This is a genomic window from Streptomyces sp. WAC05292 (assembly GCF_003949955.1).
Classification (GTDB): domain Bacteria; phylum Actinomycetota; class Actinomycetes; order Streptomycetales; family Streptomycetaceae; genus Streptomyces; species Streptomyces globosus.
This window is the reverse complement of sequence record NZ_RPSE01000008.1, coordinates 1-52,638: the sequence shown is the minus strand read 5'-3', so window position 1 is coordinate 52,638 and position 52,638 is coordinate 1. Positions and strand designations below refer to the sequence as shown.

Here is a 52,638-nt window from a genome sequence, read left to right as displayed (position 1 = left end):
CCAGGAGGCCGTGGAAGGGGGTCAGCGGGGTGGGGCGGCCGTCTGCGGCGCACCGCCAGCCGGGGATCGCCGTCGTGGCGACGACCGCCGTGCCGGCGGCGCCCGGCGGGAGGTCGGCCCGCAGGGAGTGGCCGCCGGTGCGGACCGCCGTGGCGCCCGTACGGGTGAGGCGGGCGACCGCGTCGTCCAGGGCGGTCCGGTCCAGGCACCCGATCGGGTGGGGTCCGGCGGCCGTCGCCGCGGCGGTGTCCCCGTCCCGGGTGCGGACGGTCGCGGTGACCGTGCCGTCCGCCGCGACCGGGCCGAGGCGGGCCACTCCCGTAATCCGGCCGTCCAGCCGGAGCTCGCCGCCGGGGTGGGAGAGGGCGCCGGTGAGGCCGGGGGAGTACCAGTACGCCTCCGAGCCCGGGGTGCAGCGCGCCGTGTACGTCCGCCGGCGCGGCGTGCCGTCCGCGGTGGGCTCCGGGACCCGGTAGACCGCGGCGCCGAGGGCGTTCTCCTGGCGGGCGTACACGCTGTCCGCGGGGTTGGGGGAGGTGAAGGGGGCGCTGCGGACCGTCACCAGCGGGGGAGCGGGGAAGCGGGAGGCCGTCCAGGTGCCCGCGGCGGGGCCGGGGCGGACCCGGGCGCCGATGGCGAAGACCGCGTCCAGGACGGGGTTGTCCGCGCCGAAGAAGGTCCGGCCGTCGTTCTTGAAGCCGTAGCCGAGGGGCTCCAGCGCCTCGTACGTGGCCTCGGGGAGGTAGCTGCTGTAGTACTGCGGGCCTTCGGCGCGCAGCGCGAGCGCGTCGTTGTACGAGGTCTGCGGCGCGCCGGAGTCGGTCCGGTACGCGGGCCAGCCGCTCACCTGCCGGACGGCTTCGGTGTGCGCGGTGATCGACCGGCCGCTCGTGGCGGCGGGCTTGGCCCAGCGCTCCCGCGCGCGGCGGACGTCGGCGTTCCACGCGGCCGCCGCGGACTCGGCGAAGACCAGGCCGGCCATCAGGACGGCCGCCGCCGGGACGAGGATCCGGTGCCGGGCGCCGAGGTGCAGCAGGCCCACGGCGAGGACGGACAGGGCGCCGCCGACCAGGACGGCCGGCCAGGTCCAGCCGCCGAAGTCGTCGGTGCGGCGCAGCAGGAACGCGGCGGCGGCGAGCACGGCGGCCGCCGCCGCGGCGTGGAGCGGGCGGGGGCGGTGCGCCAGGGCCAGCCAGGCCAGCACCACCAGCAGGGCGCTGAAGACGAAGGTCTCGCGGTACGGGTTGCCGTTGGGCACCGCCAGCCCGTGCCAGGCGTACTGGGTGGGCGGGAACTGGAAGGAGGCGAGGACCAGCACCGTCGCCGCGCCCCACACCAGGCGCGTGCGGCGGGCGATCGCCGGGTGGAAGAGGAACGTCAGCGCGAGGACCGTGGCGAGCGAGGCGACGTACAGCCGGGGGCGGCCGCCCCACAGGTGCGTGGCCGGCAGCATCCCGGAGATCAGGACGTCCAGCCCCACGGGCCGGAACGCCGCGGCCTCGGTCGGCTGCGCGGAGCTGCTCGACAGGAACGACGGCAGCAGCAGGGGCAGGGTCAGCAGGATCCCGGTCGCCGCGGCGGTGGCGGCGCGCCACAGCGCGCGCAGCCGCTGCCGGCCGGTGGTGTCCGCGGTGGCCAGGCGGACCGCGAGGAGCACGCAGGCGGCCGTCGTCGCCATCATCGCGGTGTAGAAGTTCCCGAGCCAGGCGAGCGCGACGAGCAGCGCGGCGCCCGGCCAGCGGCGCTCCTGGATGCACCACTCGACGGCGATGCCGAGCAGCGGCAGCGCGACGAGGCCCCAGAGCCACATGGGGATGTACGAGGCGTCGCTGAGGGCCCAGCCGCACAGCCCGTAGCAGGCGCCGAGGACGCCCCGCTGCCACCAGGGGCCGGGCCGGAGCCGGCCGAGGTAGACCGCCATGGCCGCGGCGGCGGTGCCCGTGGTCAGCGGGGTGATCGCGAAGACGGCGAGGTCGACGTGGTCGCGGGGGACGAGGACGGCCGCCCAGGAGAACGGGTTCCCGAGGTAGGTGTGGTGGTCGGAGAGGAACTGCTGTCCGAATCCGCCGCGCCAGGTGAACAGCAGGTCGCCGGCGGCCTGCCCGTGGGCGAGGTCCCACAGCCCGCGGTGGAAGGGGACGTACTGGTTGGCCTGGTCGTTGACGGCCCGGCCGAGGCTGCCGAAGGGTGAGGCGCCCCGGGCGGCCCAGGCCGTGCAGACGGCGGCCGCGGTCAGCAGGAAGGCAAGCAGCGGGGCTCGGAGGCGGGCGAGGACCGGGTGGCTGCGGGCGGCGGACGGCGGCCGGGCCGGGCTGTCCGCTGCCGTCGGCTCCGGGGTGACCGTCCGCAATGTCGCGCTCCCTGCTGGTCGTGCCTTTCGGGGGGAATCGGTGGGCAGTGTAGTGGTCCGGCGGGGTTCGGCCGGACCGCCGCGGGGCGGGTGCGCGGCGGGTGCGGGCCGGCCTGCCCATACCACACCCCGGCCCCGGGTGCCGCCCGGGAGCCCGCAGGCCAGACGCGGCACGGGCCGCGGGGCCGCAGGCGGGGCGGCCGCAGGGCCTTTGTTTTGACCGGAGTGGATGGGGTGGGTACGCTCAGACCTTGTGCCTGGGGTGTGCCTGGGCTCCCGTGCGTGTCCATCAACCGCACGCGGGCCGCACAAGCCGCCGCGATCCACGTCCTCCCGCGCTTGCGCGGGGGTCTGCCGGATCCGACACACCCGACCGCGTGGGTCGGGGAACGTTCCAGGTTAGCTTCACTACACGGCACACAGAAACCGGAGAAGTAGTGCCTACGATCCAGCAGCTGGTCCGGAAGGGCCGGCAGGACAAGGTCGAGAAGACGAAGACGCCCGCGCTCGAGGCTTCGCCCCAGCGCCGCGGCGTCTGCACGCGTGTGTTCACGACCACCCCGAAGAAGCCGAACTCGGCGCTCCGCAAGGTCGCGCGTGTGCGTCTGACCTCCGGCATCGAGGTCACCGCTTACATTCCGGGTGAGGGACACAACCTGCAGGAGCACTCGATCGTGCTCGTGCGTGGTGGCCGTGTGAAGGACCTGCCGGGTGTTCGTTACAAGATCATCCGCGGTGCGCTTGACACCCAGGCTGTCAAGAACCGCAAGCAGGCCCGCAGCCGCTACGGCGCCAAGAAGGAGAAGTAAGAATGCCTCGTAAGGGCCCCGCCCCGAAGCGCCCGGTCATCATCGACCCGGTCTACCAGTCTCCTCTTGTCACCTCCCTGATCAACAAGATCCTGCTGAACGGCAAGCGCTCCACCGCCGAGCGCATCGTCTACGGCGCCATGGAAGGCCTCCGCGAGAAGACCGGCAACGACCCGGTCATCACGCTGAAGCGCGCGCTGGAGAACGTCAAGCCGTCGCTCGAGGTCAAGTCCCGCCGCGTCGGTGGTGCGACCTACCAGGTTCCGGTCGAGGTCAAGCCGGGTCGCCAGTCGACCCTCGCGCTGCGCTGGCTCGTGGGCTACTCCCGCGCCCGCCGCGAGAAGACCATGACCGAGCGCCTCATGAACGAGCTCCTCGACGCCTCGAACGGCCTCGGTGCGGCCGTCAAGAAGCGCGAGGACACGCACAAGATGGCCGAGTCCAACAAGGCCTTCGCGCACTACCGCTGGTAGTCGCAACCCACATCGAGACCGAGAGAAGACTGAAGCCTTATGGCTACCACTTCGCTTGACCTGGCCAAGGTGCGCAACATCGGCATCATGGCCCACATCGACGCGGGCAAGACGACCACCACCGAGCGCATCCTGTTCTACACCGGTGTCTCCTACAAGATCGGTGAGGTCCACGACGGCGCTGCCACGATGGACTGGATGGAGCAGGAGCAGGAGCGCGGCATCACGATCACGTCTGCCGCGACGACCTGCCACTGGCCGCTCGAGGACGTCGACCACACCATCAACATCATCGACACCCCGGGCCACGTGGACTTCACGGTCGAGGTGGAGCGTTCGCTCCGCGTCCTCGACGGTGCCGTCACCGTGTTCGACGGTGTCGCCGGTGTGGAGCCGCAGTCCGAGACGGTGTGGCGTCAGGCCGACCGTTACGGCGTGCCGCGCATCTGCTTCGTCAACAAGCTCGACCGCACCGGCGCCGAGTTCCACCGCTGCGTCGACATGATCAAGGACCGCCTCGGCGCGGTTCCGATCGTCATGCAGCTCCCGATCGGTGCCGAGGCGGACTTCCAGGGCGTTGTCGACCTGGTCCGCATGAAGGCGCTGGTCTGGTCCGCCGAGGCGACCAAGGGCGAGATGTACGACGTCGTCGACATCCCCGACACGCACACCGAGGCCGCCGAAGAGTGGCGCGGCAAGCTGGTCGAGACCGTCGCCGAGAACGACGACGAGATCATGGAGCTCTTCCTCAACGGCGAGGAGCCGACCGAGGAGCAGCTGCACGCCGCCGTGCGCCGCATCATCCTGGGCTCCGGCAAGGGCGAGGGCTCGACGATCACCGCGGTGTTCTGCGGTACCGCGTTCAAGAACAAGGGTGTCCAGCCCCTGCTCGACGCGGTCGTCCGCTACCTCCCGTCGCCGCTCGACATCGAGGCCATCGAGGGCCACGACGTCAAGGACGCCGAGACCGTCGTGAAGCGCAAGCCGTCGGACGAGGAGCCCCTCGCCGCGCTCGCCTTCAAGATCATGAGCGACCCGCACCTCGGCAAGCTCACCTTCGTCCGGGTTTACTCGGGCCGCCTGGAGGCCGGCACCGCGGTGCTGAACTCCGTCAAGGGCAAGAAGGAGCGCATCGGCAAGATCTACCGCATGCACGCGAACAAGCGTGAGGAGATCGACTCGGTGGGCGCCGGCGACATCGTCGCCGTCATGGGCCTGAAGCAGACCACCACCGGTGAGACGCTGTGCGACGAGAAGCAGCCGGTCATCCTGGAGTCCATGGACTTCCCGGCCCCGGTCATCCAGGTCGCCATCGAGCCCAAGTCCAAGGGTGACCAGGAGAAGCTGGGTGTCGCCATCCAGCGTCTCGCGGAGGAGGACCCCTCCTTCCACGTCCACTCGGACGAGGAGACCGGCCAGACCATCCTCGGCGGCATGGGCGAACTGCACCTCGAGGTGCTGGTCGACCGCATGAAGCGCGAGTTCAAGGTCGAGGCCAACGTCGGCAAGCCGCAGGTCGCGTACCGCGAGACCATCCGCAAGTCGGTCGAGCGCCACGACTACACGCACAAGAAGCAGACCGGTGGTACCGGTCAGTTCGCCAAGGTGCAGATCGCGATCGAGCCGATCACCGAGACCGACGGTCCGGCGTACGAGTTCGTGAACAAGGTCACCGGTGGCCGCGTGCCGAAGGAGTACATCCCTTCGGTCGACGCCGGTGCGCAGGAGGCCATGCAGTTCGGCATCCTGGCCGGCTACGAGATGACGGGCGTCCGCGTCACGCTTCTCGACGGTGCCTTCCACGAGGTCGACTCCTCCGAGCTCGCGTTCAAGATCGCCGGTTCGCAGGCCTTCAAGGAGGCCGCGCGCAAGGCGTCCCCCGTGCTCCTCGAGCCGATGATGGCCGTTGAGGTCACCACGCCCGAGGACTACATGGGCGACGTCATCGGCGACATCAACTCCCGCCGTGGCCAGATCCAGGCCATGGAGGAGCGTCACGGCGCCCGCGTCGTGAAGGGCCTCGTGCCGCTGTCGGAGATGTTCGGCTACGTCGGAGACCTCCGCAGCAAGACCTCGGGTCGCGCCAGCTACTCGATGCAGTTCGACTCCTACGCCGAGGTTCCGCGGAACGTCGCCGAGGAGATCATCGCGAAGGCCAAGGGCGAGTAACTCTCCCGAGCACACGCTTTAGGCTTGTCACCGGAACCTCCGGGGCAGCAGGAGATTCTTCCGAAAAACCTGTTGCCCCGGGGACCGGCTTTCCAGCAAAGATCACCTGGCGCCGATGAGTAAGGCGTACAGAACCACTCTCCAGGAGGACCCCCGTGGCGAAGGCGAAGTTCGAGCGGACTAAGCCGCACGTCAACATCGGCACCATCGGTCACATTGACCACGGTAAGACGACCCTCACGGCCGCCATTACCAAGGTGCTGCACGACGCGTACCCGGACCTGAACGAGGCCTCGGCCTTCGACCAGATCGACAAGGCTCCCGAGGAGCGCCAGCGCGGTATCACCATCTCCATCGCGCACGTCGAGTACCAGACCGAGGCGCGTCACTACGCCCACGTCGACTGCCCGGGTCACGCGGACTACATCAAGAACATGATCACCGGTGCCGCGCAGATGGACGGCGCCATCCTCGTGGTCGCCGCCACCGACGGCCCGATGCCGCAGACCAAGGAGCACGTGCTCCTGGCCCGCCAGGTCGGCGTTCCGTACATCGTCGTCGCCCTGAACAAGGCCGACATGGTGGACGACGAGGAGATCCTGGAGCTCGTCGAGCTCGAGGTGCGCGAGCTCCTCTCCGAGTACGAGTTCCCGGGCGACGAGCTCCCGGTCGTCCGCGTCTCGGCGCTGAAGGCGCTCGAGGGCGACAAGGAGTGGGGCGAGAAGCTCCTCGGCCTCATGTCCGCCGTCGACGAGGCCATCCCGACCCCGCCGCGTGACACCGAGAAGCCGTTCCTCATGCCCGTCGAGGACGTCTTCACGATCACCGGTCGCGGTACGGTCGTCACCGGCCGTATCGAGCGCGGTGTCCTGAAGGTCAACGAGACCGTCGACATCATCGGCATCCGCCCGGAGAAGACCACCACCACGGTCACCGGCATCGAGATGTTCCGCAAGCTGCTCGACGAGGGCCAGGCCGGTGAGAACGTCGGTCTGCTGCTCCGCGGCATCAAGCGCGAGGACGTCGAGCGCGGCCAGGTCATCATCAAGCCGGGCTCGGTCACCCCGCACACCGAGTTCGAGGCGCAGGCCTACATCCTGTCCAAGGACGAGGGTGGCCGCCACACGCCGTTCTTCAACAACTACCGTCCGCAGTTCTACTTCCGTACCACGGACGTGACGGGCGTTGTGACCCTGCCGCAGGGCACCGAGATGGTCATGCCGGGCGACAACACCGAGATGTCCGTCCAGCTGATCCAGCCGGTCGCCATGGAGGAGGGCCTGAAGTTCGCCATCCGTGAGGGTGGTCGCACCGTGGGCGCCGGCCAGGTCACCAAGATCGTGAAGTAAGTTCCTTCACGTTCTGACCTGGTAGTCCGCGCGAGCGGGCTCCGTGTCTGACACCAGGGCCCCTTCCCTGTCGCTCCGGCGGCGGGGGAGGGGCCCTGGCTGTTTCCGGGCGGGACGCGCCGCCGCCCGGGGGCGCGTACGGAAGAGGGCCGCACCCCCGGCGGGGTGCGGCCCTCTCCGCGCGTGCGGTGCGGCGGTCGTCAGGCCGTGCGCAGCGACTCCGTGAACGCCTTGCAGGCGGCGTAGTCGGGCAGCAGCCCCGTCTCGACGGCCTGCGCCAGTGACGGCGCGGCCTCGTCGCGGGCGGACAGCAGCGGGACCTCCGCCGGCCACTCGATGCCCAGGTCGGGATCGAGCGGGTGCACCGAGTGCTCGCCGGTCGGGTTGTAGGTCTCGGAGCAGAGGTACGACAGGGTGGCGTCGTCGGTGAGGGCGCAGAAGCCGTGGCCCATGCCCTCGGGGATGTAGACCGCGCGGCGGTCGGTGTCGTCGAGGCGGACGCCCTCCCAGCGGCCGAAGGTCGGCGAGCCGACCCGCAGGTCGACGATGACGTCGAGCACGGCGCCGCGCACGCACGTCACGTACTTCGCCTGGCCGGGCGGCACGTCGGCGAAGTGGATGCCGCGGACGACGCCGCGGGAGGAGACGGAGAGGTTGGCCTGCGCCAGCTTCAGCGGGTGGCCGACGAGTTCGGCGAGCCTGTCGAAGCGGTACCACTCGGTGAACAGGCCGCGCGGGTCGCCGTGCAGCTGCGGGGTGACCTCGAAGACGCCCTCGAGGGAGAGTTCGCGGAACTTCACTTGGCCGCCTCCTCGTCGAGCAGGTTCAGCAGGTACTGGCCGTAGCCGCTCTTGAGCAGGGGCTCGGCCAGCGTGCGCAGCTGCGCGTCGTCGATCAGGCCGGCCCGCCAGGCGGCCTCCTCGATGCAGCCGATCTTGAAGCCCTGGCGCTCCTCGATGACGCGGACGAACTCGGAGGCCTGGACCATGGAGACGAAGGTGCCGGTGTCCAGCCAGGCGGTGCCGCGGTCGAGGATCGTGACGTTGAGCTCGCCGGCCTGGAGGTAGGCGTCGTTGACCGCGGTGATCTCCAACTCGCCGCGGGCGCTGGGCTCCAGGCCCCTGGCTATCTCCACGACGCGGTTGTCGTAGAAGTACAGGCCGGGCACGGCGTAGCGGGACTTGGGCTTGGCGGGCTTCTCCTCGATGGAGATGGCCTGGCCCTTCTCGTCGAACTCGACGACGCCGTACGCCGTCGGGTCGGCGACGGGGTAGGCGAAGACGCGGCCGCCCTTGGCGCCGGTGTGCTCGGCGAGGCGCGTGCCGAGGCCGCTGCCGTGGAAGATGTTGTCGCCGAGGATCAGGGCGACGGACTCGTCGCCGATGAAGTCGGCGCCGAGGACGAAGGCCTGGGCGATGCCCTCGGGGCGCTCCTGGACCGCGTACTCCAGCCGCAGGCCGAACTGGGAGCCGTCGCCGAGCAGCCGCTCGAACTGCGCACGGTCCTCCGGCGTGGTGATGACGAGAATCTCACTGATTCCGGCCATGACCAGGGTGGAGAGCGGATAGTAGATCATCGGCTTGTCGAAGACGGGGAGCAGCTGCTTCGAGACTGCCCGGGTCAGCGGCCAGAGTCGGGATCCGGTTCCGCCGGCCAAGAGAATTCCACGCATGGGCACAACCCTATGCGAGAGCAAGCGGAACAAGGCGCTCCGGGCCGGTGGGGTGGTAGGACAAGCGGCTAGACTCTTCGTACTATGCGCATCCTCGTGACCGGCGGCGCCGGCTTCATCGGTTCAGAATTTGTTCGCCAGCAGCTCGGTGCGGATGCATCGGCCCAGATCACGGTCTTCGACAAGCTGACCTACTCCGGAGTGGAAGCCAACCTCGCGCCGGTCGCGGACCACTCCGGTTACAAGTTCGTCAAGGGCGACATCTGCGACGCCGAGGCCGTCGACGCGGTGATGCCCGGTCACGACGTCGTGGTGCACTTCGCCGCCGAGTCGCACGTCGACCGCTCCATCGCCGGCGCCGGCCCGTTCGTCATGACCAACGTCGTCGGCACCCAGGTGCTGCTGGACTCCGCACGGAGGCACGGCGTCGGCCGCTTCGTGCACATCTCCACCGACGAGGTCTACGGCTCCATCAGCGAGGGCTCCTGGACCGAGGAGTGGCCGCTGGTCCCCAACTCCCCGTACTCCGCCTCCAAGGCCTCCTCCGACCTGCTGGCGCTGGCGTACGCGCGCACGCACGGCATGGACGTCGTGGTGACCCGCTGCTCCAACAACTACGGGCACTACCAGTTCCCGGAGAAGGTCATCCCGCTGTTCGTCACCAACCTGATGGACGGCCGGAAGGTCCCGCTGTACGGCAACGGCGGCAACGTCCGCGACTGGCTGCACGTCTCCGACCACTGCCGCGGCATCGACCTGGCGATGCGCAAGGGCCGCGGCGGCGAGGTCTACAACATCGGCGGCGGCACCGAGCTCACCAACAAGGAGCTCACCGGCGTCCTGCTGGAGGCCGCCGGCCTCGGCTGGGACATGGTCGAGCACGTCGAGGACCGCAAGGGCCACGACCTGCGCTACTCCATCGACATCAGCAAGATCAACGCCGAGCTCGGCTACGAGCCGCAGGTCCGCTTCGAGGACGGCATCGCGCAGACCATCGCCTGGTACCGCGAGAACCGCGCCTGGTGGGAGCCGCTGAAGGACAAGGCGGCGCTGCAGAAGTGACCGCCTCCGCCACCCCCGCCGTGCCGTCCGCCGCCGGGCGCTGGGTCGTCACCGGCGCCGCCGGCATGCTCGGCAGGGACCTCCTCGCGGTACTGGAGGACGCCGGGATCGAGGCCGCCGGCCTGCGCCGCGCCGACCTCGACGTCACCGACGCCGCAGCCGTCCGGGCCGCCGTCGAGGGCGCCGCCGTCGTCGTCAACTGCGCCGCCTGGACCGACGTCGACGGCGCGGAGACCGCCGAGGACGCCGCCACCGCCGTCAACGGCACCGGCGTGCGCGTCCTCGCCGCCGCCTGCGCCGACGCCGGCGCGCGCCTGCTGCACGTCTCCACCGACTACGTGCTTCCCGGCGACGCCTCGGAGCCGTACCGCGAGGACGCCGAGACCGGCCCGCTCAACGCGTACGGCCGCAGCAAGCTCGCGGGCGAGCGCGCCGTCGCCGAACTGCTCCCGCAGGACGGCTACACCGTCCGCACCGCCTGGCTGTACGGCGAGCACGGACCCAACTTCGTCGCGACCATGCTGAAACTGGCCGCCCAGCGCGACACCCTCGACGTCGTCGACGACCAGCACGGCCAGCCCACCTGGTCCCGCGCGCTCGCCCACCGGCTCGTCGAGCTGGGCCTCGCCGCCCTCGCGGGCCGCGCCCCGGCCGGCGTCTACCACGGCACCGCGAGCGGCCGCACCACCTGGCTCGGCCTGGCCCGCGAGGCCTACCGGCTCGCCGGCCTCGACCCGGAGCGGATCCGCCCCACCACCTCCGCGGCCTTCGTCCGCCCCGCGGCGCGCCCCGCGTTCAGCGTCCTCGGCCACGACCGCTGGGCCGAGGCCGGCCTGGCCCCGCTCGCCGACTGGCGCGAGCAGCTCGCCGAAGCGCTGGCCACGCCCGAGTTCACCCGGCTCGCCGCCGCGGCCCGCGAGGGCAGCACGGGATGAAGGCCCTGCTGGGCAAGGCAACCGCGGCGCTGCCGCCGGGCACCGTCGCGGTGGCCGGCGGCACCGTCGTGCTGGGCGCGGCCTCGTACGTCCACCTGGGCGTGGCCGGGCACAGCCTCTCCACCGAGGCCATGGCGAACGTCTCCGTCCTGTGGACGATCGTGATGTCCGTCGGCATCGGCGTGTTCTTCCCCGTCGAGCAGGAGCTCACCCGGATCGTCGCCGCCCGCACGGTCCTCGGCCAGGGCGCCGCACCCGTGCTGCGCCGGGCCACCCTGCTGACCGCGGCGATGCTCGGCGCGACCCTGCTCGTCCTCACCCTCGGCGCCGGACCGATCGCCGACCTCCTCTTCCAGGGCGACCGCGGCCTGGTCGCGGCGCTCGGCGGCGCCTTCACCGGCATGGCCGTCTGCTACCTGACCCGCGGCGTGCTCGCCGGCCTCGGCCGGTTCGGCGCGTACGGGCTCCAGCTCGGCCTCGACGGCGGGCTGCGGATCCTCCTCGCCTTCGGCTGCGCGGTGCTCGGGCTGGACTCCGCGCTCGCCTTCAGCCTCGTCCTCGCCCTCGCGCCCGTCGCCGCCATGCTCGTCACGCTGCCGCCGCTGCTGCGCGCCGCCGGGCCCGGCGGGGCCGTCTCCTGGCGGGAGCTGACGGGCGGTCTGGGCCTGCTCATCTGCTCGACGCTGCTCTCGCAGGTCGTCGTCAACGCCGCGGTGATGAGCACCAAGCTGCTCGCCCCGAGCGACAGCGTGCTGATCGCCGCCCTGCTCAACGCCCTCGTCCTGGCGCGCGTGCCGCTGTTCGTCTTCGGCTCGCTGCAGGCCTCGCTGCTGGGCGGGCTGACCGCCGCGTTCACCGCCGGCGACCGGGCGGCGTTCTCGGCGATGCTGCGCCGGATCGCCGTCGTCGTCGGCCTGCTCGGCCTGGCCGGCGGCATCCCGGCGACGGCGCTCGGCCCCTGGCTGATCGAGGTCCTCTTCGGGGCCCGCCCCGTCCTGGGCTGCCTCGACTTCTTCCTGCTGTCCGCCGGCACCGTGGCGTACATGTTCGCGATGGTGCTCGGCCAGGCGCTGATGGTCTTCAAGCGGCACCACCTGCAGCTGCTGTGCTGGGCCGTCGGCACCGCCGTCCTCGTGGCCGTCACCTTCGCACCGGGCGAGGTGGCCCTGCGCGTCATCCTGGCCTACGCCCTCGGCTCCCTGGCGACCGTGCTCGGTATGCTGGCCGTGCTGAGGCTGAGGTTCCCCGGGGCTCCGGGCGCAACCGGGGAGCCCGGGCACGAGGGCGCCGCAAGCCCGCTGGGCGCCGGGGCGGTCGGGGAGTGACCATGCCGGCCCACGACGTCCCACCGATCAACGCGCACGCGAACGTGCCACTTTCCGCTGGAGCTACCGTGTCCCAATACGACGATGTCTGGCTGGTCATACCGGCCTATAACGAGGGCCAGGTGATCGCCGGGGTCGTCGAGGATGCGCGCAAGACGTTCCCCCACATCGTCGTCGTCGACGACGGCAGCACCGACGACTCCGCCGAGCACATCGCCACCACCGGCGCCCACCTGGTGCGCCACCCGGTCAACCTCGGCCAGGGCGCCGCCCTGCAGACCGGCCTGAAGTACGCCCTGGCCCAGCCCGGCGCCCGCTACTTCGCCACCTTCGACGCGGACGGCCAGCACCAGACCGCCGACGTCGAGAAGATGGTCGAGGTCCTGCGCCGCGACGAGGCCGACGTCGTCCTCGGCTCCCGCTTCATCGAGCAGAACGGCCAGGTGCCGTGGATCAAGCGGGTCGTGCTGCGCACCGCCGCCGCCGTCAGCCCGACGGCCCGCAAGCTCAAGCTGACCGACGCGCACAACGGCCTGCGCGTGCTGAGCCGCAAGGCCGCCGAGCAGCTGAACATCACCATGAACGGCATGGCGCACGCGTCGGAGATCGTCGGCTTCCTCGCCGGGTCCGACCTGCGCGTCGCCGAGGTCCCCGTGGACATCCTCTACACCGAGTACTCGCGCGCCAAGGGCCAGTCCCTGATCAACGGCGTGAACATCGTCTTCGACATCACCATGCGGGAGCGTGACCGCTGATGAAGTACTTCTGGATTCAGCTGCTCCTCATCGCGGGCTCGCTGTCCATGGCCCTGGTCTTCATACGGACCTGGGGCCAGGCCAAGAACCGGGCGTGGAAGCGCATCGCGTTCTCCGTGTTCGTCGTCGTCAACGTCTACGCGGTGCTCCGCCCGACGGACGTCACCTGGCTCGCCCACCAGCTCGGCGTCGGCCGCGGCACCGACCTCGTGCTGTACGTGATGGTGCTGGCGATGGGCTTCCTGACCCTCAACACCTTCCTGCGCTTCCGCTCGCTGGAGAAGAAGATCACCGACCTGGCCCGCACGGTCGCGCTCAACGAGGGCGCCCGCCACAACGACGAGCGCCTCGGCAAGCCCGAGGAGGGTGCCGACGCAGGCGCCGGCTCCACGAAGGTGAAGGCCTGACACCGTGGCGACGTTCGACTTCATGCTCCCCTACTACGGGGACGTGCAGCTGATGCAGGACGCCGTCCGCAGCGTCCTGGCCCAGACGGACCCCGACTTCCGCCTCGTCGTCATCGACGACGGCAAGGAGCCGGACGTCCCGGGCTGGTTCGAGTCGCTCGGCGACCGCCGCGTCACCTACCTGCGCAACGAGCAGAACCTCGGCATCACCAAGAACTTCCAGAAGTGCGTCTACCTCTCCGAGGCCGACCACGTCGTCATCATGGGCTGCGACGACCTGCTGCACCCCCACTACCTGGAGACCGTCCGCGGCATCCTCGCCGAGCACCCCGGCATCGGCATGGTCCAGCCCGGCGTCGAGGTCATCGACGGCGAGGGCCGGCCGGCCCACGGACTCGCCGACCAGGCCAAGCGGCGCCTGTACGCGCCGCAGGTCGACGGCCGGCGCGTGATGGGCGGCGAGGAGCTCGCCACCAGCGTGCTGCGCGGCAACTGGCTGTACTTCCCGTCGATCTGCTGGCGCGGCGACGCCCTCCGGAAGATCAACTTCCGGGACGAGTACAGCGTCATCCAGGACCTGGCGCTCGTCGTCGACCTCCTGGAGGCCGGCGAGGACATGGTCATCGACGAGTCGACGACCGTCTTCCGCTACCGCCGCCACGCCGTCAGCGAGTCCTCCCTCCAGGCCTTCTCCGGCACCCGCTTCACCGAAGCCGAGCGGTACTTCTCCGCCGTGGCCGCGCGCATGGAAGCCCGCGGCTGGCACAAGGCCGCCAAGGCGGCCCGCTTCCGCAGCGCCTCCCGCCTCCACGCGATCACGATGCTGCCGGGCGCGCTGCGCCGCGGCAACCGCGAAGGCCTGCGCACGCTCGCGCGGCACGCGTTCACGGCCGGTCAGCGAGCCGACTGACACCCCGCACGCCCCAGACCGCGGCCCCCCCCGGCCCCGCCGCGCGGTTCCACCCGCATCCGGATTGGACGGACATGACACACCTGGCCCCCGAGGCCATCGGAGAGCCCGGTGCCACGCGCGGCGGCACCGGAACCGGCACGAGGACGGGGGCCGGGCCGGCCGCGGCGGCCGCCGGGCGCCTGCGGGCGTGGTTCTCCCGCCGCTGGGTCCGCGCCCTCGCCGAGGTCGTCGTCAGCCTGGCGGCCGCCCTCGGCTACATGCTGCTGAGCCGGCACATCGTGGTGAACCCGATCATCCGCCTCGGACAGGTCAGCGGCCTGGCCGCGCTCCAGAAGTACGCCGCCGTCCTCGGCCTGCCGCTCCTCGCCCTCCTCCTTTACACCGCCTACCGCGGCTCGGCCCGGCGGCACGCCCTGGCCAAGCGCCTGGTGTGCGCGGCGCTGGCGGGCCTGGCCACCGGCGTCATCGCCGGCGGCGTCGTCGTCGCCCTGCGCGGCACGCCCCACCCGCTCGGCGGCCAGGACGGCGACCCGGGCGTCCTGATCGCCATGGCCAACTCGTTCCTGCACGACGAGGGGATGTCGGGCATCTACCCGCCCGCCTTCCCGGCCCTGATGGCCCTCTGGGCCAAGATCCGCTACCACGGCCGCGGCGAGACCGGCTTCGCCCTGCACGACCTGCAGATCTTCTTCACCGCGGTCGCCGGGCCGATGGCGTACCTCGCCTGGCGGACCCTGCTGCGCCCCTTCTGGGCGCTGCTCATCGCGGTGCCGGCGACCGTGCTGTTCCTCGACCCGATCCGCCCGTACAGCCACGTCGTCATGATCGTGCTGCTGCCGCTGCTGGGGTACTGGCTGCGGCAGATGCGCCGGCCCGAGGGCCGCACCACCCGGCAGCTGGTGCTGCGCGGCGCCGGCCTCGGCGCCGTCTTCGGCGTCCTGTTCCTGTGGTACTCCGGCTGGTACGTGTGGGCGGCCCCCGGCATCGCCGTCCTCGCGCCGTTCCTCTTCCCGTGGCGCCGCGGCGGCGGGGCCGCCCGCAAGGCCGGCCTGTTCGTCGGGTCCACCGTGGCCGTGGCCGGGGCCGTCGCCTCCCCGCTGCTGTACCAGATGGTGCGGCTGGGCGCCGAGAACCCCGACCGGTACGCGTTCCTCTCCGTGTACGCCGACCCCGGCTACGTCCTCGGCTGGGTCTCGGACCGGTCCGGGACGCTGACGTACCAGACCTGGCCGGTCGCCGGCGAGATGGCCGGGCAGAGCGGCTTCGCCCTGCTCCTGCTGTTCGCCGTGGGCCTCGGCCTGGGCCTGGGCCTGCGGAGCATCATGGTCCGCACGGCGGCGGCGGTCCTCGCGGGCGCCTGGTTCGCCCGCTTCTGGTTCGCCTCGCAGATGGCCCACGAGAAGGCCGTCCAGCTCTACCCCCGCACCACCTGGATCATCATGTACTGCCTGATGATCCTGGCCGTGCTCGGCATGATGGCCGCCGTCGGCCGCGGCTCCGGGTGGGTCGAGCGGACCCTGCGCCCGCGCACCGGCCAGGCCGGCGGCCCGTCCGCGGACCGGGTCGTCCCGCAGCGGGTGGTGCGCCAGCTCGCCGCCGGCATGATCTGCGTGACCGCCCTGTTCGCCGCGATGGGCGCCTCCTGGTCGGTCAACCGCTACATGCCCTCGCAGGACGTCGACCAGATGGGCATCGACGCGTACCGGGCGCACACGCTGAAGGAGCGCGACGGCACCTGCCCGCGCTACTCGCCCGTGAAGGGGGAGTGCGAGGACATCAAGAAGCGGGACTGGAAGCCCGCCCCCATCCAGGACTTCATCTGGTGCGCGGGCATCCTGGCCGACGAATGGCCGTCCGTCTGCGGGCACAAGGCGCCCAAGGGCGTCCGCTCGCGGACCGACATCGAGCGGGACCGGATGGCGAAGCTCGCCGAGGAAGCGAAGAAGGCCGAGTCCGAGAAGAAGGCCGAGTCCGCGAAGAAGTAGCCGCCGCCCGACGGCTGCCGGGGCCCCCGGCCCGACCGCGTGCGCGCGGCCGGACCGGGGGCCTTCGCACGTCCTCCCCACGGCCTCCCCACCCCGCGCGCGGGGTTGTCGGAGCCGGCCAGTAGCATCCGCCGCAACAGTCATGTCTTCGTCAAGCGGCGCGCGCCCAAGGGGTGGGAAGAACAACGTGAAACTCAATCGTGTACGGGGGACGGCTCTGGCTGCCGTGCTCGGTACCGCAGCGGTCCTGGGCGTCCAGGCCACGGCGGGAGCCGAACCGGGGGCCGACGCAGGCACGGGAAGACCGACGGCCTACAGCAGCAAGGCGAAGGCCAGGGGGCCGGTCGCGAGCGAGGTGCACAAGCTTGCGCTCAAGGCCAAGGGCGCCGGCGAGGCGGTACTCGCCCGGCAGGACACCGAGCCGTTCGGCCTCCTCGGCGTCTCCTGGACGGACCCGGCCGCCAAGGTCGAGGGGACCATCGAGGCCCGCGCCCGCGACGCCCGTACGGGGAAGTGGTCGCGGTGGATCGGGCTGGAGCCCGTCAAGCCCGGCATGGACGGGCCGCGCCCCGGCGCGAAGGGCGCGACCGAGCCCGTGTGGGTCGGCGCATCCGACGGCGCCGAGGTCCGGGTCAAGGGCGGAACCATACCCGCCGGCATGGAGCTCACCCTGGTCGACCCGGGCGGCAAGGCCGACGCCGCCCGGCGCAGCGGCACCCTGAACGCGGACCCGGCGGCCTTCTCCGCGACCACCGCGGAACCGGGGCCGCCGTCCACCGCCCCCAAGCCGACCGTCGTGTCGCGGTTGGAGTGGGGCGCCGACGAGTCCCTCAACAACGAGGGCCCGATCTACCTCCCCGAGGGCAGGGTCAAGGCGGTCTTCGTCCACCACACCGCCGACGCCCAGCCGTACGACTGCTCGCAGTCGGCCGCGATCGTCCAGGGGATCCACGTCTACCACGTGAAGACCAACGGCTGGCGCGACCTCGGCTACAACTTCCTCGTCGACAAGTGCGGCACGATCTTCGAGGGCCGGCAGGGCGGCATCGACCGGCCCGTCCTCGGCGCGCACACCTACGGCTGGAACGCCGAGTCGGCGGGCATCGCCGTCCTCGGCGACCACACCTCCACCGACACCACCCCGGCCGCGCAGGCGGCGATCGCCCGCATCGCCGCGTACAAGCACGGCCAGTACGACGGCGACATGAACGGCACCGCGACGCTGACCGCAGGCGCCACGCAGGTCAACTTCTCCGGCAAGTCCTTCACCGCCGGGCAGGCCTACCCGTTCAAGGCGGTCTCCGGACACCGGGACGGCTTCAACACGCAGTGCCCGGGGGACCGGCTCTACGGGCAGCTCGACGCGGTCCGCGCCGCCGGCCCCGCCGCGCAGCTGAAGGCGACCACCCTGAACGGCAAGCCCGTCCAGCCGGGCACCGTCCACCAGACCGGCGGCCCGCTCGCCCTGGAGTGGAGCACCAGCACGCCCAGCGACCGGTTGGCGAAGTTCGAGCTGCTGGTCGACGGCGCCCCGGTCGCGACGGTGCCGGGCACCGCGCGCTCCGCCGGCGCGATGCTGCCCTCCGGCAGCCACCAGGTCGAGGTCCGGGCCACCGCGCTGAACGGCGCCGTGTCCACCTCGCTGCCGGTCAGCGTCCTCGCAGAGGTCAGCCCGGCCACGTTCGTGCCGGTCGCCCCCAAGCGGCTGATGGACACCCGCGAGGGCCTCGGCGTCCCGAAGGCCCAGGTGGGGCCGGGCGGCACGGTCACCCTGCCCGTCGCCGGCGTCCAGGGCGTCCCGGCCACGGGCGTCACGTCCGTCGTGCTGAACGTGACCGCGACCAACCCGACCGAGGCGAGCTTCGTGTCGGTGTACCCGAACGGCATGACGCGCACGAGCGCGTCGAACCTGAACTTCACCGTCGGCCGGACCATCCCCAACCTGGTGGTCGTGCCGGTGGTCGACGGGAAGGTGAACTTCTACAACAACCAGGGCCGCGTCGACCTGATCGCGGACATCACGGGCTACTTCGCGGCGGGCTCAGCGGGTTCCTCGCACTTCAACATCGGGCCGAAGCGGCTGATGGACACCCGCGAGGGCCTCGGGGTGCCGAAGGCGCCGGTCGCCGGCGGCGGCACGGTCACCCTCCCGGTGGCGGGCGTCCAGGGCGTTCCGGCGACGGGCGTGACCGCGGTGGTGCTGAACGTGACGGCGACCAACCCGACGGACGCGAGCTTCGTGTCGGTGTACCCGAGCGGCACGGCCCGCACGAGCGCGTCGAACCTGAACTTCACCGCCGGGCAGACCATCCCGAACCTGGTGGTCGTGCCGGTCGTGGACGGGAAGGTGAACTTCTACAACAACTCCGGCCGCGTCGACCTGATCGCGGACATCACCGGCTACTTCGCGGCGGGCTCAGCGGGCTCGTCGCACTTCAACATCGGGCCGAAGCGGCTGATGGACACCCGTGAGGGCCTCGGCGTCCCGAAGGCCCAGGTGGGGGCCGGCGGCACGGTCACCCTCCCGGTGGCGGGCGTCCAGGGCGTTCCGGCGACGGGCGTGACCGCGGTGGTGCTGAACGTGACGGCGACCAACCCGACGGACGCGAGCTTCGTGTCGGTGTACCCGAGCGGCACGGCCCGCACGAGCGCGTCGAACCTGAACTTCACCGCCGGGCAGACCATCCCGAACCTGGTGGTCGTGCCGGTCGTGGACGGGAAGGTGAACTTCTACAACAACTCCGGCCGCGTCGACCTGATCGCGGACATCACCGGCTACTTCGCGGCGGGCTCAGCGGGCTCGTCGCACTTCAACATCGGGCCGAAGCGGCTGATGGACACCCGTGAGGGCCTCGGCGTCCCGAAGGCCCAGGTGGGGGCCGGCGGCACGGTCACCCTCCCGGTGGCGGGCGTCCAGGGCGTTCCGGCGACGGGCGTGACCGCGGTGGTGCTGAACGTGACGGCGACCAACCCGACGGACGCGAGCTTCGTGTCGGTGTACCCGAGCGGCACGGCCCGCACGAGCGCCTCGAACCTGAACTTCACCGCCGGGCAGACCATCCCGAACCTTGTGGTCGTGCCGGTCGTGGACGGCAAGGTGAACTTCTACAACAACTCCGGCCGCGTCGACCTGATCGCGGACATCACCGGCTACTTCGCCCAGTGACCTGAGGAAACGATTCCGCGCGGAAACGATGCGGCGGGGGCCTCCCGGACACGGTCCGGGAGGCCCCCGCCGCCGTACGCGCCCCTCCGGGCCGGGCGCGCTCGCCGCGTGGCGCTGTTTGACCACTCACCGTGGCGGGGTATTCTCTTCCGCCCGATTGGCCAGGTGTGCGCCTCGTATGGCAGACTACTCAAGTTGCTCGGCTGAGTGTCGATGCTGCGCGCCTCCCGCCGGGAGGACCGGAAGCGAGTCCCACGGTACTCGTCGCCTTTATCTGCCCCCCGGGGCAGCAATGGGGCGGAAGTACGGGAATCTTCCGGGAAGCGTCAGCACGGTGCCGGCCAGGCGCTCGGAGGGTGTTCCTCCCCCGAATCGCGGTCCTGGGACCGCACCCCCTTGGACAGGGAATTTCCGTATGGGAATTTTCTGAGAGGGAGTGCGACACGCCCGACCGCGTGGGTCGGAGGGGAGCGGTGGAGGAATCCACAGCCGGCCGAGGGCCAGAGCGTTTCCACAAGAGACAGGACTACGGAGTAGCCATGGCGGGACAGAAGATCCGCATCCGGCTCAAGGCCTACGACCACGAGGTCATCGACTCCTCGGCGAAGAAGATCGTCGAGACGGTGACCCGCACTGGTGCGTCGGTCGCGGGCCCGGTGCCGCTGCCCACTGAGAAGAACGTGTACTGCGTCATCAAGTCGCCGCACAAGTACAAGGACTCGCGCGAGCACTTCGAGATGCGCACGCACAAGCGCCTGATCGACATCCTCGACCCGACGCCCAAGACCGTTGACTCGCTGATGCGCCTGGACCTTCCGGCCGGCGTCGACATCGAGATCAAGCTCTGAGAGGCGTCGAGAAGATGGCAAAGCAGATCAAGGGCGTCCTGGGCGAGAAGCTCGGCATGACCCAGGTCTGGGACGAGAACAACCGTGTCGTCCCGGTCACCGTCGTCAAGGCCGGCCCCTGCGTCGTCACCCAGGTCCGTACCAACGACACCGACGGCTACGAGTCGGTCCAGATCGCCTTCGGCGAGATCGACCCGCGCAAGGTGAACAAGCCCCTCAAGGGCCACTTCGCCAAGGCCGACGTCACCCCCCGCCGCCACCTGGTGGAGCTCCGCACCTCCGACGCCGCCGAGTACACGCTCGGCCAGGAGATCACCGCGGCCGTGTTCGAGTCCGGCGTCAAGGTTGACGTCACGGGCAACAGCAAGGGCAAGGGCTTCGCCGGTGTCATGAAGCGGCACAACTTCCGGGGCCTCGGCGCCGGTCACGGTGTGCAGCGCAAGCACCGCTCCCCCGGTTCGATCGGTGGCTGCGCCACCCCTGGGCGCGTCTTCAAGGGCGTGCGCATGGCTGGTCGTATGGGCAACGAGCGCGTCACCACCCAGAACCTGACCATCCACGCGGTGGACGCGGAGAAGGGTCTGCTCCTCATCAAGGGCGCGGTCCCCGGTCCGAACGGCGGCCTCGTCCTGGTCCGTACCGCGGCCAAGGGGGCTTGAGGTAATGAGCACCATTGACATCCTTTCGCCGGCAGGCGACAAGGCCGGTACCGTCGAGCTCCCCGCGGAGATCTTCGACGCGAAGACCAGCGTTCCGCTGATCCACCAGGTCGTCGTCGCGCAGCTGGCCGCGGCCCGTCAGGGCACGCACAAGACCAAGACCCGCGGTGAAGTCCGTGGTGGCGGCAAGAAGCCGTACCGCCAGAAGGGCACCGGCCGCGCCCGTCAGGGTTCGACCCGCGCTCCGCAGTTCGCCGGCGGTGGCGTCGTCCACGGCCCCGTGCCGCGTGACTACTCGCAGCGGACCCCGAAGAAGATGAAGGCCGCCGCCCTCCGCGGTGCCCTCTCGGACCGTGCGCGCCACTCCCGCATCCACGTCGTCACCGGCGTGGTCGAGGGTGCCGTCTCCACCAAGGCCGCCAAGACGCTGTTCGGCAAGATCACGGAGCGCAAGAACCTGCTCCTGGTCGTCGAGCGTGCCGACGAGGCCGCGTGGCTGTCCGCCCGCAACCTGCCCCAGGTGCACATCCTGGAGCCGGGCCAGCTGAACACGTACGACGTGATCGTCTCCGACGACGTGGTCTTCACCCAGGCCGCGCTGGAGTCCTTCGTGTCTGGCCCCAAGGCCGATGAGACCGAAGGGAGCGACGCCTGATGTCCGAGGCGACCGTTACCAGCAAGACCTTCACCGACCCGCGCGACCTGCTGATCAAGCCGGTTGTCTCGGAGAAGAGCTACGCGCTGCTGGACGAGAACAAGTACACGTTCATCGTCGCGCCCGGCGCCAACAAGACCCAGATCAAGCAGGCCGTCGAGGCGGTCTTCTCGGTCAAGGTCACCGGGGTCAACACGATCAACCGCCAGGGCAAGCGCAAGCGCACCCGCACCGGTTTCGGCAAGCGTGCCAACACCAAGCGCGCCATCGTGACCCTCGCTGAGGGCGACCGTATCGACATCTTCGGCGGCCAGGCCTCCTAACGGAGTCCTGAGTCGTCCGGAATCGGACGAGGACTGAGAAATGGGTATCCGCAAGTACAAGCCGACGACCCCGGGCCGTCGTGGCTCCAGCGTCGCCGACTTTGTCGAGATCACGCGGTCCACGCCGGAGAAGTCGCTGGTCCGCCCCCTGCACAGCAAGGGCGGCCGTAACAACACCGGTCGTGTGACCGTTCGCCACCAGGGCGGTGGCCACAAGCGCGCCTACCGCGTGATCGACTTCCGTCGTCACGACAAGGACGGCGTGCCGGCCAAGGTCGCGCACATCGAGTACGACCCCAACCGCACCGCGCGCATCGCGCTGCTGCACTACGCCGACGGCGAGAAGCGCTACATCATCGCGCCGCGCGGCCTGCAGCAGGGCGACCGGATCGAGAACGGCCCGACGGCCGACATCAAGCCCGGCAACAACCTGGCGCTGCGCAACATCCCGGTCGGTACGACCATCCACGCCATCGAGCTGCGTCCCGGCGGCGGTGCGAAGTTCGCCCGCTCCGCGGGTGCCTCCGTGCAGCTGCTTGCGAAGGAGGGCACCATGGCCCACCTCCGCATGCCGTCCGGTGAGATCCGTCTCGTCGACGCCCGCTGCCGCGCCACGGTCGGCGAGGTCGGCAACGCCGAGCAGTCGAACATCAACTGGGGCAAGGCCGGCCGCATGCGCTGGAAGGGCGTCCGCCCGACCGTCCGCGGTGTCGCGATGAACCCGGTTGACCACCCGCACGGTGGTGGTGAGGGCAAGACCTCCGGTGGTCGCCACCCGGTCTCCCCGTGGGGTCAGAAGGAGGGTCGTACGCGTTCGCCGAAGAAGGCTTCGAACAAGTACATCGTCCGCCGCCGCAAGACGAACAAGAAGCGCTAGGAGCGGGTTTAGATGCCGCGCAGTCTCAAGAAGGGACCCTTCGTTGACGGCCACCTCCTGAAGAAGGTGGACGCTCAGAACGAAGCCGGTACCAAGAACGTCATCAAGACCTGGTCCCGTCGCTCGATGATCATCCCCAGCATGCTGGGTCACACGATCGCGGTGCACAACGGCAAGACGCACGTCCCGGTGTTCGTCACCGAGTCCATGGTCGGCCACAAGCTCGGCGAGTTCTCGCCGACTCGCACCTTCCGCGGCCACGTCAAGGAAGACCGGAAGTCGAAGCGCCGCTAGAAGCGGGGTGGGAACGACTATGACTTACACCGAAGGGACAACCATGGAAGCCAGGGCCCAGGCGCGGTACATCCGCGTCACGCCCATGAAGGCCCGCCGCGTGGTGGACCTCATCCGTGGCATGGATGCCACGGAGGCTCAGGCGGTCCTGCGTTTCGCCCCGCAGGCCGCGAGCGTGCCGGTCGGCAAGGTGCTGGACAGCGCCATTGCCAACGCCGCGCACAACTACAACCACACGGACGCCTCCTCGCTGTTCATCAGCGAGGCGTTCGTTGACGAAGGCCCGACCCTGAAGCGGTTCCGTCCGCGCGCCCAGGGCCGTGCCTACCGGATCCGCAAGCGGACCAGCCACATCACCGTGGTCGTCAGCAGCAAGGAAGGAACCCGGTAATGGGCCAGAAGGTAAACCCGCACGGGTTCCGGCTCGGCATCACCACCGACTTCAAGTCGCGCTGGTACGCCGACAAGCTGTACAAGGACTACGTCAAGGAAGACGTCGCCATCCGTCGGATGATGACGTCCGGCATGGAGCGCGCCGGCATCTCCAAGGTCGAGATCGAGCGCACCCGTGACCGCGTGCGTGTGGACATCCACACCGCTCGTCCGGGCATCGTCATCGGCCGCCGCGGCGCCGAGGCCGACCGCATCCGCGGCGACCTCGAGAAGCTCACCGGCAAGCAGGTCCAGCTGAACATCCTCGAGGTCAAGAACCCCGAGCTCGACGCCCAGCTGGTTGCCCAGGCCGTTGCCGAGCAGCTGTCCTCCCGCGTCTCCTTCCGCCGTGCCATGCGCAAGAGCATGCAGGGCACCATGAAGGCCGGCGCCAAGGGCATCAAGATCCAGTGTGGCGGCCGTCTCGGCGGCGCCGAGATGTCCCGGTCCGAGTTCTACCGCGAGGGCCGTGTGCCGCTGCACACGCTGCGCGCGAACGTGGACTACGGCTTCTTCGAGGCCAAGACCACCTTCGGCCGTATCGGCGTGAAGGTGTGGATCTACAAGGGCGACGTCAAGAACATCGCCGAGGTTCGCGCCGAGAACGCTGCGGCCCGCGCGGGTAACCGCCCGGCCCGCGGTGCCGGCGCTGGCGACCGTCCCGCCGGCCGTGGTGGCCGCGGTGGCGAGCGCGGCGGCCGTGGTGGCCGCAAGCCGCAGCAGGCTGCCGCTGTCGAGGCCCCCAAGGCCGAGGCCGCTGCCGCCGCTCCGGCCGAGAGCACCGGAACGGAGGCCTGACCGACATGCTGATCCCTCGTAGGGTCAAGCACCGCAAGCAGCACCACCCCAAGCGCGGAGGCGTCTCGAAGGGTGGCACTGAGGTCGCATTCGGCGAGTACGGCATCCAGGCGCTGACCCCGGCGTACGTGACCAACCGCCAGATCGAGGCCGCGCGTATCGCGATGACCCGCCACATCAAGCGTGGCGGCAAGGTCTGGATCAACATCTACCCGGACCGTCCGCTCACGAAGAAGCCGGCCGAGACCCGCATGGGTTCCGGTAAGGGTTCCCCGGAGTGGTGGATCGCGAACGTGCACCCGGGCCGGGTCATGTTCGAGCTGTCCTACCCGAACGAGAAGATTGCGCGTGAGGCTCTGACTCGTGCGGCCCACAAGCTGCCGATGAAGTGCCGGATCGTCAAGCGCGAGGCAGGTGAGTCGTGATGGCGGCCGGTACCAAGGCGTCGGAACTGCGCGAGCTGGGCAACGAGGAGCTCGTCGCCAAGCTGCGTGAGGCCAAGGAAGAGCTGTTCAAGCTCCGTTTCCAGGCGGCCACTGGCCAGCTGGAGAACAACGGCCGGCTCAAGGCCGTCCGCAAGGACATCGCCCGGATCTACACCCTGATGCACGAGCGCGAGCTCGGCATCGAGACGGTGGAGAACGCCTGATGAGCGAGAAGAACGTGACTGAGAAGACCGAGCGCGGCTTCCGCAAGACCCGTGAGGGCCTGGTCGTCAGCGACAAGATGGACAAGACCGTCGTCGTCGCCGTTGAGGACCGCGTCAAGCACGCGCTGTACGGCAAGGTCATCCGCCGTACGAACAAGCTCAAGGCCCACGACGAGCAGAACGCTGCAGGCGTCGGCGACCGCGTCCTCATCATGGAGACGCGTCCGCTGTCGGCGAGCAAGCGCTGGCGCATCGTCGAGATCCTCGAGAAGGCCAAGTAATCACCTGAGGGGACTTCCCTCAGGTTCGTTCCGCCAGGCTCGGTGGGGGCCCGCCTCGCAGTGAGGCCCCCGCCGGGAACCGGCAGACAATCAGGAGATAGACGTGATCCAGCAGGAGTCGCGACTGCGTGTCGCCGACAACACTGGTGCCAAGGAGATCCTTTGCATCCGTGTTCTCGGTGGCTCCGGTCGCCGCTACGCGGGCATCGGTGACGTCATCGTCGCCACCGTCAAGGACGCGATCCCCGGTGGCAACGTGAAGAAGGGTGACGTCGTCAAGGCGGTCATCGTTCGCACCGTCAAGGAGCGCCGCCGCCAGGACGGCTCGTACATCCGCTTCGACGAGAACGCCGCCGTCATTCTGAAGAACGACGGCGACCCTCGCGGCACCCGTATCTTCGGCCCCGTCGGCCGTGAGCTGCGCGAGAAGAAGTTCATGAAGATCATCTCGCTCGCGCCGGAGGTGCTGTAAGCATGAAGATCAAGAAGGGCGACCTGGTCCAGGTCATCACCGGTAAGGACAAGGGCAAGCAGGGCAAGGTCGTCGCGGCCTTCCCCGCCGAGAACCGCGTCCTCGTCGAGGGTGTCAACCGGGTCAAGAAGCACACCAAGGCTGGGCAGAACCAGGCCGGCGGCATCGTGATCACCGAGGCCCCCGTCCACGTGTCCAACGTCCAGCTGGTCGTGGAGAAGGACGGCAAGAAGGTCGTCACCCGCGTCGGTTACCGCTTCGACGACGAGGGCAACAAGATCCGCGTTGCCAAGCGCACGGGTGAGGACATCTGATGGCTACCACTCCGCGTCTGAAGACGAAGTACCGCGAGGAGATCGCGGGCAAGCTGCGTGAAGAGTTCCAGTACGAGAACGTCATGCAGATCCCCGGCCTCGTCAAGATCGTCGTGAACATGGGTGTCGGCGACGCCGCCCGTGACTCGAAGCTGATCGACGGCGCCATCCGCGACCTCACCACGATCACCGGTCAGAAGCCGGCCGTCACCAAGGCCCGCAAGTCCATCGCGCAGTTCAAGCTGCGCGAGGGTCAGCCGATCGGTGCCCACGTCACCCTCCGTGGCGACCGCATGTGGGAGTTCCTGGACCGCACCCTGTCGCTCGCGCTGCCGCGCATCCGCGACTTCCGCGGCCTGTCCCCGAAGCAGTTCGACGGCCGTGGCAACTACACCTTCGGTCTCACGGAGCAGGTCATGTTCCACGAGATCGACCAGGACAAGATCGACCGCGTCCGGGGTATGGACATCACCGTGGTGACCACGGCGACCAACGACGCTGAGGGCCGCGCGCTCCTCCGTCACCTCGGCTTCCCGTTCAAGGAGGCGTAAGCGAGATGGCGAAGAAGGCTCTCATCGCGAAGGCTGCCCGCAAGCCCAAGTTCGGTGTGCGTGCGTACACGCGCTGCCAGCGCTGCGGCCGTCCCCACTCCGTGTACCGCAAGTTCGGCCTGTGCCGCGTGTGCCTTCGTGAGATGGCTCACCGTGGCGAGCTGCCGGGCGTGACCAAGAGCTCCTGGTAATCCCTTCACCCCTTGGGTGTTGAGGGTTCCGGAAGCTCTCGGTAAGCATCTGGGCCGGCGGAGTGCCCAGCCCCATGGCGTAGGCTAGTGGGGTTGGGCGTCCGCCGCCCGTCGACTTACTACGCCGTAGGTCCCCGCGCCGCACCCGTCCCGCCCCTGTGTGGGGAGAGGGATGGCGCATACAGGAAACCCCGGCGAGAGAGGCCGAAGGCCGATTCATGACCATGACTGACCCGATCGCAGACATGCTCACTCGTCTGCGCAACGCTAACTCGGCGTACCACGACTCCGTCGTGATGCCGCACAGCAAGATCAAGTCGCACATCGCGGAAATCCTCAAGCAGGAGGGTTTCATCACCGGCTGGAAGGTCGAGGACGCCGAGGTCGGCAAGAACCTCGTCCTCGAGCTGAAGTTCGGTCCGAACCGCGAGCGCTCGATCGCCGGCATCAAGCGAATCTCGAAGCCGGGTCTGCGTGTCTACGCGAAGTCCACCAACCTGCCGAAGGTCCTCGGCGGCCTGGGCGTGGCGATCATCTCCACGTCCCACGGTCTCCTGACCGGCCAGCAGGCGCAGAAGAAGGGCGTGGGTGGGGAAGTCCTCGCCTACGTCTGGTAGTCGGGAACGGAGGAAAAGCTATGTCTCGTATCGGCAAGCTCCCCATCCCGGTTCCCGCCGGCGTGGACGTCACCATCGATGGCCGCACGGTTGCGGTGAAGGGCCCCAAGGGTCTCCTCTCCCACACCGTTGCCGCCCCCATCGAGATCGTTAAGGGCGAGGACGGCGTTCTGAACGTCACCCGTCCGAACGACGAGCGTCAGAACAAGGCCCTCCACGGCCTGTCCCGCACGCTGGTGGCCAACATGATCACCGGTGTGACCCAGGGATACACCAAGGCGCTCGAGATCAGCGGTGTCGGTTACCGCGTGGCCGCGAAGGGCTCCGCCCTGGAGTTCCAGCTCGGCTACAGCCACCCGATCCTGGTGGAGGCCCCCGAGGGCATCTCCTTCAAGGTCGAGTCGCCGACCAAGTTCTCGGTCGAGGGCATCGACAAGCAGAAGGTCGGCGAGGTCGCCGCCAACATCCGCAAGCTGCGGAAGCCCGACCCGTACAAGGCCAAGGGCGTCAAGTACGCGGGCGAGGTCATCCGCCGCAAGGTCGGAAAGGCTGGTAAGTAAAGCCATGGCATACGGTGTGAAGATCGCCAAGGGCGACGCTTACAAGCGCGCTGCGAAGGCGCGCCGCCACATCCGCATCCGCAAGAGCATCTCGGGTACGGCGGAGCGTCCGCGCCTCGTCGTGACCCGCTCGAACCGCGGTATCACCGCCCAGGTCATCGACGACCTCAAGGGTCACACCCTTGCGTCGGCGTCGCACCTGGACGCGTCGGTCCGCGGCGGCGAGGGTGACAAGTCCGCGCAGGCCAAGCAGGTCGGCCTCCTGGTCGCCGAGCGCGCCAAGGCCGCCGGTGTCGAGGCCGTCGTGTTCGACCGCGGTGGCAACAGGTACGCCGGGCGCATTGCCGCTCTGGCTGACGCCGCCCGCGAAGCCGGGCTGAAGTTCTAAGCCCCGGTTCCGGGACTCACGGACGTAACAGAGAGAGGTAATCCAATGGCTGGACCCCAGCGCCGCGGCAGCGGTGCCGGTGGCGGCGAGCGGCGGGACCGGAAGGGTCGCGACGGTGGCGCTGCCGCCGAGAAGACCGCTTACGTTGAGCGCGTTGTCGCGATCAACCGTGTCGCCAAGGTTGTGAAGGGTGGTCGTCGCTTCAGCTTCACCGCGCTGGTCGTGGTGGGCGACGGTGACGGCACCGTGGGTGTCGGTTACGGCAAGGCCAAGGAAGTTCCCGCGGCCATCGCCAAGGGTGTCGAGGAGGCGAAGAAGAACTTCTTCCGCGTCCCCCGCATCCAGGGCACCATCCCGCACCCGGTTCAGGGCGAGAAGGCCGCGGGCGTCGTCCTGCTGAAGCCTGCTTCCCCCGGTACCGGTGTTATCGCCGGTGGCCCGGTGCGCGCCGTTCTGGAGTGCGCCGGCGTTCACGACATCCTGTCGAAGTCGCTCGGCTCCGACAACGCGATCAACATCGTGCACGCGACCGTGGCGGCCCTCAAGGGCCTGCAGCGTCCCGAGGAGATCGCGGCCCGCCGCGGTCTGCCCCTCGAGGACGTCGCCCCCGCGGCTCTGCTCCGTGCGCGTGCTGGGGCGGGTGTCTGATGGCCCGCCTCAAGATCACGCAGACGAAGTCGTACATCGGCAGCAAGCAGAACCACCGCGACACCCTGCGTTCGCTCGGGCTCAAGCGCCTGAACGACGTGGTCGTCAAGGAGGACCGCCCCGAGTTCCGCGGCATGGTGCACACCGTCCGCCACCTCGTGACGGTTGAGGAGGTTGACTGATCATGGCTGAAAGCAGCCCGCTCAAGGCCCACAACCTCCGTCCCGCCCCCGGCGCCAAGACCGCCAAGACCCGTGTGGGTCGTGGTGAGGCGTCGAAGGGTAAGACGGCAGGTCGTGGTACCAAGGGTACGAAGGCCCGCTACCAGGTTCCGCAGCGCTTCGAGGGTGGGCAGATGCCCCTCCACATGCGCCTGCCGAAGCTGAAGGGCTTCAAGAACCCGTTCCGCACCGAGTTCCAGGTCGTGAACCTGGACAAGCTGGCCGCGCTCTACCCGCAGGGTGGCGAGGTCACGGTGGCCGACCTGGTCGCCAAGGGTGCGGTTCGCAAGAACCAGCTCGTCAAGGTCCTGGGCCAGGGCGAGATCTCCGTGGCGCTGACGGTCTCGGTTGACGCCGTTTCCGCCTCCGCCAAGGAGAAGATCGCCGCCGCCGGCGGCACCGTCACCGAGCTCGTCTGATCCAGACGACCACGTGACACAGAGCTAGAAACCCGACCGGGGATGCCTCACATATGGGGCATCCCCGGTTGGTCGTTCCACGGGGGGCGCAGTCGCCGGTAAGGTGGCCTGCACCTTTGCTTGTACGTATTCGTCGAACCTCAGACCGTCACCTCTGACGCAGTAGCGCGGGGGTCGCAGGAGGCACCGTGCTCACCGCGTTCGCCCGGGCGTTCAAGACGCCCGACCTGCGCAAGAAGCTGCTCTTCACGCTCGGCATCATCGTGCTGTTCCGGCTCGGGTCCCACATCCCGGTTCCCGGCGTGAGCTACAAGAACGTCCAGATCTGCGTCGACCAGGCCGGAAGCAGCAATGGCCTCTTCGGTCTCGTCAACATGTTCAGTGGCGGTGCGCTGCTGCAGATCACGGTCTTCGCGCTCGGGATCATGCCCTACATCACGGCGAGCATCATCCTGCAGCTGCTGACCGTGGTCATCCCGAAGCTGGAGACCCTGAAGAAGGAGGGCCAGGCCGGTACTGCCAAGATCACGCAGTACACGCGCTACCTGACGGTCGCCCTCGCCATCCTCCAGGGCACCGGCCTCGTCGCCACCGCCCGCACGGGCGCCCTGTTCCAGGGCTGCCCGGTCGCCGCGCAGATCGTCCCGGACCGCTCCGTCTTCACCACGATCGTCATGGTCCTCACCATGACCGCGGGCACCTGCCTCGTCATGTGGCTCGGTGAGCTCATCACCGACCGCGGCATCGGCAACGGCATGTCCATCCTGATGTTCATCTCGATCGCCGCCGGCTTCATCGGCGCACTGTGGCAGATCAAGCTCCAGGGCAAGATCGCCGACGGCTGGGTCGAGTTCGGCGTGGTGATCCTGGTGGGCCTCGCGATGGTGGCCCTGGTGGTCTTCGTCGAGCAGGCGCAGCGCCGCATCCCCGTCCAGTACGCGAAGCGCATGATCGGCCGGCGCGCGTACGGCGGCACCTCGACCTACATCCCGCTCAAGGTGAACCAGGCCGGTGTGATTCCGGTCATCTTCGCCTCGTCGCTGCTCTACATCCCGGCGCTGGTCGTGCAGTTCAGCGGATCCACCGCAGACTGGGCGGTTTGGATTCAAAAGCACTTCGTCACGGGCGACCACCCGTACTACATCGCCACCTACTTCCTCCTGATCGTCTTCTTCGCGTTCTTCTACGTGGCGATTTCGTTCAACCCCGAGGAAGTTGCAGACAACATGAAGAAGTATGGTGGGTTCATCCCGGGTATCCGCGCCGGTCGACCCACCGCCGAGTACCTGAGCTACGTGCTCAACCGGATCACCTGGCCGGGGTCGCTGTACCTGGGTCTGATCGCTCTAGTGCCGACGATGGCGTTGGCCGGCTTCGGAGCGAACCAGAACTTCCCGTTCGGCGGGACGAGCATCCTCATCATCGTGGGTGTGGGTCTGGAAACCGTGAAGCAGATCGAGAGCCAGCTCCAGCAGCGCAATTACGAAGGGTTCCTCCGCTGATGCGTATCGTCCTCGTCGGACCGCCCGGTGCGGGCAAGGGAACGCAGGCCGCGTTCCTTGCGAAGAACCTGTCGATCCCGCACATCTCCACGGGCGACCTGTTCCGGGCCAACATCAGCCAGAACACCGAGCTGGGCCGCCGCGCCAAGGCGTTCATGGACGCCGGCGACCTCGTCCCCGACGAGATCACCATCGGCATGGCCAAGGACCGCATGGAGCAGCCGGACGCCGAGAAGGGCTTCCTCCTCGACGGCTTCCCGCGCAACGTCTCGCAGGCCGAGGCGCTGGACGTGATGCTCCAGGCCGCGGGCATGAAGCTGGACGCCGTCCTCGACCTGGAGGTCGAGGAGGACGAGGTGGTCAAGCGCATCGCCGGCCGCCGGATCTGCCGCAACGACTCGGCGCACGTCTTCCACGTCGTGTACGCGGCGCCGAAGACCGAGGGCGTCTGCGACAAGTGCGGCGGCGAGCTGTACCAGCGCGACGACGACTCCGAGGCCACGGTCCGGACGCGGCTGGAGGTCTACCACACGCAGACCGAGCCGATCATCGACTACTACAAGGCGCAGGGCCTGCTGGTGACCATCCCGGCCCTGGGCGAGGTCGCGGACGTCACGCAGCGCGCGATGGACGCCCTGAAGAAGTAGTACCCCTGTGGTGCAGGTCGGCCGCGGTGTCCGGAGGACGCCGCGGCCGTACTGTTGAGTGAACCCGAAGCAGCAGATCCGAAGGTGGAAGTGCCCCATGGTCCAGATCAAGACCCCCGAGCAGATCGCGAAGATGCGCGAGGCGGGGCTGGTCGTCGCCGCCATCCACGCGGCGACCCGTGAGGCGGCCGTGCCGGGCGCCACGACGCGGGATCTGGACATGGTCGCCCGCAAGGTGATCGCCGACGCCGGGGCGAAGTCGAACTTCCTCGGCTACGGCGGCTTCCCCGCCACGATCTGCACGTCGGTCAACGAGGTCGTCGTCCACGGCATCCCGGACGACAAGACCGTCCTCAAGGACGGCGACATCATCTCGATCGACGCCGGCGCCATCGTCGACGGCTGGCACGGCGACGCGGCCTTCACCGCCTTCGTGGGCACCGGGCACGCCCCGGAGCTCATCGAGCTCTCCCGGGTGACCGAGGAGTCGATGTGGGCCGGCATCGCGGCGATGAAGAACGGCAACCGCCTGGTCGACATCTCCAAGGCCATCGAGGGCTACATCCGCCGCCAGCCGCGCCCGTCCAGCGGCAAGTACGGGATCATCGAGGACTACGGCGGCCACGGCATCGGCTCCGAGATGCACATGGACCCGCACCTGCTGAACTACGTCTCGCGCAAGCGCGGCAAGGGCATCCGGCTGGTGCCGGGCCTGTGCCTGGCGATCGAGCCCATGGTGTCCCTGGGCACCGCCCGGACGGAGGTACTGGCCGACGACTGGACGGTGGTCACCACGGACGGCACCTGGTCCTCGCACTGGGAGCACTCGGTGGCCCTCACGGAGGCCGGTCCGATCGTCCTGACCAGCCCGGACTGCGGCAAGGCGAAGCTGGCGGAGTACGGGGTCACCACGGCCCCGGACCCCCTCGGTTAATGATCTAGACTCATGGGCAAACTTTCCGGATTCGTCTTTCTGGGTGCCCTGACGTAGACTGACTCGTCGGCTTACGTGCATCTCCATGCCCGTGGCCGATCAAGGTAGCCGATTCGAAAGGCGAAGCGTGGCCAAGAAGCAAGGTGCCATCGAGATCGAGGGCACCGTGATCGAGTCCCTCCCGAACGCCATGTTCAAGGTGGAGCTCCAGAACGGTCACAAGGTCCTCGCGCACATCAGCGGCAAGATGCGCATGCACTACATCCGCATCCTTCCCGATGACCGGGTCGTGGTGGAGCTCTCTCCGTACGACCTGACGCGTGGCCGGATCGTCTACCGATACAAGTAGATCTTGCTCTCACTCCTGCCTGGGCGATGGTCCCGGTGCGGGTGGTGGCACTGACCCGGAGAACCTCAGACACATGAAGGTCAAGCCGAGCGTCAAGAAGATCTGCGACAAGTGCAAGGTGATCCGCCGTCACGGCCGGGTCATGGTCATCTGCGACAACCTGCGCCACAAGCAGCGCCAGGGCTGACGCACGCCGACCGACCTGCACTTCGCAGTTCTTCGCGCGACGTAAGAAAACGTACATACGCAGGACCCGCCCAGCCCGACAGGGCCGGCGATACCTCCGGCGGGGGCCGGGGACCCGGACGTACCACCGCCTGTCGGCGGTCGGCGGTCGGGAGCGGTTCTGCGGAAGACCCCCGAACACACAGGAGCCATTGAATGGCACGCGTTTCCGGTGTCGACATCCCGCGCGAAAAGCGTGTGGAGATCGCACTCACCTACGTCTTCGGTATCGGGCGCACCCGGTCCAAGGAGATCCTCGCCGCGACCGGCGTGAACCCGAACACCCGCGTTCGTGACCTGGCCGAAGAGGACCTCGTCAAGATCCGCGAGTACGTGGACGCCAACCTCCGTACCGAGGGTGACCTCCGCCGCGAGATCCAGGGCGACATCCGCCGCAAGATCGAGATCCAGTGCTACCAGGGCATCCGCCACCGTCGCGGCCTCCCGGTGCACGGTCAGCGCACCAGCACGAACGCACGTACCCGCAAGGGCCCGCGTCGCGCGATCGCCGGCAAGAAGAAGCCGGGCAAGAAGTAGTCCTGTTCAGCGGTCTTGCGCTGTAGGACCGACCACCTCCCGTAGGAGTTTGACATGCCCCCCAAGGGTCGTCAGGGCGCTGCCAAGAAGGTGCGCCGCAAGGAAAAGAAGAACGTCGCTCACGGGCACGCCCACATCAAGAGCACGTTCAACAACACGATCGTCTCGATCACGGACCCCTCGGGCAACGTGATCTCCTGGGCCTCCGCCGGCCACGTCGGCTTCAAGGGCTCGCGCAAGTCCACCCCCTTCGCCGCGCAGATGGCCGCCGAGTCGGCCGCCCGCCGCGCGCAGGAGCACGGCATGCGCAAGGTCGACGTCTTCGTCAAGGGTCCCGGCTCCGGCCGTGAGACCGCGATCCGCTCCCTCCAGGCCACCGGCCTCGAGGTCGGCTCGATCCAGGACGTCACCCCCACCCCGCACAACGGCTGCCGTCCGCCGAAGCGCCGCCGCGTCTGACGCAGGCCGCGCCTGTGCGTCCTTGAGTGTCCGGGCGGTACGACCCCCTTCGGGGGCCGTGCCGCCCGTACCCTTGCAGCACCGGCCGTCCTCCCGGACGGCACCTGTCGGGCGTCAAATAGTGGGCGTCCACGACTGAAGGAAAAGACATGCTTATCGCTCAGCGTCCTTCGCTGACCGAAGAGGTCGTCGACGAGTACCGCTCCCGGTTCGTGATCGAGCCGCTGGAGCCGGGCTTCGGCTACACCCTCGGCAACTCCCTGCGCCGTACCCTCCTGTCCTCGATCCCGGGTGCCGCTGTCACCAGCATCCGCATCGACGGCGTCCTGCACGAGTTCACCACCGTGCCGGGCGTCAAGGAGGACGTGACCGACCTCATCCTCAACATCAAGCAGCTGGTCGTCTCCTCGGAGCACGACGAGCCCGTCGTGATGTACCTGCGCAAGCAGGGCCCCGGCCTGGTCACCGCCGCCGACATCGCGCCCCCGGCCGGTGTCGAGGTGCACAACCCGGACCTGGTCCTCGCCACCCTGAACGGCAAGGGCAAGCTGGAGATGGAGCTGACCGTCGAGCGCGGTCGCGGCTACGTCTCCGCCGTCCAGAACAAGCAGGTGGGCCAGGAGATCGGCCGCATCCCGGTCGACTCCATCTACAGCCCCGTGCTCAAGGTCACCTACAAGGTCGAGGCGACCCGTGTCGAGCAGCGCACCGACTTCGACAAGCTGATCGTCGACGTCGAGACGAAGCAGGCCATGCGCCCGCGCGACGCCATGGCGTCCGCCGGCAAGACCCTGGTCGAGCTGTTCGGCCTGGCCCGCGAGCTCAACATCGACGCCGAGGGCATCGACATGGGCCCGTCCCCCACGGACGCCGCCCTGGCCGCCGACCTGGCGCTGCCGATCGAGGAGCTGGAGCTCACGGTCCGCTCCTACAACTGCCTCAAGCGCGAGGGCATCCACTCCGTGGGTGAGCTCGTCGCCCGCTCCGAGGCCGACCTGCTCGACATCCGCAACTTCGGTGCGAAGTCGATCGACGAGGTCAAGGCGAAGCTCGCCGGCATGGGCCTGGCCCTGAAGGACAGCCCGCCCGGGTTCGACCCGACCGCCGCCGCCGACGCGTTCGGCGCGGACGACGACGCCGACGCCGGCTTCGTCGAGACCGAGCAGTACTGATCTGCCGCCGCCGGCGGCCGGGGCCCCGCCCCGACCGCCGGCGGTTTCACGAAGACTTCCCCGCGGCGGCCGCCGCGGGGGAACTGACACCGGTACCTGACACGGCCGGTGCAGATACGAAGGAGTAACACCATGCCGCGTCCCGCCAAGGGTGCCCGTCTGGGCGGCAGCGCCGCGCACGAGAAGCTTCTCCTCGCGAACCTCGCGAAGGCGCTCTTCGAGCACGGCCGCATCACGACGACCGAGGCCAAGGCCCGCCGCCTGCGCCCCGTCGCCGAGCGTCTGATCACCAAGGCGAAGAAGGGCGACATCCACAACCGTCGCCTGGTCCTCCAGACGATCACGGACAAGAGCATCGTCCACACGCTCTTCACCGAGATCGCCCCGCGCTTCGAGAACCGCCCCGGTGGTTACACGCGCATCACCAAGATCGGCAACCGTCGCGGCGACAACGCCCCGATGGCGGTCATCGAGCTCGTCGAGGCCCTGACCGTGGCCCAGCAGGCCACCGGTGAGGCCGAGGCCGCCACCAAGCGTGCGGTCAAGGAGGCCGAGGCTGCGGAGGCCAAGGCCGCCGACGCCGACGCCGAGGAGACCAAGGAGGCCTGATCCCCCGGGATCCCTCCTGCCTGAACGGCTCCGAGCGGGCCCGCCCCTTTCCCGGGGGCGGGCCCGCTTCTGCTTGTGTGTGAAGAGAAGCCTGAGAGGATCGGTCACGTGAGTGACGAGGTGGAGCCCGGGCACGTCCGGGTACGGCTGGACCTGAGCTACGACGGGACGCAGTTCTCCGGGTGGGCGAAGCAGCGGACGCTGCGGACCGTCCAGGGGGAGCTGGAGTCGGCCCTGCAGACCGTGATGCGGCTGCCCCACCCGGTCGAGCTGACCGTGGCCGGGCGGACCGACGCCGGCGTGCACGCCCGCGGCCAGGTGGCCCAGTTCGACCTGGCCGCCGAGGTGTGGGCCGAGCACGGCGACAAGCTCCTGAGGCGGCTCGCGGGCCGCCTGCCGCACGACGTCCGCGTCTGGCGGGTCGCCGAGGCCCCCGCCGGGTTCAACGCCCGCTTCTCCGCCGTCTGGCGCCGCTACGCCTACCGCGTCGGGGACCACCAGGGCGGTGTCGACCCGCTGCGCCGCAGCCACGTCCTGTGGCACCCGTGGCCGCTGGACGTCGAGGCCATGAACGAGGCCTCCGCCGAGCTGCTCGGCGAGCACGACTTCGCGGCCTACTGCCGCCGGCGCGAGGGCGCCACCACCATCCGCACCCTCCAGCAGCTGTCCTGGGAGCGCGGCGCGGACGGCATCGTCACCGCCACGGTCCGGGCCGACGCCTTCTGCCACAACATGGTGCGCTCCCTGGTCGGCGCCCTGCTGCACGTCGGGGACGGGCACCGGCCCGCCGACTGGCCGGGCAAGGTCCTGCGGGCAGGCGTACGGGACTCCTCCGTGCACGTGGTCAAGCCCCACGGGCTCACCCTGGAGGAGGTCGGCTACCCCGCCGACGAGCTGCTGGCCGCCCGCAGCCGCGAGGCCCGCAACATGCGCACCCTCCCCGGCGCCGGCTGCTGCTGAGCGCCCCGTCCGCCGCCGCGGCGGCCCGCCCCCGTAATCCGTTTGGGCGGACCGCCCCGGGGCCGCGAGAATGCCCCGCATGGGACACCTCGAAGCCGGCCACCTGGAGTACTGCCTGCCCGACGGGCGGGTGCTGCTCCCCGACGTCTCCTTCCGGGTGGGGGAGGGGTCCGTCGTCGCCCTCGTCGGGGCGAACGGGGCCGGCAAGACCACCCTGCTGAGGCTGCTCGCCGGCGAGCTCCAGCCGCACGGCGGCTCCGTCACCGCCACCGGCGGCCTCGGGGTCATGCCGCAGTTCGTGGGGTCCGTACGGGACGAGACGACCGTGCGGGACCTGCTCGTGTCGGTGGCGCGGCCGCAGATCCGGGAGGCCGCGCGGGCCGTCGACCGCGCCGAGCACCTGATCATGACGGTCGACGACGAGGCCGCGCAGATGGCGTACGCGCAGGCCCTCAGCGACTGGGCGGACGTCCAGGGGTACGAGGCGGAGACGCTCTGGGACGTGTGCACCACGGCCGCGCTGGGCGTCCCGTACGACAAGGCGCAGTTCCGCGAGGTGCGCACGCTCTCCGGCGGCGAGCAGAAGCGCCTGGTGCTGGAGGCCCTGCTGCGCGGGCCGGACGAGGTGCTGCTGCTCGACGAGCCGGACAACTACCTCGACGTGCCCGGCAAGCGCTGGCTGGAGGAGCAGCTGCGGGCCACCCGCAAGACGGTGCTGTTCATCAGCCACGACCGGGAGCTGCTCTCCCGGGCCGCCCAGAAGATCATCGCGGTGGAGCCGGGCGTCGACGGCTCGGACGTGTGGGTGCACGGCGGCGGCTTCGACACCTTCCACGAGGCCCGCAAGGAGCGCTTCGCGCGCTTCGAGGAGCTGAAGCGGCGCTGGGAGGAGAAGCACGCGCAGCTGAAGAAGCTGGTGGTCACGCTGCGGCAGGCGGCCGCGGTCAGCCACGAGATGGCCTCCCGGTACGCGGCCGCCCAGACGCGGCTGCGGAAGTTCGAGGAGGCCGGCCCGCCGCCGGAGCCGCCGCGGGAGCAGGAGATCCGGATGCGGCTGAAGGGCGGGCGGACCGGTGTCCGCGCCCTGACCTGCAAGAACCTGGAGCTGACCGGCCTGATGAAGCCCTTCGACCTGGAGGTCTTCTACGGGGAGCGGGTCGCCGTGCTCGGTTCGAACGGCTCGGGCAAGTCCCACTTCCTGCGGCTGCTGGCGGGGGACCGGGAGCGGCCTGTCGCCCACACGGGTGAGTGGAAGCTCGGCGCCCGCGTGGTCCCCGGCCACTTCGCGCAGACGCACGCCCACCCCGAGCTGTTCGGCCGCTCGCTCGTCGACATCCTGTGGACGGAGCACGCCAAGGACCGCGGCGGCGCCATGTCGGTGCTGCGCCGCTACGAGCTGGAGCGCCAGGGCGACCAGCCGTTCGACAAGCTGTCGGGCGGGCAGCAGGCCCGCTTCCAGATCCTGCTGCTGGAGCTGGCGGGGACCACGGCGCTGCTGCTGGACGAGCCGACGGACAACCTGGACCTGGAGTCGGCGGAGGCGCTGCAGGACGGGCTGGAGTCGTACGAGGGCACGGTCCTGTGCGTCACCCACGACCGGTGGTTCGCGCGGACATTTGACCGCTTCCTGGTCTTCGGTTCGGACGGTGTGGTGCGGGAGACTCAGGAGCCCGTCTGGGACGAACGTAGGGTCGAACGGAAGCGCTAGGGGGCGGCCGCCCCGGGGCGCTCGATCGGGAGGCGTTGTGCGGCTGCGGCCTGGCACCTGGCTCAGGAATTGGGATGTCCGCGACCGGGCCGCGCGGCGCCGCGCGGCCCGCCGGCTGCTCCTGCCGGCCTCGCCGCCGTGGATCGCGCTCTGCGCGGCGGTGGTCGTCGGGATCGCCGTCTCGACGAGCCTGAGGCCGGGCTGGGGTTCGGACAACGCCTTCGTGGTGAAGGCCGCCGACACGCTGCTGGCCGGGGGCTCCCCGTACGAGGACAAGCGGTTCCTGTACCTGCCGAGCGCGGTCCTCATGGCCGTGCCGGAGGCGCTGCTGCCGGTGCCGGTGCTGCGGTGGGTGCTCCCGCTGGGCATGTCGGCGCTGCTGGCGGCCGGCTGGTGGGCCGCGCTGCGGCTCTTCTCGGTGCCGGCCCGCTCCCGCTTCGCGGTCGGCGGGTTCGCCCTGCTGGCGGTCGGTTTCCGGCCGTACGGGAACCTCGTGCTGATCGGGAACTGGACGGCCGTCTCGGCGGCCGCGCTGCCGCTCGCCCTGCTGCTCGCGCACCGGCGGTCCTGGACGGCCGCGGGGCTGGTGGTGGGGGTGGCGATCGCCTGCAAGCCGATGCTGGTGCCGCTGGGGCTGCTGTTCGTGCTGGCGCGGCGCTGGCGGGGGCTTGCGGTGGCCGTGGCGGTGCCGCTGGGCCTGTCGCTGGCGGGGGCGCTGCTGATGCCGAGCCCGTCGCTGTTCTTCACCAAGACGCTGCCGTTCCTGCTCCAGGGGCAGGACTCCTATGCGCTGCCCTGGGACGCCTCGCCGATCGCGGTGCTGCCCCGGCTGGGCGTGCCGGAGCCGGTGGCGGTGCTCCTCGCGGGGCTGGGGGCCGCGGGCGGCCTGTGGGCGGCCCGGTGCCGCTGGCGGCGGGAGGACGACCGGGACGGGGGCGAGCTGCGGCTCGCGGAGACGGCCTGCATGGTGATGCTCGCCGCATTCCTGGTGTCGCGGCCCTCCTTCGACCACTACCTGCTGGTGGTGGTTCCGCTGCTGCTGGCCTCGGCCGTGCGCGCGGGGTCCGCGCCGCGCTCGCCCTGGTTCTGGGCGGCGGTGTTCCCGCAGGCGGCGGGGGTGCCGTGGCCCTCGCAGCTGGAGGCGAAGCGGCGGGCGTTCAAGGACTGCTTCACGCTGTGTGTGCTGGCGGTGACGCTGATGCGGCGGTGCCTGCGCCCGGCCCGGGTTAACCTGGTGGGCGTACGGATCGCAGGGACCCCTCCGGGGCCCGGAGCCAAGCGCACGGCGGAGCCCGCGGAGGCGGGTTCCCGAGCTGCGTTTTGACCCTTCCGGGGCACCGCGGGTATTCTGCTGGTTCGTTATGCGTATTGGCTTGCTCATTCTCACGTGAAAGGGCCTTACGCCGGTCCACCGGGCCGATGACCAGCGGTGCACACGGGTTGCGTCCCCGTAGTGCACCAGGGCTGTCGTGATCGTCCGTGGTGGCCTTGTCAGGACCCTTCCCTTCGGGCCGCGAGGCTCGGGGGAGAACCCATCACTGAAGAAGCGAAGGCATACGACCGTGCGTACGTACAGCCCCAAGCCCGGCGACATCTCGCGCCAGTGGCTCGTCATCGACGCCCAGGACGTCGTCCTCGGCCGTCTGGCGACCCAGGCCGCTGCCCTCCTCAAGGGCAAGCACAAGCCGACCTACGCCCCCCACATGGACATGGGCGACTTCGTCATCGTCATCAACGCCGACAAGGTCCACCTGTCCGGCAACAAGGCGACCCAGAAGATGGCCTACCGCCACTCCGGCTTCCCGGGCGGTCTGCGCTCCGTGCGCTACGACGACCTGCTGGCGAACAACCCGGAGAAGGCCGTCGAGAAGGCCGTCAAGGGCATGCTCCCCAAGAACTCCCTGGGCCGTCAGATGCTCTCGAAGCTGAAGGTCTACTCGGGCGACCAGCACCCGCACGCTGCCCAGCAGCCGGTGCCGTTCGAGATCACCCAGGTCGCGCAGTAGTTCCGGCCACCCCCTAAGACGTAGAGAATTCTGAGGAGCATCGTGGCCGAGACCACCGCCGAGACCCCCGTCGACGAGTTCGAGGGCGTCGAGGAGTACACCACCGAGTCCGAGGTCGTCGCCGAGGGCGACTACACCTCCGAGTCCCTTGCCGGCCGCTTCGGCGACCCGCAGCCGGCCGCCGGCCTGGGCCGTCGCAAGAACGCCATCGCCCGCGTCCGGATCGTTCCGGGCTCCGGCAAGTGGAAGATCAACGGTCGCACCCTTGAGGACTACTTCCCCAACAAGGTGCACCAGCAGGAAGTCAACGAGCCGTTCAAGCTGCTCGAGCTCGACGGCCGCTACGACGTCATCGCCCGCATCGCGGGTGGCGGCGTCTCCGGCCAGGCCGGCGCCCTGCGCCTGGGCGTCGCCCGTGCGCTGAACGAGGCGGACGTCGACAACAACCGCCCGGCGCTGAAGAAGGCCGGCTTCCTGTCCCGCGACGACCGTGCGGTCGAGCGCAAGAAGGCCGGTCTGAAGAAGGCCCGTAAGGCTCCGCAGTACAGCAAGCGCTAATCTGCGCCTGCTGTTCAGCACCAACCGCCCCGGCGGCACTCTCCGTGCTGCCGGGGCGGTTCGTTTACCGCCACAAGCGGAATAACTAGCGGTCTCAAGCGAAGCGCGAACGTGGGAGGACAACTGTGGGACGACTCTTCGGGACGGACGGTGTACGCGGCGTCGCCAATGCGGATCTGACGGCGGAGCTCGCGCTCGGCCTCTCCGTGGCGGCAGCCCACGTGCTGGGCGAGGCGGGCACCTTCGAGGGCCACCGCCCCACCGCGGTGGTCGGCCGCGACCCGCGGGCCTCCGGCGAGTTCCTGGAGGCGGCGGTCGTCGCCGGCCTCGCCAGCGCGGGCGTGGACGTCCTGCGCGTCGGTGTGCTGCCCACCCCGGCGGTGGCGTATCTCACCGGTGCGCTGGGTGCCGACCTCGGCGTGATGCTCTCCGCGAGCCACAACGCGATGCCCGACAACGGCATCAAGTTCTTCGCCCGCGGCGGCCACAAGCTCGCCGACGAGCTGGAGGACCGCATCGAGTCCGTCTACGAGGAGCACCGCACCGGCGCGCCCTGGGACCGGCCCACCGGTTCCGGCGTCGGCCGCGTGAGCGACTACGACGAGGGCTTCGACAAGTACGTCGCCCACCTCATCGGGGTGCTCCCCAACCGGCTGGACGGGCTGAAGATCGTCCTGGACGAGGCGCACGGCGCGGCCGCCCGCGTCTCGCCCGAGGCCTTCGCCCGGGCGGGCGCCGAGATCGTCACGATCGGAGCCGAGCCGGACGGCCTGAACATCAACGACGGCTGCGGCTCCACCCACCTGGACCTGCTCAAGCAGGCCGTGGTCGAGCACGGCGCCGACCTGGGCATCGCCCACGACGGGGACGCGGACCGCTGCCTCGCGGTCGACGCCTCGGGCGCCGAGGTCGACGGGGACCAGATCCTCGCCGTCCTGGCGCTGGCCATGCGCGAGGCCGGCTCGCTGCGCGGCGACACGGTCGTCGGCACGGTGATGTCGAACCTGGGCTTCAAGCTGGCCATGGAGGCCGAGGGCATCCGGGTCGTGCAGACCGGCGTCGGCGACCGGTACGTGCTGGAGGCGATGAAGGAGCACGGCTTCGCGCTGGGCGGCGAGCAGTCCGGCCACGTGATCATCCTGGACCACGCGACGACCGGCGACGGCACGCTGACCGGCCTCATGCTGGCGGCGCGGGTCGCGGCGACGGGCCGGCCGCTGGCCGAGCTGGCGGGCGTCATGCAGCGGCTGCCGCAGGTGCTCGTCAACGTCCGCGACGTCGACCGGACCAAGGTCGCCACCTCCGGCGAGCTGGCCGCGGCCGTCGTCGACGCCGAGCGCGAGCTCGGCACCACCGGGCGGGTGCTGCTGCGCCCGTCGGGCACCGAGCCGGTGGTCCGCGTCATGGTGGAGGCCGCCGACCTGGAGCAGGCCCGCGCGGTGGCGTGCCCGGCGGCCGGGTCATCCGGTGCCGCCGGGTGCGCCACAGCAGTTTCCAGCCCAGCAGGGTCAGCGTGCCGGCCAGCACGATCCCGGACAGGTTCAGCGCCAGCTGCACGGCCGAGCCCCACATCTGGGGGATGTCCCCGAAGCTCAGCGCCAGGGCCGCGTTCGCCGCGGCGGGTACCGTGGTCACCGAGATCGCGACGCCGACGAGGGCGCCGGCCTTCGCGGACGTCAGCGACAGCATGCCGGCCGTGCCGGCGAGCAGCGCCACGATGAAGGAGAACGGGTCCGGCTGCCAGACGAAGCTGGTGTTGGGGCGCGGCGCCTCCAGCATCGACGCGTCGATCTGGCCGATCGCCGTCATGCCGAGGCTGAACAGGGTCGTCACCGCGATCGCCGCGGCGAACCCTACGGCGAGGGCGTTCGCCGAGCGCGCCGCGAGGCGCGGAGCGCCGCGCACGAGTCCCGTGCAGACGCCGGCGAGGGGCCCGAACTCCGGGCCGACGGCCATCGCGCCGACGATCAGCACGGCGTTGTCGAGGGCCACGCCGCAGGCCGCGATCATCGTGGCGACGGCGAGGAAGACCAGGTAGGTGTAGGTGAGGGTGGAGTCCTCGTGCGTCGCGTCGGTCAGCTTCTCCCAGAGCACTGCGTCGGCCGCCTCGCCGGGGGCCTCCTTCTCCGCGCGCCCGGCCCGGTCGGACAGCGACAGGTCGATGTCCTCGACGGCGATCGAGCCGTCCCGGTCGATGCCCAGCGCGCGCAGGCCGTACAGCAGCCCGTCCCCGGCCTCGCGGGCCACGTCGCACAGCACGAGGTCGCCGGCCGGCTCGCGGGCGGCCCCCGGGAGGACGGCCACGTGCGTGGTGCCGACCGTCCGCCCGATCAGCTCCAGGACGGCGTCGGTGCGGTCGGGCGGGGTGATCATCCGTAGGTGCAGCATCCCCGCACCGTAGCCTCAGAGCTTGCGCAGGCTCAGTTTCTGCACTTTGTGGTCGGCTCCCTTGCGGACGACGAGGGTGGCGCGGCCGCGGGTCGGGGCGACGTTCTGCAGCAGGTTCGGCTTGTTGACCGTCCGCCACATCGTCTTCGCGTACTCCAGGGCCTCCTCCTCGGAGACCTGCGTGTACTTGCGGAAGTAGGACGAGGGGTCCTGGAAGGCGGTCTCGCGCAGCTTGCGGAAGCGGTTGAGGTACCAGCGCTCGATGTCCTCGGCGCGCGCGTCCACGTACACGCTGAAGTCGAAGTAGTCGGCGAGGCCGACCCTGGTCCGGCCGTCCTTGCCGGGAAGGGCCGGCTGGAGGACGTTCAGCCCCTCCACGATCAGGATGTCCGGGCGGCGGACGACGAGCCGCTCGCCGGGCACGATGTCGTAGATCAGGTGGGAGTACACCGGGGCGGTGACCTCGTCCTTGCCGGCCTTGATGTCGGCGACGAAGCGGGTCAGGGCCCGGCGGTCGTAGGACTCGGGGAAGCCCTTGCGGGAGGTGAGGCCGCGCCGCCGGAGCTCCTCCATCGGGTAGAGGAAGCCGTCGGTGGTGACGCGCTCGACGCGGGGGTGCTCGGGCCAGCGCGCGAGCAGCGCCTGGAGCAGGCGGGCCACGGTGGACTTGCCGACGGCGACGGAGCCGGCGACGCCTATGACGAACGGGGTGCCCTGCTGGCTGCCGTGGCCGTTGCCGCCGGCGTCGCCGAGGAAGGTGTTCAGCGCGCCGCGCAGGTTGCTGGTGGCGCCGACGTACAGGTTGAGGAGGCGGGAGAGCGGCAGGTAGACGTCGCGGACCTCGTCCAGGTCGATGACGTCGCCGAGGCCGCGCAGCCGCTCGACCTCCTCGGCCGTCAGGGGCAGCGGCGTCCGCTCGCGCAGCGCGCTCCACTCGGCCCGGGTCAGGTCCACGTACGGGGAGGCCTCGGTCCGGCGCGGGGTGCGCTCGGGCCGGCCGGGGCGCTCCGTCCCGCAGTCCGGGTCCGGCGTGCTGCTTCGTGGCGGCGAAGTGATCACACTCCATTGTCGGGGCTGGGGGCCGTGCGTGGGTGGTGGGGTCGGTCACGTGGCGCAGGGGCGGGTTTCGGTCTCACTGCTGTCACGATCACGTCGCAGGGCTTTATTCATGGCGGTGCTGTCGGAGCGAGCACGTAGATTTCCGATCAAGAACGCTTCCGGGCGGGTTCTTCCACGGGGAGTGGTGCCGCGCCGGACCGTTCCGCATCGTTTCGCAACCGCTTCCGGGGGAGTTCCACCGTGCGCAGCACCTTCGTCCGTCGTTCTGTCATGACCGCGTCCGCCGTGTCCCTGGCCCTGCTCGCCACCGCGTGCGGCTCGTCCGACTCCAAGGGCGAGGGCAAGGCCGACGCCCCGGCCCCCGCCGCCTCCTCGGCGGCCCCGGCCGCCAAGGGCAAGACCGACGCCGAGCTGGCCGGCGTGATCGTGAAGCAGGCCGACCTGCCCGACCACCTGGTGAAGGAGGCCACGGCCGCCGAGGCCGCGGCCGGCGCCGCCGCCACCAGCGACAAGCCCGACTGCCTGCCGCTGGTCAAGGCCCAGTCGATGGCCCCCGTGGGCAAGGCGGCCGGCACCGCGCGGACCAAGGCCGTCGCCAAGCCGAAGGACGGCGCCGGCGGCACCCCGGACGACAAGATGAAGGCGATCATGGACGCGCTCGGTGCCAACGCCACCGCCGTCACCCTCTCCTCGTACGACGGCAAGGGCGCCGAGGAGGCCTTCGCCGCGCTGAAGAGCGCGGGCACGGCCTGCGCCGCCGGCTACGGCGTCACCCAGGACGGCGAGTCGGCCAAGGTCACCAAGGTCGCCCCCGGCACGCCGGTGACCGCGGGCGACGAAGCCCTCGCGTACACCGTGGAGGCCGACTCCGACGGCGTGAAGGTCTCGACGCAGCTGGTCGTCGTACGCAAGGCCAACACCGTGGCGACCTTCTCGGCGCTCAGCCTGAGCGGCACCGCCGAGCAGCCGAAGGCCGTCGTCGACGCGCAGGTCAAGAAGCTCGGCTGACCCGCAGGGCTGTTCGAAGCACGTCAACCCCGCTCCGGCGCATTCGCCGGGGCGGGGTTTTCGTCTCGTCCGGGTACGGGACGGGGCGTCAACTCGGGCGTACGCTGCGCGCTATGTGCGGAATTGTGGGTTACGTAGGAGCGCAGTCGGCGCTCGATGTGGTCATCGCCGGACTCAAGCGGCTGGAGTACCGCGGCTACGACTCGGCGGGCGTCGCCGTCGTCGCCGATGGGGAGCTCGTCTCGGCGAAGAAGGCCGGGAAGCTCGTCAACCTGGAGAAGCAGCTCGTCTCCCATCCGCTGCCGCCCGGCTCCACCGGGCTCGGCCACACCCGGTGGGCGACGCACGGCGGCCCCACCGACGCCAACGCCCACCCGCACCTGGACAACACGGGCCGGGTCGCCGTCGTCCACAACGGCATCATCGAGAACTTCGCCGCGCTGCGCGCCGAACTCGAAGACCGCGGGCACCGGCTGGACTCCGAGACCGACACCGAGGTCACCGCCCACCTCCTGGCCGAGGAGTTCGCGGCGGCCGGGGACCTCGCGGAGGCCATGCGCCGGGTGTGCCGGCGCCTGGAGGGGGCCTTCACCCTGGTCGCCGTCCACTCCGACGTGCCGGACACCGTCGTCGGCGCGCGCCGCAACTCCCCGCTCGTCGTCGGCGTCGGCGAGGGCGAGAACTTCCTCGCCTCCGACGTGGCCGCGTTCATCGCGCACACCCGCTCCGCGATCGAGCTGGGCCAGGACCAGGTCGTGGAGCTGCGCCGGGACGGCGTCACCGTCACCGGCTTCGACGGCTCGCCCGCCGACGTCCGCGCCTACCACGTCGACTGGGACGCCTCGGCCGCCGAGAAGGGCGGCTACGACTACTTCATGCTCAAGGAGATCGCCGAGCAGCCGAAGGCCGTCGCCGACACCCTCCTCGGCCGCATCGACGCGAGCGGCTCCCTCACCCTCGACGAGGTGCGCATCCCCGCCTCCGTGCTCCGCGAGGTCGACAAGGTGGTGATCGTGGCCTGCGGCACGGCCTACCACGCCGGCCTCATCGCCAAGCTGGCCATCGAGCACTGGACGCGGATCCCCTGCGAGACGGAGCTGGCGAGCGAGTTCCGCTACCGCGACCCGATCCTGGACCAGCGGACGCTCGTGGTGGCCATCTCGCAGTCCGGGGAGACCATGGACACGCTGATGGCGCTGCGGCACGCGCGCGAACAGGGCGCGAAGGTGCTCGCCATCTGCAACACCAACGGCTCGACGATCCCGCGCGAGTCGGACGCCGTGCTGTACACGCACGCCGGACCGGAGGTGGCCGTCGCCTCGACCAAGGCGTTCCTGACCCAGCTGGTGGCCTGCTACCTGGTCGCGCTCTACCTCGGCCAGGTGCGCGGCACGAAGTGGGGCGACGAGGTCGGGGCGGTCGTCCGCGAACTGTCCGACATCGCCGGGGCGGTGGACGCCGTCCTGGAGACCATGGAGCCGGTGCGGGCGCTGGCGCGGTCCCTCGCCGACAAGAACACCGTGCTGTTCCTCGGCCGGCACGTCGGCTACCCGGTGGCCCTGGAGGGCGCGCTCAAGCTGAAGGAGCTCGCGTACATGCACGCCGAGGGCTTCGCGGCGGGCGAGCTCAAGCACGGGCCGATCGCGCTGATCGAGAAGGACCTGCCGGTGGTGGTGGTCGTGCCGTCGCCGCGCGGGCGCTCCGTCCTCCACGACAAGATCGTCTCGAACATCCAGGAGATCCGGGCGCGCGGCGCGCGGACCATCGTCATCGCCGAGGAGGGCGACGACGCGGTCGTCCCCTACGCCGACCACCTGGTCCGCATCCCGGCGACGCCGACGCTGCTCCAACCGCTGGTGGCGACGGTGCCGCTCCAGGTGTTCGCGTGCGAACTGGCCACGGCGCGCGGCAACGAGGTGGACCAGCCGCGTAATCTCGCGAAGTCCGTGACCGTGGAGTAGGAGAGAGAGCGGGGGGTCGCCGTCGTGATCATCGGCGTGGGGATCGACGTGGCGGAGATCGAGCGCTTCGGCGTGTCGATGGAGCGGACGCCGGGCATGGCCCAGCGGCTGTTCACCGAGTCGGAGCTGGTGCTGCCGAGCGGCGAGCGGCGCGGGATCGCCTCGCTCGCCGCCCGGTTCGCGGCGAAGGAGGCGCTCGCCAAGGCACTCGGCGCGCCCGGCGGCATGCTGTGGACCGACGCGGAGGTGTACGTGGAGGAGACGGGGCAGCCGCGGGTGCGGGTACGGGGCACCGTCGAGGCGCGGGCGGTGCAGCTGAACGTGAAGTCCTTCCACCTCTCGCTCAGCCACGACGCGGGCGTCGCCTCGGCCGTCGTCATCGCCGAGGGCTGACGGCCGCGGCACCGCCGATCGGGCAGGCTGGGCCCATGCGTACTGCTTACAGCGTGGAGAACGTCCGGGCCGCGGAGCGGCAGGCCATGGCGCGGCTGCCGGAGGGCGCCCTGATGCAGCGTGCGGCGGCCGGGCTGGCCGCCGCCTGCGCGGGCCTGCTGCCGAAGGTGTACGGCGCCCGGGTCGTCCTGCTCGTCGGGCCCGGCGACAACGGCGGCGACGCCCTGTACGCGGGCGCCCGGCTGGCCCGGCGCGGCGCCGCGGTGACCGCGGTCCCCGCCGAGCCCGGCCGGGTGCACCCGGCCGGGCTGGCGGCCCTGCGCGCCGCGGGCGGCCGGCTGTCCGCCGCCGTGCCGGACCGCGCGGACCTCGTCGTGGACGGCCTGCTCGGCATCGGCGGGCAGGGCGGACTGCGCCCGGCCGCGGCGGCGCTGGCCGAGCGGATCCCGCCCGGCGCGCCCGTCGTCGCCGTGGACCTGCCCAGCGGGGTGGACGCGGACACCGGGGAGGTCGCCGGAGCGGCCGTACGGGCCGACACCACCGTCACGTTCGGGGCGTACAAGCCGGGCCTCCTCGTCGACCCCGGCGCAGCCCTCGCCGGGGAGGTGCGGCTGGTGGACATCGGCCTGGACCCCGCCGCGCTCGGCACCCCGGCCGCAGCCGCCCTGGAGGACGCCGACCTCGCGACCCTCCTGCCGCGGCCCGGCAAGGCGAGCGACAAGTACAGCCGCGGCGTCGTCGGCGTCGTCGCCGGATCGGCGCAGTACCCGGGCGCGGCCGTCCTGGCCGTGGAGGGCGCGCTGCGCGGCGGAGCCGGAGCCGTGCGCTACGTCGGCCCCGCGCACGAGGAGGTGCTGGCCCGCCACCCGGAGACGCTGATCGGGCGGGGCCGCGTACAGGCCTGGGTGGTCGGGCCCGGCCTCGGCGGCGACCGGGCCGAGGAGGCGGCGCGGGCGCTGGCCGAGCCGGTGCCGGTGCTGGTGGACGCGGACGGGCTGCGCGGCCTGGACCCGGCGGTGCTGCGCGCCCGCACCGCGCCGACCCTGCTGACGCCGCACGCGGGGGAGGCGGCCGCGCTGCTCGGCGTGCCGCGCGCGGAGGTGGAGTCCGGGCGGCTCGCGGCCGTTCGGGAGCTGGCGGGCCGGTTCGGGGCCGTGGTGCTGCTGAAGGGCTCGACAACGCTGGTGTGCGACGGCCGCGGGCCCGTCCGGGTGAACCCGACCGGGACGCCCTGGCTCGCCACGGCCGGCAGCGGCGACGTCCTGTCCGGCCTCGCCGGCTCCCTCCTGGCGGCCGGGCTGCCGGCCGCCGACGCGGCCTCCGCGGCGGCCTATCTGCACGGCCTGGCCGCCGGGCGCGCCGCGGCCGGCGCCCCGCTGCTCGCCCAGGAGGTGGCCGCGGCCCTGCCCGCGGCCTGGCGGGCGGTGCACGGGTCCTGACCCGCCGTCGGCCCCGGGCCGCGGCCGGGAAGCTGCCGGGCCGCGACCCCGGCCCCGCACCCCGCCGCGTCACCGGCCCGCGCACGCACGGCCGGTGCGCACCGCGGGCCCTCCGCCGCGCGGTGCGCCGGCACCGCCCCCCCCGCGACCCGGCAGCCCTCCAGGCCGCCGCCCCCTCCGCGAGTCCCGCCGCAGGTCCGGGCAGGTCGACTGTGACAGGGCCGGTACACGCCCTGCGGTCGGCCCGGGACGGCCTCTGAGAGACTGGGGGCGATGAACGAGACACCGACGCGCGTGTACGCCGAGATCGATCTGGACGCGGTACGGGACAACGTGCGCGCCCTGCGCGCACGGGCGCCCCGGTCCGCGCTCATGGCCGTGGTCAAGGCGGACGCCTACGGGCACGGTGCCGTCCCCTGTGCCCGCGCCGCGCTGGAGGCCGGCGCCGCCTGGCTCGGCACGGCCACCCCCCAGGAGGCGCTCGCCCTGCGCGCCGCCGGGATCGACGCCCCCCTGCTGTGCTGGCTGTGGACGCCGGGCGGGCCCTGGCGCGAGGCCGTCGAGGCCGGCATCGACGTGTCCGTCAGCGGGATGTGGGCCCTGCGCGAGGTGCAGGACGCCGCCCGGGCCGCGGGCCGCCCCGCCCGGATCCAGCTGAAGGCCGACACCGGGCTCGGCCGGGCCGGCTGCCAGCCCGCCGACTGGGCCGAGCTGGTCGGCGCGGCCGCGGCCGCCGAGGCCGCGGGCACCGTGCGCGTCACCGGGATCTGGTCGCACTTCGCCTGCGCCGACGAGCCGGGGCACCCCTCGATCCCGCTCCAGCTCACGGCCTTCGGGGACATGCTCGCGTATGCCGAGAAGGAGGGCCTGGAGCCCGAGGTCCGGCACATCGCCAACTCCCCGGCGACGCTCACCCTCCCCGAGAGCCACTACGACCTGGTGCGCTGCGGCCTCGCCGTCTACGGGGTGTCGCCCGCGCCCGAGCTGGGCACCTCCGCGGAGCTGGGCCTGCGTCCCGCGATGTCGCTGAAGGCCTCCGTCGCCCTGGTCAAGACGGTGCCCGCCGGACACGGCGTCAGCTACGGCCACCACTACACCACCGACGCCGAGACGGACCTGGCGCTGATCCCCGCCGGGTACGCCGACGGCGTCCCCCGGCACGCCTCCGGCCGGGGCCCCGTCGCGGTCGGAGGAAGGATTCGCCACATCGCCGGCCGCGTCGCCATGGACCAGTTCGTCGTCGACCTCGGCCGCGACCACGGCCCCCTGCGCGTCCGTCCGGGCGACGAGGCCGTCCTCTTCGGCAGCGGCGAGCACGGCGAGCCCACCGCCGAGGACTGGGCACAGGCGGCGGACACGATCGCCTACGAGATCGTCACCCGCATCGGAGCGCGCGTGCCCCGCGTCTACCGCAACGGCTGAGTGGGGACCGCGTGAGCGAGAACTGGCGCAGGGCCGGCTGGGCCGGGGCCGTGATCGGCGTGGTGGCCGCCGGGGCGGCGGCCGGCGTGGCCGTGGAGAGGATCACCGTCGGGCGGGGCGTGCGCCGCAAGGCGCGCCTGGCGCTCGACGCCGCCGGCGACTACGGCTCCCTGCGCGGCACCCCCGGCGCCGCCTACGCGGAGGACGGCACCGAGCTGCACTACGAGGTGGAGGAGCCGGCCCCGGACGCCAAGCGGGCCCGCCCGGGGCTGCGGCCCAGCACCGAGCCCGCCCCGACCGTCGTGTTCTGCCACGGCTACTGCCTCGCCCAGGACGCCTGGCACTTCCAGCGAGCCGTCCTGCGCGGGACGGTCCGCGCCGTGTACTGGGACCAGCGCAGCCACGGCCGCAGCGCCCGCGGCTTCGCCCAGGCCGACGGCGAGCCCGTCACCATCGACTGCCTCGGCCGCGACCTGAAGGCCGTCATCGACGCCGCCGCCCCCGAGGGCCCGCTCATCCTGGTCGGGCACTCCATGGGCGGCATGACGATCATGGCGCTGGCCGACCAGTACCCCGACCTGGTCCGCGACCGCGTCGTCGGCGTCGCCCTGGTCGGAACCTCCAGCGGCCGCCTCGGCGAGGTGACGTACGGGCTGCCCGCCGTCGGGCTCGGCGCGGTCCGGCGCATCCTGCCGCCCGTCCTGAGGGTGCTCGGATCGCAGGTGGAGCTGGTGGAGCGGGGCCGCCGGGCCACCGCCGACCTCTTCGCCGGGATGGTGAAGCTGTACTCCTTCGGCGCGCCCCGCGAGGTGGACCCCGGGGTCGCGCGGTTCGCGGAGCGGCTCATCGAGCACACCCCGATCGACGTGGTCGCCGAGTTCTACCCGGCCTTCCAGGCCCACGACAAGACGGAGGCCCTCCAGCGCTTCGGGGACATCCCGGTCACCGTCATCGCCGGCGACCACGACATGATCACGCCCGCCGCGCACAGCCAGGCCATCAAGGACGCCCTCCCCGCCGCGGAGCTCGTCGTCCTGGAGAGGGCGGGGCACCTGATGATGCTGGAGTACCCGGAGACGGTGACGGCGCTGCTCCTGGAGCTGTTCGCCCGCACCGGCGCGGTGCCCGCAGCGGCTAACGTTGGCGGACATGGAAGACGTACCGCTGGAAGCCCCCCGCAGCCCGGTGCCGCAGCCGGGTCCGGGACCGCAGGGACCTGAGGCCGCCGCCCGCGCCCGCATCACCGTCGACTCGCCCGGGGCGATGCAGGCCCTCGGCCGGAGCATCGCCGGACTGCTGCGCCCCGGCGACCTCGTGCTGCTGACCGGGGAGCTCGGCGCGGGCAAGACGACGCTGACGCGCGGGCTGGGCGAGGGGCTCGGCGTGCGGGGCGCGGTGACCTCGCCGACGTTCGTGATCGCCCGGGTGCACCCGCCGCTGGGGGCCGGGCCGGCGCTGGTGCACGTGGACGCGTACCGGCTGGGCGGCGGGCTCGACGAGATGGAGGACCTGGACCTCGACGTGTCGCTGCCCGAGTCCGTGGTCGTCGTCGAGTGGGGCGACGGCAAGGTGGAGGAGCTCTCCGACGACCGGCTGCACGTGGTGATCGCGCGGGCCGTCGGCCACGAGGAGGTCCTCGACGACGTACGGGAGGTCACCGTGCACGGAGTCGGAGCCCGCTGGGCCGCGCCGGACGCGCTGGCCGGGCTGGGGGCTGCGGGCTGAGGCGCGGCCC

General features: G+C 70.7%; 59 protein-coding genes and 1 pseudogene. 55 read left to right on the top strand and 5 right to left on the bottom strand.

All coding sequences use genetic code 11. The features are described from left to right. On the bottom strand, positions 1-2,350 hold a 2,350-nt coding region (locus tag EF903_RS02055; protein ID WP_260614703.1), incomplete at its 3' end, for a YfhO family protein. A gap of 437 nt (positions 2,351-2,787) precedes the next feature. On the opposite strand from EF903_RS02055, the gene rpsL reads away from it, so the two are divergent. From rpsL to tuf, 4 genes are all read left to right on the top strand, one after another. Beyond that, on the top strand, positions 2,788-3,159 hold the full coding sequence (rpsL, locus tag EF903_RS02050) for a 30S ribosomal protein S12 (RefSeq protein WP_007265893.1): 372 nt from the start codon (positions 2,788-2,790) through the stop codon (positions 3,157-3,159). Positions 3,160-3,161: 2 nt separating this feature from the next. Next, positions 3,162-3,632 carry a 30S ribosomal protein S7 gene (gene rpsG, locus EF903_RS02045; protein ID WP_114053724.1) on the top strand — a complete coding sequence of 157 codons (471 nt, stop codon included), beginning with the start codon at positions 3,162-3,164 and terminating at the stop codon, positions 3,630-3,632. A 39-nt stretch (positions 3,633-3,671) separates the two neighbouring features. Beyond that, entirely contained in the window at positions 3,672-5,801 is a 2,130-nt protein-coding gene (gene fusA / locus EF903_RS02040; RefSeq protein WP_125540854.1) for an elongation factor G, read from the top strand. Between the two features lie 155 nt (positions 5,802-5,956). After that, positions 5,957-7,150 carry an elongation factor Tu gene (gene tuf, locus EF903_RS02035; RefSeq protein ID WP_125540853.1) on the top strand — a complete coding sequence of 398 codons (1,194 nt, stop codon included), beginning with the start codon at positions 5,957-5,959 and terminating at the stop codon, positions 7,148-7,150. Between the two features lie 200 nt (positions 7,151-7,350). On the opposite strand, the gene rfbC is transcribed toward tuf, so the two are convergent. Together rfbC and rfbA are read right to left on the bottom strand one after the other, a co-directional pair. Next, on the bottom strand, positions 7,351-7,950 hold the full coding sequence (gene rfbC / locus EF903_RS02030) for a dTDP-4-dehydrorhamnose 3,5-epimerase (protein WP_125540852.1): 600 nt from the start codon (positions 7,948-7,950) through the stop codon (positions 7,351-7,353). After that, positions 7,947-8,822, bottom strand: coding sequence for a glucose-1-phosphate thymidylyltransferase RfbA (rfbA, locus tag EF903_RS02025; RefSeq protein ID WP_125540851.1), 876 nt, complete (start codon positions 8,820-8,822; stop codon positions 7,947-7,949). Before rfbA ends, rfbC begins: the two co-directional genes overlap by 4 nt. An 84-nt stretch (positions 8,823-8,906) precedes the next feature. Here rfbA and rfbB point away from each other — a divergent pair, with 84 nt between their 5' ends. The 44 genes and pseudogenes from rfbB to glmM all read left to right on the top strand — a co-directional run. Beyond that, entirely contained in the window at positions 8,907-9,884 is a 978-nt protein-coding gene (rfbB, locus tag EF903_RS02020; RefSeq protein WP_125540850.1) for a dTDP-glucose 4,6-dehydratase, read from the top strand. Between the two features lie 65 nt (positions 9,885-9,949). Beyond that, positions 9,950-10,819, top strand: a complete 870-nt coding sequence (rfbD, locus tag EF903_RS02015; RefSeq protein ID WP_125540857.1) for a dTDP-4-dehydrorhamnose reductase — start codon at positions 9,950-9,952, stop codon at positions 10,817-10,819. Next, a complete protein-coding gene (locus tag EF903_RS02010) occupies positions 10,816-12,144 on the top strand; it encodes a lipopolysaccharide biosynthesis protein (protein ID WP_185902494.1) in 1,329 nt (442 codons plus the stop codon). The genes rfbD and EF903_RS02010 overlap by 4 nt, the downstream gene beginning before the upstream one ends. A gap of 68 nt (positions 12,145-12,212) precedes the next feature. Continuing rightward, entirely contained in the window at positions 12,213-12,899 is a 687-nt protein-coding gene (locus EF903_RS02005; protein ID WP_216827053.1) for a glycosyltransferase family 2 protein, read from the top strand. After that, on the top strand, positions 12,899-13,306 hold the full coding sequence (locus tag EF903_RS02000; protein WP_125540849.1) for a DUF2304 domain-containing protein: 408 nt from the start codon (positions 12,899-12,901) through the stop codon (positions 13,304-13,306). Before EF903_RS02005 ends, EF903_RS02000 begins: the two co-directional genes overlap by 1 nt. 4 nt (positions 13,307-13,310) lie before the next feature. Continuing rightward, complete coding sequence (locus tag EF903_RS01995) at positions 13,311-14,216, top strand: glycosyltransferase family A protein (protein ID WP_125540848.1); 906 nt, start codon at positions 13,311-13,313, stop codon at positions 14,214-14,216. 74 nt (positions 14,217-14,290) lie between these two features. Next, positions 14,291-16,204 (top strand): hypothetical protein, encoded by a 1,914-nt coding sequence (locus tag EF903_RS01990; RefSeq protein WP_125540847.1) that lies wholly within the window; start codon positions 14,291-14,293, stop codon positions 16,202-16,204. A gap of 187 nt (positions 16,205-16,391) precedes the next feature. Further along, on the top strand, positions 16,392-19,370 hold the full coding sequence (locus EF903_RS01985) for an N-acetylmuramoyl-L-alanine amidase (protein WP_185902493.1): 2,979 nt from the start codon (positions 16,392-16,394) through the stop codon (positions 19,368-19,370). A gap of 539 nt (positions 19,371-19,909) precedes the next feature. Further along, on the top strand, positions 19,910-20,218 hold the full coding sequence (gene rpsJ / locus EF903_RS01980; protein ID WP_003948644.1) for a 30S ribosomal protein S10: 309 nt from the start codon (positions 19,910-19,912) through the stop codon (positions 20,216-20,218). A gap of 14 nt (positions 20,219-20,232) precedes the next feature. Further along, positions 20,233-20,877 (top strand): 50S ribosomal protein L3, encoded by a 645-nt coding sequence (gene rplC / locus EF903_RS01975; protein ID WP_114053734.1) that lies wholly within the window; start codon positions 20,233-20,235, stop codon positions 20,875-20,877. Positions 20,878-20,881: 4 nt separating this feature from the next. Beyond that, positions 20,882-21,532 (top strand): 50S ribosomal protein L4, encoded by a 651-nt coding sequence (gene rplD, locus EF903_RS01970; RefSeq protein WP_125540845.1) that lies wholly within the window; start codon positions 20,882-20,884, stop codon positions 21,530-21,532. Continuing rightward, on the top strand, positions 21,532-21,855 hold the full coding sequence (rplW, locus tag EF903_RS01965; protein ID WP_114053736.1) for a 50S ribosomal protein L23: 324 nt from the start codon (positions 21,532-21,534) through the stop codon (positions 21,853-21,855). Before rplD ends, rplW begins: the two co-directional genes overlap by 1 nt. A gap of 40 nt (positions 21,856-21,895) precedes the next feature. Continuing rightward, complete coding sequence (rplB, locus tag EF903_RS01960) at positions 21,896-22,732, top strand: 50S ribosomal protein L2 (RefSeq protein WP_114053737.1); 837 nt, start codon at positions 21,896-21,898, stop codon at positions 22,730-22,732. A gap of 12 nt (positions 22,733-22,744) precedes the next feature. Continuing rightward, positions 22,745-23,026 (top strand): 30S ribosomal protein S19, encoded by a 282-nt coding sequence (rpsS, locus tag EF903_RS01955; RefSeq protein ID WP_114053738.1) that lies wholly within the window; start codon positions 22,745-22,747, stop codon positions 23,024-23,026. A gap of 43 nt (positions 23,027-23,069) precedes the next feature. Beyond that, complete coding sequence (gene rplV / locus EF903_RS01950; RefSeq protein ID WP_030201575.1) at positions 23,070-23,417, top strand: 50S ribosomal protein L22; 348 nt, start codon at positions 23,070-23,072, stop codon at positions 23,415-23,417. Next, positions 23,417-24,256 carry a 30S ribosomal protein S3 gene (gene rpsC, locus EF903_RS01945; RefSeq protein WP_125540844.1) on the top strand — a complete coding sequence of 280 codons (840 nt, stop codon included), beginning with the start codon at positions 23,417-23,419 and terminating at the stop codon, positions 24,254-24,256. The genes rplV and rpsC overlap by 1 nt, the downstream gene beginning before the upstream one ends. 5 nt (positions 24,257-24,261) lie before the next feature. Beyond that, a complete protein-coding gene (rplP, locus tag EF903_RS01940) occupies positions 24,262-24,681 on the top strand; it encodes a 50S ribosomal protein L16 (RefSeq protein WP_125540843.1) in 420 nt (139 codons plus the stop codon). Continuing rightward, complete coding sequence (rpmC, locus tag EF903_RS01935) at positions 24,681-24,905, top strand: 50S ribosomal protein L29 (protein WP_125540842.1); 225 nt, start codon at positions 24,681-24,683, stop codon at positions 24,903-24,905. The genes rplP and rpmC overlap by 1 nt, the downstream gene beginning before the upstream one ends. Continuing rightward, entirely contained in the window at positions 24,905-25,186 is a 282-nt protein-coding gene (rpsQ, locus tag EF903_RS01930) for a 30S ribosomal protein S17 (protein WP_079429300.1), read from the top strand. Before rpmC ends, rpsQ begins: the two co-directional genes overlap by 1 nt. A gap of 103 nt (positions 25,187-25,289) precedes the next feature. Then, complete coding sequence (rplN, locus tag EF903_RS01925; protein WP_003956455.1) at positions 25,290-25,658, top strand: 50S ribosomal protein L14; 369 nt, start codon at positions 25,290-25,292, stop codon at positions 25,656-25,658. A gap of 2 nt (positions 25,659-25,660) precedes the next feature. After that, complete coding sequence (gene rplX, locus EF903_RS01920; protein ID WP_114053742.1) at positions 25,661-25,972, top strand: 50S ribosomal protein L24; 312 nt, start codon at positions 25,661-25,663, stop codon at positions 25,970-25,972. Then, a complete protein-coding gene (gene rplE, locus EF903_RS01915; RefSeq protein WP_114053743.1) occupies positions 25,972-26,523 on the top strand; it encodes a 50S ribosomal protein L5 in 552 nt (183 codons plus the stop codon). The genes rplX and rplE overlap by 1 nt, the downstream gene beginning before the upstream one ends. 5 nt (positions 26,524-26,528) lie before the next feature. Beyond that, complete coding sequence (locus EF903_RS01910) at positions 26,529-26,714, top strand: type Z 30S ribosomal protein S14 (RefSeq protein WP_003956452.1); 186 nt, start codon at positions 26,529-26,531, stop codon at positions 26,712-26,714. 218 nt (positions 26,715-26,932) lie between these two features. After that, positions 26,933-27,331 (top strand): 30S ribosomal protein S8, encoded by a 399-nt coding sequence (rpsH, locus tag EF903_RS01900; RefSeq protein ID WP_042812335.1) that lies wholly within the window; start codon positions 26,933-26,935, stop codon positions 27,329-27,331. 20 nt (positions 27,332-27,351) lie between these two features. Then, positions 27,352-27,891 carry a 50S ribosomal protein L6 gene (rplF, locus tag EF903_RS01895; RefSeq protein ID WP_114053744.1) on the top strand — a complete coding sequence of 180 codons (540 nt, stop codon included), beginning with the start codon at positions 27,352-27,354 and terminating at the stop codon, positions 27,889-27,891. Positions 27,892-27,895: 4 nt separating this feature from the next. Then, positions 27,896-28,279, top strand: a complete 384-nt coding sequence (gene rplR, locus EF903_RS01890; RefSeq protein ID WP_114053745.1) for a 50S ribosomal protein L18 — start codon at positions 27,896-27,898, stop codon at positions 28,277-28,279. A gap of 45 nt (positions 28,280-28,324) precedes the next feature. Continuing rightward, entirely contained in the window at positions 28,325-28,927 is a 603-nt protein-coding gene (rpsE, locus tag EF903_RS01885; RefSeq protein WP_114053746.1) for a 30S ribosomal protein S5, read from the top strand. After that, on the top strand, positions 28,927-29,109 hold the full coding sequence (gene rpmD, locus EF903_RS01880) for a 50S ribosomal protein L30 (RefSeq protein WP_005313525.1): 183 nt from the start codon (positions 28,927-28,929) through the stop codon (positions 29,107-29,109). Before rpsE ends, rpmD begins: the two co-directional genes overlap by 1 nt. 2 nt (positions 29,110-29,111) lie before the next feature. Further along, on the top strand, positions 29,112-29,567 hold the full coding sequence (rplO, locus tag EF903_RS01875) for a 50S ribosomal protein L15 (RefSeq protein WP_114053747.1): 456 nt from the start codon (positions 29,112-29,114) through the stop codon (positions 29,565-29,567). Between the two features lie 188 nt (positions 29,568-29,755). Continuing rightward, positions 29,756-31,069, top strand: coding sequence for a preprotein translocase subunit SecY (gene secY, locus EF903_RS01870; protein ID WP_125540840.1), 1,314 nt, complete (start codon positions 29,756-29,758; stop codon positions 31,067-31,069). After that, entirely contained in the window at positions 31,069-31,716 is a 648-nt protein-coding gene (locus tag EF903_RS01865; RefSeq protein WP_125540839.1) for an adenylate kinase, read from the top strand. The genes secY and EF903_RS01865 overlap by 1 nt, the downstream gene beginning before the upstream one ends. 97 nt (positions 31,717-31,813) lie before the next feature. After that, entirely contained in the window at positions 31,814-32,650 is an 837-nt protein-coding gene (gene map / locus EF903_RS01860) for a type I methionyl aminopeptidase (RefSeq protein ID WP_125540838.1), read from the top strand. Positions 32,651-32,777: 127 nt separating this feature from the next. Next, entirely contained in the window at positions 32,778-32,999 is a 222-nt protein-coding gene (infA, locus tag EF903_RS01855) for a translation initiation factor IF-1 (RefSeq protein WP_003956442.1), read from the top strand. 73 nt (positions 33,000-33,072) lie between these two features. Beyond that, positions 33,073-33,186: a 50S ribosomal protein L36 gene (gene rpmJ / locus EF903_RS01850; RefSeq protein WP_003956441.1), complete on the top strand. Its 114-nt coding sequence runs from the start codon at positions 33,073-33,075 to the stop codon at positions 33,184-33,186. A gap of 194 nt (positions 33,187-33,380) precedes the next feature. Then, complete coding sequence (gene rpsM, locus EF903_RS01845; protein ID WP_079429308.1) at positions 33,381-33,761, top strand: 30S ribosomal protein S13; 381 nt, start codon at positions 33,381-33,383, stop codon at positions 33,759-33,761. Positions 33,762-33,815: 54 nt separating this feature from the next. Continuing rightward, positions 33,816-34,220, top strand: a complete 405-nt coding sequence (gene rpsK, locus EF903_RS01840) for a 30S ribosomal protein S11 (protein WP_003956432.1) — start codon at positions 33,816-33,818, stop codon at positions 34,218-34,220. A 149-nt stretch (positions 34,221-34,369) separates the two neighbouring features. Next, positions 34,370-35,392, top strand: a complete 1,023-nt coding sequence (locus EF903_RS01835) for a DNA-directed RNA polymerase subunit alpha (RefSeq protein WP_003956430.1) — start codon at positions 34,370-34,372, stop codon at positions 35,390-35,392. Positions 35,393-35,524: 132 nt separating this feature from the next. Continuing rightward, positions 35,525-36,001 (top strand): 50S ribosomal protein L17, encoded by a 477-nt coding sequence (rplQ, locus tag EF903_RS01830; RefSeq protein WP_114053751.1) that lies wholly within the window; start codon positions 35,525-35,527, stop codon positions 35,999-36,001. 108 nt (positions 36,002-36,109) lie between these two features. Then, the gene (gene truA, locus EF903_RS01825) at positions 36,110-36,961 is read left to right on the top strand and encodes a tRNA pseudouridine(38-40) synthase TruA (protein ID WP_125540837.1); all 852 of its coding nucleotides are present in this window, start codon (positions 36,110-36,112) and stop codon (positions 36,959-36,961) included. 70 nt (positions 36,962-37,031) lie between these two features. Continuing rightward, positions 37,032-38,669: an ABC-F family ATP-binding cassette domain-containing protein gene (locus EF903_RS01820; RefSeq protein ID WP_125540836.1), complete on the top strand. Its 1,638-nt coding sequence runs from the start codon at positions 37,032-37,034 to the stop codon at positions 38,667-38,669. Positions 38,670-38,706: 37 nt separating this feature from the next. Beyond that, positions 38,707-39,993 (top strand): glycosyltransferase family 87 protein, encoded by a 1,287-nt coding sequence (locus EF903_RS01815; protein ID WP_312845877.1) that lies wholly within the window; start codon positions 38,707-38,709, stop codon positions 39,991-39,993. 238 nt (positions 39,994-40,231) lie between these two features. Continuing rightward, a complete protein-coding gene (gene rplM / locus EF903_RS01810) occupies positions 40,232-40,675 on the top strand; it encodes a 50S ribosomal protein L13 (protein WP_125540835.1) in 444 nt (147 codons plus the stop codon). A gap of 42 nt (positions 40,676-40,717) precedes the next feature. Then, positions 40,718-41,233, top strand: coding sequence for a 30S ribosomal protein S9 (gene rpsI, locus EF903_RS01805; RefSeq protein WP_114053755.1), 516 nt, complete (start codon positions 40,718-40,720; stop codon positions 41,231-41,233). Between the two features lie 125 nt (positions 41,234-41,358). Next, positions 41,359-42,678, top strand: a pseudogene (glmM, locus tag EF903_RS01800) (phosphoglucosamine mutase); the annotation flags it as partial. Here the strand turns inward: glmM and EF903_RS01795 are convergent. Continuing rightward, on the bottom strand, positions 42,635-43,621 hold the full coding sequence (locus EF903_RS01795) for a DUF389 domain-containing protein (protein ID WP_125540834.1): 987 nt from the start codon (positions 43,619-43,621) through the stop codon (positions 42,635-42,637). The pseudogene glmM and the gene EF903_RS01795 overlap by 44 nt on opposite strands. 15 nt (positions 43,622-43,636) lie before the next feature. Continuing rightward, entirely contained in the window at positions 43,637-44,575 is a 939-nt protein-coding gene (gene coaA / locus EF903_RS01790) for a type I pantothenate kinase (protein WP_221888709.1), read from the bottom strand. A 375-nt stretch (positions 44,576-44,950) separates the two neighbouring features. Here coaA and EF903_RS01785 point away from each other — a divergent pair, with 375 nt between their 5' ends. The 7 genes from EF903_RS01785 (at position 44,951) to tsaE (ending at position 52,628) form a co-directional block, all read left to right on the top strand. Continuing rightward, positions 44,951-45,688, top strand: a complete 738-nt coding sequence (locus EF903_RS01785) for a hypothetical protein (protein ID WP_125540832.1) — start codon at positions 44,951-44,953, stop codon at positions 45,686-45,688. A 113-nt stretch (positions 45,689-45,801) separates the two neighbouring features. Then, on the top strand, positions 45,802-47,649 hold the full coding sequence (gene glmS / locus EF903_RS01780; RefSeq protein WP_125540831.1) for a glutamine--fructose-6-phosphate transaminase (isomerizing): 1,848 nt from the start codon (positions 45,802-45,804) through the stop codon (positions 47,647-47,649). A 24-nt stretch (positions 47,650-47,673) separates the two neighbouring features. After that, on the top strand, positions 47,674-48,042 hold the full coding sequence (locus tag EF903_RS01775; RefSeq protein WP_125540830.1) for a holo-ACP synthase: 369 nt from the start codon (positions 47,674-47,676) through the stop codon (positions 48,040-48,042). A 35-nt stretch (positions 48,043-48,077) separates the two neighbouring features. Then, positions 48,078-49,481, top strand: a complete 1,404-nt coding sequence (locus tag EF903_RS01770; RefSeq protein ID WP_125540829.1) for an NAD(P)H-hydrate dehydratase — start codon at positions 48,078-48,080, stop codon at positions 49,479-49,481. 273 nt (positions 49,482-49,754) lie between these two features. Continuing rightward, positions 49,755-50,903: an alanine racemase gene (gene alr / locus EF903_RS01765; RefSeq protein ID WP_125540828.1), complete on the top strand. Its 1,149-nt coding sequence runs from the start codon at positions 49,755-49,757 to the stop codon at positions 50,901-50,903. 11 nt (positions 50,904-50,914) lie between these two features. Continuing rightward, positions 50,915-52,123: an alpha/beta fold hydrolase gene (locus EF903_RS01760; RefSeq protein WP_125540827.1), complete on the top strand. Its 1,209-nt coding sequence runs from the start codon at positions 50,915-50,917 to the stop codon at positions 52,121-52,123. Then, positions 52,068-52,628, top strand: coding sequence for a tRNA (adenosine(37)-N6)-threonylcarbamoyltransferase complex ATPase subunit type 1 TsaE (tsaE, locus tag EF903_RS01755; RefSeq protein WP_399419937.1), 561 nt, complete (start codon positions 52,068-52,070; stop codon positions 52,626-52,628). The genes EF903_RS01760 and tsaE overlap by 56 nt, the downstream gene beginning before the upstream one ends. Positions 52,629-52,638: the final 10 nt, after the last annotated feature.

What these genes read in the sequence shown, in the direction of transcription:
- rpsG (WP_114053724.1), top strand. Translation starts at nt 3,162, where the DNA reads ATGCCTCGTAAGGGCCCCGCCCCGAAGCGCCCGGTCATCATCGACCCG.
- fusA (WP_125540854.1), top strand. Translation starts at nt 3,672, where the DNA reads ATGGCTACCACTTCGCTTGACCTGGCCAAGGTGCGCAACATCGGCATC.
- rfbA (WP_125540851.1), bottom strand. Translation starts at nt 8,822, where the DNA reads ATGCGTGGAATTCTCTTGGCCGGCGGAACCGGATCCCGACTCTGGCCG.
- rfbB (WP_125540850.1), top strand. Translation starts at nt 8,907, where the DNA reads ATGCGCATCCTCGTGACCGGCGGCGCCGGCTTCATCGGTTCAGAATTT.
- rfbD (WP_125540857.1), top strand. Translation starts at nt 9,950, where the DNA reads ATGCTCGGCAGGGACCTCCTCGCGGTACTGGAGGACGCCGGGATCGAG.
- EF903_RS02010 (WP_185902494.1), top strand. Translation starts at nt 10,816, where the DNA reads ATGAAGGCCCTGCTGGGCAAGGCAACCGCGGCGCTGCCGCCGGGCACC.
- EF903_RS02000 (WP_125540849.1), top strand. Translation starts at nt 12,899, where the DNA reads ATGAAGTACTTCTGGATTCAGCTGCTCCTCATCGCGGGCTCGCTGTCC.
- EF903_RS01990 (WP_125540847.1), top strand. Translation starts at nt 14,291, where the DNA reads ATGACACACCTGGCCCCCGAGGCCATCGGAGAGCCCGGTGCCACGCGC.
- rpsJ (WP_003948644.1), top strand. Translation starts at nt 19,910, where the DNA reads ATGGCGGGACAGAAGATCCGCATCCGGCTCAAGGCCTACGACCACGAG.
- rplC (WP_114053734.1), top strand. Translation starts at nt 20,233, where the DNA reads ATGGCAAAGCAGATCAAGGGCGTCCTGGGCGAGAAGCTCGGCATGACC.
- rplD (WP_125540845.1), top strand. Translation starts at nt 20,882, where the DNA reads ATGAGCACCATTGACATCCTTTCGCCGGCAGGCGACAAGGCCGGTACC.
- rplW (WP_114053736.1), top strand. Translation starts at nt 21,532, where the DNA reads ATGTCCGAGGCGACCGTTACCAGCAAGACCTTCACCGACCCGCGCGAC.
- rplB (WP_114053737.1), top strand. Translation starts at nt 21,896, where the DNA reads ATGGGTATCCGCAAGTACAAGCCGACGACCCCGGGCCGTCGTGGCTCC.
- rpsS (WP_114053738.1), top strand. Translation starts at nt 22,745, where the DNA reads ATGCCGCGCAGTCTCAAGAAGGGACCCTTCGTTGACGGCCACCTCCTG.
- rplV (WP_030201575.1), top strand. Translation starts at nt 23,070, where the DNA reads ATGGAAGCCAGGGCCCAGGCGCGGTACATCCGCGTCACGCCCATGAAG.
- rpsC (WP_125540844.1), top strand. Translation starts at nt 23,417, where the DNA reads ATGGGCCAGAAGGTAAACCCGCACGGGTTCCGGCTCGGCATCACCACC.
- rplP (WP_125540843.1), top strand. Translation starts at nt 24,262, where the DNA reads ATGCTGATCCCTCGTAGGGTCAAGCACCGCAAGCAGCACCACCCCAAG.
- rpmC (WP_125540842.1), top strand. Translation starts at nt 24,681, where the DNA reads ATGGCGGCCGGTACCAAGGCGTCGGAACTGCGCGAGCTGGGCAACGAG.
- rpsQ (WP_079429300.1), top strand. Translation starts at nt 24,905, where the DNA reads ATGAGCGAGAAGAACGTGACTGAGAAGACCGAGCGCGGCTTCCGCAAG.
- rplX (WP_114053742.1), top strand. Translation starts at nt 25,661, where the DNA reads ATGAAGATCAAGAAGGGCGACCTGGTCCAGGTCATCACCGGTAAGGAC.
- rplE (WP_114053743.1), top strand. Translation starts at nt 25,972, where the DNA reads ATGGCTACCACTCCGCGTCTGAAGACGAAGTACCGCGAGGAGATCGCG.
- EF903_RS01910 (WP_003956452.1), top strand. Translation starts at nt 26,529, where the DNA reads ATGGCGAAGAAGGCTCTCATCGCGAAGGCTGCCCGCAAGCCCAAGTTC.
- rpsH (WP_042812335.1), top strand. Translation starts at nt 26,933, where the DNA reads ATGACCATGACTGACCCGATCGCAGACATGCTCACTCGTCTGCGCAAC.
- rplF (WP_114053744.1), top strand. Translation starts at nt 27,352, where the DNA reads ATGTCTCGTATCGGCAAGCTCCCCATCCCGGTTCCCGCCGGCGTGGAC.
- rplR (WP_114053745.1), top strand. Translation starts at nt 27,896, where the DNA reads ATGGCATACGGTGTGAAGATCGCCAAGGGCGACGCTTACAAGCGCGCT.
- rpsE (WP_114053746.1), top strand. Translation starts at nt 28,325, where the DNA reads ATGGCTGGACCCCAGCGCCGCGGCAGCGGTGCCGGTGGCGGCGAGCGG.
- rpmD (WP_005313525.1), top strand. Translation starts at nt 28,927, where the DNA reads ATGGCCCGCCTCAAGATCACGCAGACGAAGTCGTACATCGGCAGCAAG.
- rplO (WP_114053747.1), top strand. Translation starts at nt 29,112, where the DNA reads ATGGCTGAAAGCAGCCCGCTCAAGGCCCACAACCTCCGTCCCGCCCCC.
- EF903_RS01865 (WP_125540839.1), top strand. Translation starts at nt 31,069, where the DNA reads ATGCGTATCGTCCTCGTCGGACCGCCCGGTGCGGGCAAGGGAACGCAG.
- map (WP_125540838.1), top strand. Translation starts at nt 31,814, where the DNA reads ATGGTCCAGATCAAGACCCCCGAGCAGATCGCGAAGATGCGCGAGGCG.
- rpmJ (WP_003956441.1), top strand. Translation starts at nt 33,073, where the DNA reads ATGAAGGTCAAGCCGAGCGTCAAGAAGATCTGCGACAAGTGCAAGGTG.
- rpsM (WP_079429308.1), top strand. Translation starts at nt 33,381, where the DNA reads ATGGCACGCGTTTCCGGTGTCGACATCCCGCGCGAAAAGCGTGTGGAG.
- rpsK (WP_003956432.1), top strand. Translation starts at nt 33,816, where the DNA reads ATGCCCCCCAAGGGTCGTCAGGGCGCTGCCAAGAAGGTGCGCCGCAAG.
- EF903_RS01835 (WP_003956430.1), top strand. Translation starts at nt 34,370, where the DNA reads ATGCTTATCGCTCAGCGTCCTTCGCTGACCGAAGAGGTCGTCGACGAG.
- rplQ (WP_114053751.1), top strand. Translation starts at nt 35,525, where the DNA reads ATGCCGCGTCCCGCCAAGGGTGCCCGTCTGGGCGGCAGCGCCGCGCAC.
- EF903_RS01820 (WP_125540836.1), top strand. Translation starts at nt 37,032, where the DNA reads ATGCCCCGCATGGGACACCTCGAAGCCGGCCACCTGGAGTACTGCCTG.
- EF903_RS01795 (WP_125540834.1), bottom strand. Translation starts at nt 43,621, where the DNA reads ATGCTGCACCTACGGATGATCACCCCGCCCGACCGCACCGACGCCGTC.
- EF903_RS01785 (WP_125540832.1), top strand. Translation starts at nt 44,951, where the DNA reads ATGACCGCGTCCGCCGTGTCCCTGGCCCTGCTCGCCACCGCGTGCGGC.
- glmS (WP_125540831.1), top strand. Translation starts at nt 45,802, where the DNA reads ATGTGCGGAATTGTGGGTTACGTAGGAGCGCAGTCGGCGCTCGATGTG.
- EF903_RS01770 (WP_125540829.1), top strand. Translation starts at nt 48,078, where the DNA reads ATGCGTACTGCTTACAGCGTGGAGAACGTCCGGGCCGCGGAGCGGCAG.
- alr (WP_125540828.1), top strand. Translation starts at nt 49,755, where the DNA reads ATGAACGAGACACCGACGCGCGTGTACGCCGAGATCGATCTGGACGCG.